The sequence below is a fragment of the Halosubterraneus shenae genome (assembly GCF_050510935.1).
Taxonomy (GTDB): Archaea; Halobacteriota; Halobacteria; order Halobacteriales; family Haloferacaceae; genus JBDGPU01.
Genome location: NZ_JBNLVO010000005.1, coordinates 110,507 through 166,419, shown reverse-complemented (window position 1 = coordinate 166,419; position 55,913 = coordinate 110,507). Strand labels below are relative to the sequence as shown.

The following is a 55,913-nucleotide window of genomic DNA, read 5'->3' as shown; positions in this document are numbered from 1 at the left end:
ACGTCGTCGAAAGCCGCCCCAGCGATGCCGGGCCCCTCCGGCACGTCGATCGACCCTTCCTCGATCGGCGCGGGGTCGGGTGCGAGGTCGCTCGCGAGCACGTCGCCGGTCGCGAGCCCGCAAGCTCGAACGTCCGGGATGGCCGCGGCGACGTGGACCGCTGCCGTGCGCGCGACGACGGCGTCGATCGTCGTCGTCACGACCGGTTCGACGCCGGCCTCGCGTGCGGTCCGGGCCGCCGCCACGGCCCTGTCGGGACCGCCGAGCGCCATCGGTTTCAGCACCAGGACATCGGCCGCGTCCGCGTCGAGGACCGTCTCGACGTCGACTTCGGCGAGCGTCTCGTCGAGCGCGACGTCGACGCCGCTCTCCGCCCGGAGCGTCGCGTGCCCTGCAAGGTCGTCGGCGGCGAGGGGTTGCTCCACGTAGGCGACGTCCAGAGCCTCGAACTCGGAAAGTGCTCGGCGGGCGGTCTCCCGACCCCAGGCGCCGTTGGCGTCGGCCCGCACACGGACACTCTCGCCGACCGCGTCCCGGACCGCCCGGAGTCGCTCGACGTCCGCCTCGAGGGCTCTGGCGCCGACCTTCACTTTCACCGTGCGGTACCCCGATTCGACAGCCGAGCGGGCGGCCTCGGCCGTCGCCGTCGCGGCGTCGTCTCCGACCGTCGCGTTCACCGGCACCGTCTCGGCGGGCTCGGGGAATCCCGCCTCGCTCGCGAGGGTCGTCGACAGCGGAACGCCGTCGGCTCTCGCGGTCGCGTCCAGCAGTGCCAGCGCGCCGCCGTGGCGAGCAGCGGGCGCGTCGCTCGCCGGGATTGCGGAGTTGGGGTTCGCTCCAGCGACCGCCGTCCCGGAGTTCCGCTCCTCGAGCGCGGCCCGACACGCCGACAGCGACTCGGTCCAGCCGGGAAGCGGGGTCGCCTCGCCGACTCCCCGCGCCGGCACGTCGTCGGTCTCGGGGTCGAGCCGCACGACGAACCCCTCGCGCTCCGTGATCTCGCCGCGAGCCGTTTCGAGCGGCCGCGCGAGCGGCAGCGAGAACTCGGTTACCTTCATGCGGCCAGCCCGATGGCGAACAGGAGCGCGTACGCCGCGAGCAGCTTCCCGGTCCGCTCGAGGGCTGGGTTCAGCGCCTCGCCGCTGGTGTGTCCGAGAACCGTGTGTGCGACCTTCGTCGCCAGCGGCAGCGTGAGTAGCGGGAGCAGCACGAACGGCCCGTGCTCGCCGGCGAGGAACCACGCGGGTGTCACGTACGCCAGGAGGAGGAGCGCGAGGAACTGGACCCGGGAGAACGCGTAGCCGAACCGGACCGCGAGCGTCCGCTTGCCGGTTTCGGCGTCCTCCTCGCGGTCGCGGACGTTGTTGACGACGAGGATGTTCGTCGAGATAGCGGCGATGGGGAGGCTCGCGACGAACGCCGCGAACGTGACCGTCCCGGGCGGGACGCCCATCGGGAACCCGCTCGCGAGGTGGGCGGCCGCCTGCACGTAGTAGGTACCCATCACGGCGACGACGCCGAAGAAGACGAAGACGAAGAGGTCGCCGAGGCCGTGGTAGCCGAGAGGGTACGGTCCGCCGGTGTAGGCGACGCCCGCGGCGACGGAGACGAGGCCGACGACGAGGATAGGGAGGCCGCCGACGGCGACGAGGTAGGTCCCGACGAGGATAGCCGCGGCGAAGGTGAGGATCATCGCGCGCTTCACCTCGTCGGCCTCGATGATCCCGGACGCCGTCACGCGGGTAAACCCCTCGCGGGATTCCGTGTCGGCGCCCTGGATCGCGTCGTAGTAGTCGTTCGCGAAGTTGGTCCCGATCTGGATCAGCGCGGCCCCCACGAACGCCGCCAGCGCGGGCAGCGGCGCGAACACGCCGTCGTTGACGGCGAGGCCGACGCCGACGATAACGGGTGCGGCCGCGGCCGGGAGCGTCTGCGGCCGCGCGGCCATGATCCACGCGCGGCGTCGCGACACCTGTTCGGTCATTGGTGACGCTTCGGCTGTCGGGTTCCTGAAGGTTACCATCGTGGGTCGTCGCGGCGACGCGGCGTCGCCGTCGCGCCGTGGTCGCTCCGGTCAGTCCTCCTTCCAGACGACGCCCTCGACGTCGGCCGTCAGCACCGCCTCGCCGGACTCGTTCTCGCAGACGGCGTCGCCGGCGACGTCGTACCGGTCCTCGCGCTCGACGACGTCCGTCGCCGTCGACCTGCAGGTGATGCGCTCGCCCGTGTAGACGGGCTGGTGGAACTGGAGGTTCATCGTGTGCGCCATCATCCCCTGGTCGGCGCCGAGCTTCGTCGGCATCGTGGCGGTCAGCAGCCCCTGCACCATCACCCGCCCGTCCTCGTCGGGTTCCGTGTGGCGGGCCTGGTCGTCGCCGGATAGCTCGCCGAACTCCTCGACGTCCTCGACCGTGAACGTGCGCTCGTACGTCGCCGTCTCGCCTTCCGTTGGCGGTTGCATGAAAGGGTCGTACTGGTCACCGGCGGCGAGGAAAATAAAACGGGGTCCCTCACAGCCGTCGGGTGCGGTCCTGCAGCTCCGTCGAGTGCGGTCGTGGCCCACCGTCGAGGGCGGTCGCGCCGAGTTAGTAGTGCCAGGGGAACTCGCGGAAGTTCGGCTCTCGGCCCTCGAGGAAGGCGTCACGGCCCTCCTGGGCCTCCTCGGTCATGTACGCGAGCCGCGTCGCCTCGCCGGCGAACACCTGCTGGCCGACCATCCCGTCGTCGGTCATGTTGAACGCGTACTTGAGCATGCGCATCGCCGTTGGGCTCTTCTTCGTCATCTCGTCGGCCCACTCCAGCGCGACCTCCTCCAGCTCCTCGTGGGGGATACCCTCGTTCACCATACCCATGTCCTCGGCCTCCGCGGCCGAGTAGGTCTTCCCGCGGAAGAACACCTCGCGGGCCTTCTTCTGGCCGATCTGCTTCGCGAGGTAGGCGGAGCCGAACCCGCCGTCGAAGGAGCCGACGTCCGGGTCCGTCTGGAGGAACTTCGCGTGCTCCTCGCTGGCGAGCGTGAGGTCGCAGACGACGTGCAGCGAGTGGCCGCCGCCGACGGCCCAGCCGGGGACGACGGCGACGACGGGCTTCGGCATGAACCGGATGAGCCGCTGGACCTCGAGGATGTGGAGGCGACCTGCCTGCGCCTCCTTCACGAGCTCCGAGTCCTCCTCGCCCGCCTCGTCCTCCGCCTGGTACTCGTATCCGGAGCTGCCGCGGACGGACTGGTCGCCGCCGGCGCAGAACGCCCAGCCGCCATCCTTCGGCGACGGGCCGTTGCCGGTGAGCAGCACGCAGCCGACGTCGGCCTGCTTGCGTGCGTGGTCGAGCGCAGCGTAGAGCTCGTCGACCGTCCCCGGACGGAACGCGTTCCGGAGCTCCGGACGGTCGAAGGCGATCCGGACGACCGGCACGTCGACCCCGCGGTGGTAGGTGATGTCCTCGAACTCGTCGGTCACCTGCTCCCACGCGTCGGGGTCGAAGATCTCCGAGACCATACCCTACACTGACCCAGCGAGCTTATAAATGGCCCCGAGTTCGGTCGCCGGCCTTCGACTTGCTTGCCCCCTACTCCTCGGCTTCCTCGACCGCTTCGCGGAGCGGGTCGAGCTGGGATTCGATGAGCGACAGTGTTGCGTCAGCGTCGGCGTACCCCTGGTCGTACTCGCTCAGTGCCTCGTCGGTGGCCGCGAGGAACGCCTCCGCGGCGACGAGCAGCTCCTCGTCGTCTTCGTCGGTCATACGACCATCTGCGTGGTCCGGCGACTTATAAGCAGGCGACCGGAGGTAGCCGCCGTCGGTAGCTCTTTGGTCCCGCAGGTCGGCGCGAACGTATGGACGACTCGACGCCGCCGACCCGGCCCGAGACGGATCCCTACGCCGGAGCCCGGGATCCCGGTCCCGACGCCGCCGCGACGGCCCGCGATCTGGACGACGCCGACCCGCTGTCCTCGTTCGCCGACCGGTTTCACGTTCCGGAGGGAACCCTCTACGCCGACGGCAACTCGCTCGGCCCCGCCTCGGACGCGGCCCTCGCCAGCCTCGACCGCGTCGTCGACGAGTGGCGCGACCAGCTGATAGAGGGCTGGACCGATGCCGACCCGCCGTGGTTCGGGATCGGCGAGCGCCTCGGCGACCGCCTCGCACCGCTCGTGGGCGCCGAGGAGTCCGAGGTCGTCATCGGCAACTCGATAACGGTGAACATCCACACCCTGGTTGGGACCTTCCTCGACGAGCTCCTCGCCGGCAACGGGGCTGAAGTCGAGGGGTACAAGGCTGCCGACAGCGAGTTCTCACCCGCCGCGACTGGAGACGGCGACGACACGGATACTGCTCCCGCGGTCCTCGTCAACGAACTGGACTTCCCCTCCGACCACTACGCGATCCGCGCGCAGCTCCGGCAACGCGGCATCGACCCCGAGCGGAAGCTCCGCGTCGTCGAGAGCCGCGACGGCCGAACGATTCACCCGGCCGACGTCGAGGCCGCGCTCGAGGAGCACGACGACGTGGGCATCGTCTTCATGCCGACCGCGCTCTACCGGAGCGGCCACCTGTTCGACGTCGAGCGGATCGCGAGCGCGGCCCACGCCAACGGCGCCTACGTCGGGTTCGACGCGGCGCACACGGTCGGCGCCGTGCCGCACCGTTTCTCCGAGGTCGGCGTCGACTTCGCGGTCTGGTGCTCTTATAAATACCTGAACGCGGGACCGGGCGCGGTGGCGGGGCTGTACGTAAACGAGCGCCATCACGGGCTGACGCCCGCGCTCGCCGGCTGGTGGGGCCACGAGAAGGCGACCCAGTTCGAGATGAACCTGACGTACACGGCGGCGGCGTCGGCCGGCGCCTGGCAGATCGGGACGCCGCCGATGCTCGCGGCCGCGCCGCTGGAGGGCGCGCTGGACGTCCTCGACGACGCCGGCATCGACCGCGTCCGCGCCAAGTCGCTCGCGCTGACGGACTTCCTCGTTGGACTCGTCGACGAGCGGCTGCCGGGCGTCGAGGTCGGGACCCCCCGCGACCACGACGCACGCGGCGGGCACGTCGCGCTCGAGCATCCGGAAGCCTATCGCGTGAGCCAGGCGCTGAAGGACGAGGGGGTGATCGTCGACTTCCGGCCGCCGAACGTCGTCCGGATCTGTCCCGCGCCGCTGTACACCGCCTTCGCCGAGACCCTCGCGATGGTCGAGACGCTCGAAGCGATCCTCGCGGAGGAGCGGTACGAGCGATTCCCGTCCCAGGAGGGCGGCGGCGTGACGTGATTACGGCGCGTCGATGGAGCTCGTCAGTTGCTGCTGCGTGCTGAGACCAGCCTGGAACCGGTCGAGGACCTCAGACTGGTGTTCCGGGCAGGCGAGCACGGCGACGGCGCCGTCCTGGACCGGGATCAGTGGATGACCCGGGTTGTATGGTGCCAGGTGGCAACTGGGACACCGGACACCGCCTGCGGGACGGTGGTTGAGGAGTTCGGCCGTCCCCTCGGTCGTGTATCCGCAGACGTCGGTGAACTGGGAGAGGTGGTCGTCGCAGCCGACGAGCGGGACCGTGAGCTGATCGAGGAGCAGGAACGACGGCGCGTCGCTCGCGCGGAACGCGGACTCGCAGGCCGGACACTGAACCGGTGGCCCGTCCGGCGGGTCTTCCGGTTCCGGGGAGAACTCTCCTGGCGACATACTGGTTCGAGTGGCTGCCACTCGTTTCGCCAGACGGGTAAGTTGTGGGACCGCGTTCGCGATGGCTTCCGGGCCGAGGATCTCCTCGACCGCCTCAGGGCACTTCGGCGAGAACGCCGGGGACGTCCGGAACGACGGCGTCGACGCCGGGGCCGATCCGCTCGTGGGGGTCGTGGATGCGATTGACCCAGCAGGTCTGCATGCCGGCATTGCCGGCGCCGGTGACGTCCCAGGCGTTCGTGGAGACGAGCCAGCAGTCCTCGATCGGCGTGTCGAGGCGGGCGGCGGCGTTCTCGTACACCGCGGCGGCCGGCTTGTAGGTCTCGACCTCGTCGGCGCTGATTATCGCGTCGAGGTGGTTCGACAGCCCGGCTTCGTCGGCGAGGCTCTCGAGCATCGCCGGATTGCCATTCGAGAGGACGGCGACCGTGTGCCCGGCGTCCTGCAGTTCCGCCAGCGTGTCGATGGCGCCCGGGAACGGCGACAGCGCCTCGTAGCCGGCCATGATCCGGAGTCGGGTCTCGTTGTCCGGGTCCAGGTCGTACCTGGCGAGGGTGAAATCCAGCGCGTCACGCGTCACCTGCCAGAACGGCTCGTACTCGTCCATCAGCCCAAGCTGGAAGGTGTACTCCAGCTGTTTCGTCCGCCAGGACGTGTCGAGCTGGGTCACGAGTGCCTCGGAAACCTCGAGCTCCTCCACGAGCGTGTCGACGACGACGCCGGTGTTACACAGCGTGCCGTACATGTCGAAACAGATGGCAGCCATTGCCGGCAGTGGGTCGGCAGTGGACAAAAGAATACTCGCCAGTCCGGAGCGGTCCGACCGGCGCCCGAAATTCCCGTGACAGCGCTGGTTCGATCCCTCGTTTTACCCCTGCATCTTTGAGGCTCGGTCCCCGACGGCAAGGCGATGCGTGAGGACGACCTGGCGACGTCCGTCGTCGACCACTTCGAGGCGACCGAGCCGAAAGCCGCGGTCAACCTCGAGGAGCCGTACGACCACGACGGGGTCCGCGGCGTCGCCGACGTGTACGTCCGAACGCGCACGCCCGAGGTCGTCGACTACCTCGTCGAGCTCAAGGGCGACGCCGCGGTCCGACACGCGACCGGCGCGAACGAGATCCTCCGTCAGTATCGCCGCATGGAGCGGTATTTCTACCAGGACGCCGCCCACAACATCCGGCCCAAGCTGAACCGCGACGACGTTGGGGTACACCTGCTCCTGCTGTTCGCGCCCACTCCCATCACCGTTCGCCACGTGGCGAACAACCGATCCCTGTACGGCTCCGTCGCTCCGGCAGCCAGGGTGAACAACGTCCCCGCCGCCCGCCGTGTCGCGTTCCTGGTCGGGCTCGACGGTCCCCCTGCGGACCTCGGCTTCCTCTCGATCAACGGCGACGTCGAGTTCGGCTCGGCGTCGTTCCGCCGGGCCGTCCCCGACGATTCCCGACTCGCGGAGACGATCCGGCGGATGGACGACCTCGACTTCGGACTCGGCCCCGACCCCGACTCCGCCTCCGGATAGCCACCCAACTTCCCTCGGACCGCCAGGTCGTCGCAGTCGGCTACTCGCCGGTCCCCTATCGTCGCAGTCAGCTACTCGCCGGTCCAGTAGTCGACCGTCTCGCCGACCTCGTAGTATCCCTCGATAGTCCGCTCGCCGTCGCCACCGGGTGGCGAGCCAGCGAAGACGCCGACCGTCTCGAGGTCCGGATACGCGATCACGTCCGGCTCGGTCATCGTGGAGAACAGGAGGTATCGGAGCGGTTCGTCACTATCGTTGACGACTCGGTGCGCGCCGGAGCCGTCGGCCGGGAAGGCCGCGTAGTCCCCGGCGGCGAGGTCGTGCTCGTCGCCGTCGATCCGGAGCGTCCCCTCGCCGCCCAGGACGTACAGCGCCTCCTCGTTGGCCGTGTGGTAGTGATACGGCCACGAGCGCTCGCCCGCGGGCAGCTCGTAGAGGCTACAGCCCAGCTGTTCGCCGCCCGCTGCCGCGCCGAGCTGCTTGCGCCTGAACGCCGTCTCCTCGCCCTCGACGGTCGACCAGTCGAGGTCGCGCTCGTTGACTGGAGCCATATCGGACGCTCGTCGACCGGCCTGAAAGATTTTCGGCGTGGGGACGAGGAAGCCGAAAAAGCGCGAGCTAGAACGGCGCGTCGACGCTGCCGTCGTCGGACGGGGACGTCGCGGCGCTGCCGTCGTTCGCGTCCGGGTCGGCGTTGAGTTTCTCGGCGAGCTCGCCGCGCTCGTCCAGCTCCGCGAGGACGTCGCTGCCGCCGACGAACTCGCCGTCGACGAAGGTCTGGGGGATCGTCTCCCAGCCGCTGTGCTCCTCGAGCGCCTCGCGGAAGGCGTCGAGGTTCTGGAGCGTGTCGACGGTTTCCAGGTCGGAGCGGTACTGGCCGATCAGGCCGACAGCGCGCTTCGAGTAGCCGCACTGGGGCATGCGGGCGTCGCCCTTCATGAAGAGGACGACCTCGTTGTTCTCGATCGCTTCGTCCACGCGGGCCTCGACTTCCTCGGCGTCGAGTCCCTGGTCCATCGGATCGAATGTCATGTCCGATCGTTCCGGTTCAGGAGTGATAGGCGTTGTGTCGCGGTCACGGTAGCTGCCGTGGTCCCGACGGGCGCCAAAGTGGGATCGCTGTCGACGGTTCCGCCCAAACGACCTTTGGAGCGGAGCCCGAAGGCTCCCGCATGCAACGTAAGACGATCGAGGTCAGCGGCATGTCCTGTGACGGGTGCGAGGAGAACGTCGAGAACGCGCTCGGCACGGTCGAGGGCGTCAGTCGAACCAGCGCCGACCACCAGAACGACACGGTCGAGGTCGTCATCAACGAGCACGTCTCCGACGACGACCTCGGGGCCGCCATCCGGGACGCCGGCTACGACGTCGCGTCGTAGTCGGCGACTGCGACGGTGGATTCGACCTCTTCGTGGGCGACGTCTACGCGCGATTCCCGAACACTCCGGAGTGTACCGGGAACGGTGTGCCAACGAGTACCGCACGACGTTTATTCATGTGAGGGACGTACTGGCATAACATGGCAAGCGTGACCATCATCGGTGGCGGACCGGCCGGGCTGAGTGCTGCGCTGTTCACCCAGAAGAACGGCGTCGACGCGACAGTGTTCGACACGGACGGGACGTGGATGCACAAGGCCCACCTGTTCAACTATCCGGGAATCGGCTCGCAGGACGGCTCCGCGTACATGGAGACGCTCCGGTCGCAGGTCGATAGCTTCGGCGTGGAGCGTCGGCAGGGCGAGAAGGTCACGGACGTCGAGGCGACCGACGCCGGGTTCACCGTCTCGACGGAAGACGGGGAGTACGAGTCCGACTACGTGGTGCTCGCGACCGGCGCGAACCGGGACCTCGCCGAGGCTCTCGGGTGTGACTTCGACGGCGACGTCGTCGACGTCGACGTGACGATGGAGACGAGCGTCGACGACGCGTACGCGACGGGCGCGATGGTCCGTGCCGAGGAGTGGCAGGCCGTCATCTCCGCAGGCGACGGCGCGGCCGCCGGACTCAACATCCTCACCAAGGAGAAGGGCGAGCATTTCCACGACTTCGATACGCCTGCCGACGCCGACGCGCTGTTCGGCGCAAGCGACGAGTAGCGCCCCGCGAGCGCTGCACTAGTCCTCCGACTCGCCGGCACCGTCCTGCTCCGATTCCAGGACCGACTCGTCGGCCTCGTGTTCGCCGAGCCGCCAGGTGAAGATGGTCCGGAGCACGACGACCAGGCTGTTTCGCTGCCCGCTGCCCCAGATTGCGGTTTCCTCGTGGCTGTCGGCGCCATCGTCGACGAGCGCGCTGACGAGCGCGGACCGGTCGTCGACGATCAGGAGGGTCCCGGCAGGCGTTTCGCCCCATTCCCAGAGGGTCTCGAACAGCTCCGCCGAGGGGACCTCCGACTGGATGCGCTGTTGCACCGTTTCGGAGATTCCGGCCAGGTAGATCTCCACGCCGCGCTCGTGTGCCGCCGCCAGGGCGTCGAGCTGCTCGTCGGTCAGCAGGTCGTCCGTCGTCATCAGGACGACCTTCTCGTCCGCGTCCTCCAGGAAGCCCGTGACCCGCTCCGCGACCGCGGTCTTCCCCGTGACGGTCCAGACGCCGAACTGCTCCTGGGTCGTCTCCTCGGGCCCGAGTTCTTCGAGGAGGTCGGAGATCTCGTCGATGGTTCGCTCGCGCTCGACGTTGAGCTTCCGGACGAGCGTCTCGCGGGAGACGATGGTGAACTTCTTCGGCGTCGTGTACTGTACGTCGACCAGGCCGCGCTCGTGAAGCGCGTCGACCGCGTCGTAGACCCGGGTCCGGGGAACGTCGCTGACGCGTGCGATGTCCTTGGCCGTCCCGGTCCCGAGTCGGGAGAGGCTGATCAGCGTCTGGGCCTCGTACTGTCTGAACCCGAGCCGTTCGAGGAGGTCGACCAGCTCGGTTTCGGCCGTCCCGGAGTCATCGGTCGACATGCTGTGACTCACGAGCAAGACAGTGGTAAAAGTAGGCACACCCGGGGACCGTTCGCTCTAGTAGCTTCCAGCACGGCACTTGTTCCGGATTTGAGGGCTTTCTGGGAGTGCCGAGTGGTGTTGCCCGTGAGGTTAGCCGAACTAGTTTATATATGCGACCGCTCAGCGGCTGTGACGTTCTGGGCATGCTGAGTGGTGTCGCTACCGAGAATGACTGAATCTATTTAAAAGTGCGACCGCTTCAGAGGCTGCGTTCGTTCGGGTCACTCGGTTTACGGAGGCCATCGATCCAGATATCTGACCCACGTAGATCCGACGAATAACGAACGAATCCGTCTCGACCCCCCGGATCCGATCGAACGATTCAATGTAGGAGGCCCCCTCGACACGGACAATGACCGGTTCCGAGGATTACGACATCGTCGTCGTCGGCGGTGGCATCGCGGGCTGTTTCGCCGCGGCGACGGCCGCGGACGCGGGGGCCGACGTGGTCCAACTCGAGCGGAAGTCGGCACAGCAGGCGGGACACATCGCCTGCGGCGACGCGATCAAGGCCCCGACCGACTCGAAGAAGTATCCCGGGCCGATCGACATGGAGGCGATCGCAGCCGACGACGACGTGCTTGTCGACGGCAACATCGATCAGATCGAGTGGTGGGACGAGGAGATCGGCGTCAAGAAGGTCCTCCCGTATGACGGCCACAGCAACGTCATCGACCGCTACGAGTTCGGCCAGCGCCTGATCCACCAGACGGGCGACCTGGGCGTCGAACAGCACTTCAACACCGTCGTCAACGGCGTTATCCAGGACGACCAGGTCGAGGGCGTCGAGGCCGTGCGCGAGGGCGAGCCAGTCGAGTACCACGCCGACCTGCTCATCGACGCCGGCGGCTCCCTCTCGAGCGTCATGTCGCAGGTGGACTTCGACGACCTCGCTGCCGAGCCCGAGGTCAGCTTCGAGGAGCCCCACTTCACGCAGTTCGGGTCCGCGTACCGCGAGATCCTCGAGACGCAGGAGCCGGTCGAGTACGACAACGCGCTGGTGGGCAAGCCACTCGAGGAGATGGGCTACATCTGGTACTTCCCGCGGCAGGACACCCAGATCAACGTCGGCCTCGGCTTCCAGATGATGGAGGACCCCATCGCGCTGGCCGACCGGCTGAAGGACGACCTCGAGGGTCGCCCGGAGTACGAGGGCGCGGAGTTCCACGAGGTTAACGGCGAGAAGGACAAGCTCGGCGCCGCGCTCGGGCTTCGCCGTCCGCTCGACTCGATGGTCGCCCCGGGCTACATCACGGTCGGCTGTAACGCCGGCACCACGCACCCGATCTCCGGCAAGGGGATCCGGGGCGCCGCCGTCACCGGCTACTCGGCCGGGAAGCACGGGGCGGAGGCCGTCGCCAGCGACGAGGACGACTTCATCTCGGAGGAAGACCTGTGGGCCCACAACCACTACGTCTTCGTCGAACACGGGCTCGGCACGCGGGTTGCCTCGAAGGACCCGTACAACGTCGCCGCGGCGAACGCGGGGATGGACGACGTCCGCGCGGCCGTCGCGCTCCTCCCGGAAGCGGAGATTTCCGACGTGGTCTCCTCGGAGGAGGACTCCTTCGGCATCGGCGACGCCGTCTCGCTGATCGCGGGCGTCACACGCAACGCGGTCGGACTCGCGAAAAGCGACGTGTTCGAGACGCTGGACACGACGAAGCGGGACGTCGCTGAGACGCTCGTGGACTTCGTCAAGACGCGCCGCTACGCCGACCAGCTCGAGGAGACGTACAGCAACTATCCGGACTCGCGCGAGGACTTCTTCGACTGGCAGGCCGAACGAGACGCGCTCGACGACGCGCTCAACGAGCAGCTGGGCGTTCCGGACTCGCGTCGGAAGTACTGACGCGGCCTTCGGACGAACTCCGTCGAAACTCGCCGAGCATCCTCGTCTCGAAGCCAAATACATCACCCCGTTTTACCACTGGGGTTTCGACATGTTCAATTTACAGCACGAGCGTCGAATATCTCAACCGGAGATCCTCCCCGAGATGATACATGAACCCGTCGAATCCATCGATTGCCCTGGGATACTTTCTATCAGATAATATGTAGCTAATTCGTCACGATGTCGGTGGCTTTTCAACGCCGCGTCGAAAGCCTACTCGTAATGAGTGACGAATCGGTTCCGGTCACCGCCCGATCGGCCTCGGAGTATCCGAGCGAGATCCGGGTTCTCCACGTCGACGACGACGCTGCGATCCTCGACCTGACGCGGGAGTTCCTCGAGCGAGCACACGAACGTCTCTCCGTAACCTCCGTATCTGACCCGACGACCGTCCTCGACCAGCTCGGGGCGACCGATCCGCACTGCATCGTCTCGGATTACGACATGCCGGCGCTCGACGGCCTCGAGCTGTTCGACCAGTTGCAGGAGCACGGCGTCGATCGGCCGTTCGTCCTGTTCACGGGCAAGGGATCGGAATCGATAGCGGCGGACGCCATGTCGGCCGGCGTGACCGACTACATCCAGAAGGGCGGAACGGACACCTACGACGTGCTCGCCAACCGCGTGCTCGAGGCCGTCCAGTCACAGCAACGGAAGGTGATTGCCCGGCAGGCTGTGGACCACTACACCGCGCTCGTCGAGACGTCTCACCTTCCGGTGTATCACTACGACGAGGCGGGTCGGATCCGCTACGCGAACGAGGCCGCCGTCGAGCTGTTCGGCGAGGAGTCGGTCGAGAGCCTCGTCGGCGAGGAGATGTTTGACTATCATCCGCCGGAGCACCGCGAGAAGGTCCGGTCCCGGGTCGAACGGCTCCGGACCGGAGACAAGGTGTCGCCGACCGAACTCCGCTTCAGCACCGAGGGATCGACGCAGGTCGCGAAGGTGTCATGTGCCCCAACGGCCTTCGACGACGACGCGGTCGGGCAGACCATCGCGCACGACGTCACCGAGCTCCAGGAGAGCGAGCGGGAGCTCGCGCAACTGCGCGAGATCATCACCGAGGAGTTCAAAAGCGTCGACGCCGGCCTCTGGAAACACCGGGTCGACGACGACCGGATCACCCGGTACGGCGTCTCCTCGCTCCTCGGCCTCGAACCGGATCGCCTCTCCGACAGCTTCGACTCGTTCATCGAGCACGTCCACCCCGACGACAGGGAGACGCTCCGGGAAGCGTACGTGGGGGCATCGGAACGCGGAGAGTCCTTCAACGTCCGCTTCCGGGTGGAGCAAGCTGCGGACGAGGTTCGGTACCTCGAGGACCGCGGCCACCCCGTCACGGACGACGAGGGGCGGGTTACCCAGGTCATCGGACTCCTCGTCGACGTCACGGACAACGAGCACCGGAAACAGCGGCTCGAACGCCAGCGGGAGCAGTTCGAATCGATCGCGACGACGCTCTCCCACGATTTCCAGGGCCCCTTGCAGACGCTGAAGGGGCGACTCGAACTCGCTCGACACAGCGGGGACCCGCGCGAGCAGGTCGACGAGGCCCGATCTATCACCGCTCGACTCGAGGAGCTCGTCGACGGGCTCGCCCGGACCGTCCGTGCCGGGAAACCGGTCACTGACGTCGAGCCGGTCGCGGTCGACGCCGTCGCCACCGACGCGGCTCACGCCCGCTCGTTCCCCACGGACGACCTGACGGTCACGGCCGATCTGACTGTCGAGGCGAACCGCGACGCCCTGCACCGTCTCTTCGAGAACCTCCTCGGCAACGCGCTGGACCATGGCGGCGAGGACGTGAGCGTCGACGTCGGTCGCCTCCCCGACGGGTTCTACGTCGAGGACGACGGCGTCGGCTTCCCGGGACCGGTCGCGGACAGCCTCTTCGAGTTCGGCACGACGACCGCCGCCGACGGAACCGGCGTCGGCCTCGCGAGCGTGAAACGGATTGTGGGGAGCCACGGGTGGGAGATCGAGGCCGTCGACGGCGACCGCGGCGCTCGATTCGAGATAACCGGTGCGGAGGTGCTGCCGTCGAATCGGGATTCGAAACCAACGAGTCAGTGAGTGTCGTGCCGTCGCCGCTGGCCACCGCCTCTCTTCCAGCCGTTCTTCCCCGGATTGCCGAGTAACTCTCACCGTCGCGTAGGTCCTTCCGTCGACGACGACGTCGATAGCGCCGACTTCCCGAGGTCGGAGTTCGAACGTAAACTGCCGAGTCGCCTCGCGCCCGAGCGCAACTGTCTCCGTACGGGTCCTTGCTCGCGTCCCGAGTTCGAACGTAGTCGTCCCGGCCCCGTCGTCGTTGTCGACGGTGACCTGAATGGAGAGTGACTCTCCACGGGAGATGACCTTCGGGGTCACCGAGACGTCGACGATCGCGAACTGGGGCTCCGTGAACCCGACAGCAAAGGTGGACCCGTCGGTCGGGCCGGCGCGAAACCAATCCCCGCCCACGTGTCGCGTCGGCACCGGTCGCCACTCCTCGCCCTCCTGACGATACAGTCGAACCGCGTCGACGTGGCCGGCCTCCGGAAGCGACTCGGCCGGAAGCTGGAACGCCACTGGTGCTCGGTCGGGCGGCCGGTCCTCGTGTCCAGGTCCGTCGACGCGGAAGTAGCCCAGGCTCCGCGCCGGCGACAGTGCCGGGGCGGTTCCCGGCGGATCGTCGGAGAGCGACCGTGCGACTATCCTCCTTGCCTGTGCCGCCGCAGGTCCGTCCGCGACCGCGTTCGGCATCGCGGCCGGTTTCGGTATCGCAGTTGCTTCCGCCGTCGCGGTCGATTCCGCCTTCGCGGGCGCTTCCGCTATAGCGGTCGCTTGCGCTGTCGCAGTCGCTTCTGCTGTCGCCGTCGCGCCCCCACCTGCGAGGAGGCCGGGGACGAGCAGCAACGCGATCGCGACGTCGAGCAACCGACGACCGAGGGCGCTCACCACGGGTAGGCCCTGTTCCCCGCGGTATGCCTGATAAACCTCAGCCCTCGAATTCGCCGAACGCTCGGGTTTCTCCATCGTGACAAACCTGCTGTCCGGCGAACCCGCCTCCATCGGGCCGCCACCTCTTTCAGCCGCTGGGGTAACCTCGTACCATGAGCACGCGCCGTCGATTTCTGCTGCTGGCGGTCCTCGGCCTCGTCGTGCTGGCCGGGTGTAGTGGCGGCGTCAATCAGGGACCCCCGGAGCCGGAGACGACGGGAGGCCAAACGACGGCGACGCTGGAGGCGCCCAACGGAACGCTCGAAGTTCACTTCATCAACGTCGGCCAGTCCGTCAGCACGCTCGTCGTCGGACCGAGCGGGGAGACGATGCTCGTCGACACCGGCCACTTCCGGGACGACGGCGAGCACGTGCTGACGTACCTGCAGCGCCACGACGTCGAACGGATCGACTACCTCGTCGTCTCCCACAACGACGCGGACCACATCGGCGGCAACGCCCGGATCATCGAGTACTTCGAAACGGAAGCCGACGGTATCGGCGCCGTCTACGACCCGGGCATCGCGGCGAGCACGCAGACCTACGAGGGCTACCTCGACGCCGTCGAGGCCCACGACGTAACGCTGTACGAGACCCGCGCGGGCGACGAGATCCCCTTCGAGGGCGTCGACGTGACCGTGATGGGCCCGCCGGAACCGTACCTGGAGAACGAGGCGCGCAACGAGAACAGCATCGTGCTGAAGCTCCAGTTCGGTGCCACGAGCTTCCTGTTGACGGGCGACGCCGAGGACGATCAGGAGGCTCACCTCGTCGACGCGTACGGCGACCGGCTGAACGTCACCGTGCTCAAGGCCGGCCACCACGGCAGCGCCTCGAGCACGGGCGAGCGACTCCTCGACGCCGCGGCGCCGCAGGCCGTGGTCATCTCCAGCGGCTGGGACAACCAGTACGGGCATCCGTCGGCGGCGACGCTAGACCGCATCGCGGCACGCGACGTGCCGACCTACTGGACTGCGACCCACGGCGACGTCGTCCTCACGAGCGACGGCGAGCGGGTCGCCGTCGCGACGCAGCAACCCGCGCCGACCGACCCCGCCCGGCTCCGGGAGGGCGACCCGATCGACCCTGGCTCAACTGCACCGGTCGAGCGCCGGGCTGTCATCGCGGGAAGCGGCGAATTGACGGCGCCGAGCGCGACCGCGACGGAGACAGTCACTGACGGCGGTGCGGACCCCTCGGCGCTCGAGGTCGCGGAGATCCACGCCGACGCGGAGGGGACGGAGAGCGAGAACCTCAACGACGAGTACGTCGTCTTCGAAAACGCCGGTGACGCCGCGCTCGACCTGGGCGGCTGGACCGTCGAGGACGAGGTCGGGAAGACGTACACGTTCCCCGAGGGCTTCACGCTGGACGCCGGCGCGACGGTGACGCTGCACACAGGAAGCGGTACCGACACCGGCGCCGATCTCTACTGGGGTCGCGACTCCCCCGTCTGGAACAACGACGGCGACACCGTCGTCGTGACAACTGATACCGGCGAGGAGGTGCTACGGGTCTCGTACTGATGGTGACCGACGGAACTTACACCGCCGTGCTCGACCGGTTCGAGAGCGAGCAGGCCGTGCTCGTGCTCGAACGCGACGGCGAAGACGTCGCGGAGATCGCGGTCGATCGCGAACGGCTACCGGCCCCGGGCCGCCACCAGGACGCGGTGTACGAACTCGCCGTCGACGATGGCGACGTGGTGGACCTCGACTACGATCCCGACGCGACCAGCGAGCGAACGGAGCGCGCCCAGGACCGGTTCGATCGGCTCTCGGAGCGACCGCCGGGACGCGACCCGGACGAGCCCGCGGAGTAGCCGACGGCTGGCCCTTCGGTCGAGACGGCCCCGTCGAGGAAAAGCTATCCGCGGCGCTGGATAACGAGGCGACATGGAGAAAGTGAACCTGCAGGACGCGTTCGACTCCTTCGACGAGCACTGGTCGCCTCGTCTCGCCGGCGAGCTCAACGGACAGGCAGTCAAGCTCGCCAGGGCGGAGGGGGAGTTCGTCTGGCACGAACACGAGGACGCCGACGAGCTGTTCCTGGTGCAGTCGGGAGTGCTCCGGATCGAGTTCCGTGAGGAGCCGCCCGTAACGCTCCAGCCCGGCGAGTTCGTCGTCGTCCCGCGGGGGGTCGAACATCGGCCCGTCGCCGAGGAGGAGGTCGAGATGCTCCTGTTCGAACCGACCGAGACGCGGAACACGGGCGACGTCGAGGCCGAGGAAACGGAGACGGACCTCGAACGGATCGACTGACTCGGAGAACCGGTCCAACAGGTTGGATAACTCACCAATCCCATTGGACATCTTGAATCCCTTTTCAGAGTACCCGGTTACACTGATGTCACTCCCCGATCCGAGGGTTAGCAAACGGATATACGGGCCAGTCCACTACGTCCGGTCGAATGCAATCTGAAACGGAGTTTGCGGACGCTGATGCGGAGTACCCGAACGCGATCGAGGCACTTCGGACGCGACGGTCCGGGCACAACTTCGACCCCGAGGGCGACGTCGACGAGGAAACCCTGCGCGCGCTCATCGAGGACGCGTCGCTGGCGCCGTCCTCGTACAACCTCCAGCCGTGGGAGTTCGTCGCCGTGCAGGACGACGAGCGTCTCGACGAAGTCGTCGAGCTCGCGTACGGCCAGGAGCACATCAAGGAGGCCGGCACGGCGATCCTCGTCGTCGGCCACACCGAACTCGAGACCGCGGACGAGGTCTTCGACCAGTGGGTCGAGGCCGACCGCATGGATAGGGAGACGGCCGAGGCGACCCAGGAGCAGACCGAGGGCCTCTACGGCAGCGACCGGATGAGCCGCGACTACGCCATCCGCAACCCGAGTCTCGCGGCCCAGAACCTCATGCTGTCCGCGCACGCTCGCGGCCTGAAGTCCACCCCCATGATCGGGTTCGACCAGGACGGCCTTGCCGAGTTCCTCGAGCTCCCCGAGGACAAGGTGCCGGTCGTGCTCATCGCCGTCGGCGAGAGCGGTGGCGAGGAGCCCGAGCGCCTCCCGCGCCGCGACGTCGACGAGATCCTCCACCACGAGACGTTCTAACGGCGACTCGCGTACCCGTCGCGGTTCGCGTTCCCGTCGCGGTTCGCGTTCCCGTCGCGGTTCGCGTTCCCATCGCGGTTCGCGTACCCGTCGCGGTTCGCGTTCAGACCGACGTACCGTGCGTCGACCGGACAACTGATCGTCGAACCGGGCGACGTCCTTTTTAAGCAGGTTCGTCCCGCGAGCGGCGTCGCTATCGACAGGGTGCACTGACCGACATTCAGATTCGGGTTTCCAGGACTACCCGAGGTCTCCGGATTACGTAAAAAGCGGCCGGTGATCGAGATCGGTTCCGAGCGTCGACCGTCGCCGTCTCGCTACCCGAGGATGATCGCCGCGTCGAGGACGCCGCCCTTGATAAGCAGGTCCTGCACGCCGAGGACGAGCGTGAAGATGACGGCGACCGGGATCACGATCCGCACCCACCAGAGCCAGACGGTACTGAAGGTATCGCCCAGCGAGCTCCCGCGGCCGACCTCGGCGTACGAGTCGTCGGCGTTGACCCAGCCCACGAAGATGGCGAACAGCAGCACCACGATGGGCAGGAGCAGGTTGAAGACGACGTCGTTGTACCAGCCCAGCGTGTTCGTGTTCAGCGCGGTGGGGACGCCGAACGCGAAGATGCCCGCGCCGAGCGCGATCGCGACGCGGCGCCGATCGAAGTCGTACGTCTCCACGATGTACGAGGTCGGCGTCTCGAGCAGACTGATCGAGCTGGACAGCGCCGCGAACAGCAGGACCACGAAGAAGAGGACCCCGATAATCTCGCCGCCAGGGATCTCGCCGAACGCACTGGCGAGGCCGACGAACGCGGCGCCGACGCCGCCGGTGCCCGGCTCGGCGCCGATGGAGAACAGCAGCGGGAAGACCACGAACCCAGCCAGCAGGGCCACGAGCGTGTTGATGACGACGATGGCCCCGCCGTCGGCCGGGAGGCTGTCGTCGCTACCGAGGTAGGAGGCGTAGACGACCATCACGCTGAACCCGAGCGAGAGGGTGAAGAACGCCTGGCCGACCGCCGAGGGGACGATGCTGGCGAAGTTGCTCGCGAGCACGCCGAAGTCCGGCGACAGGTAGTACTCGTAGCCGGCCGCGGCGCCATCCAGGGTCGAGCCCCAGATCCCGAGCGCGACGAGCAGGACGATGATCGCGGGGATCATGAACTTCGTCGCCCGCTCGATCCCCTCTTCGATACCGGCGGCGACGACGCCGATGGTGATCGCCATGAAGGCGGCGTGGGTGAGCACGGCGGTTTGCCCCGCGGAGACCGACCCGAAGAAGGCGCCGGCGTCACCGAAGTACGCGCCGGTCGCGCTGCCGAAGATGTAGCTGAGCACCCAGCCGCCGACGACGCTGTAGAAGGCCAGCGTTACCACGGTGGTGACGACGCCAAGGCCGCCCGCGGCCGACCAGTTCCCGTGGCCGAGTTCCGCGAAGGCACCGACCGGGTTCCGCTTGCTCTCCCGACCGATGACGAACTCACCGAGCATCGTCGGGAATCCGATGAGCAGCACGGCGAGCAGATAGACGACGAGGAACGCTGCGCCGCCGTTTGCCCCCGTCTGGAACGGGAACGACCAGATGTTTCCGAGTCCAACTGCGCTACCCACGGCAGCGAAAATGAAGCCGATCCGTGACGTCCAGGTCTCTCGTTCTGGCATGGTCTACCATGGTGTGTAGTTGAGATGCGCATAAATGATGCGATATTCCGGAGCGAACCTTTAGCAACGATCCCAACACATGATCGAACTGGATATCCGATCGATATTTGGTCTCGCTGACGGGTTCGGACCGGGTCGCCTTCTGCCTCGTTGCGTCAGCGTCCGTCGTTCCCGTCGGGACCCGTCAACGTTAGCGGCAGCAGTAGTCTCCTCCCGTGTGCTTTTGGCCGCCGCGACGTACGTTTCCGTATGAGCGACCTCGACCTCGACTCCACCCAGCTCGACCGTTACTCGCGGCACATCATCATGGACGACGTCGGGCCGGAGGGGCAAAGCGACCTCCTCGACGCCGAGATCCTCGTGCTCGGCGCCGGCGGCCTCGGCTCGCCGATCATTCAGTACCTCGCCGCGGCCGGCGTCGGCACGCTTGGCATCGCTGACGACGACGTCGTCGAGCTATCGAACCTCCAGCGCCAGACGATCCACGGCAACGACGACGTCGACCGGAAGAAGGTCGACAGCGCCGCGGAGTTCGTGGAGAACCTCAACCCCGACGTCGACGTCCGGAAACACGAGCTCCGGGTGACGAAGGATAACGTCGAGGAGCTCATCGAGGGCTACGACTTCGTCGTCGACGGCACGGACAACTTCCAGACGCGCTACCTCGTCAACGACGCCTGCACGCTCGCGGGTACCCCGTTCACGCACGGCTCCATCTTCCGGTTCGAGGGGCAGGTGACGACGTTCACCGCGGCGGACGACTCGCCGTGTTACCGCTGCATGTTCCCGGAGGCCCCGCCCGAGGGGATGGTCCCCAACTGCGCGACCGCCGGCGTCCTCGGCGTGCTGCCCGGCACCGTCGGCAACATCCAGGCGACGGAGGCCGTCAAGTACGTCCTCGGCGAGGGCGAGCTGCTCGAGGGCGAGATGGTGTTTTACGACGCCGCGAACATGGAGTTCGACAAGGTCGAGATCACGAAGAAGGACGACTGTCCGGTCTGTGGCGACGACCCCGCCATCGACTCCGTCCACGACGTGGAGTACTCCGCCTCCTGTGCCATCTCCCGCGAGGAGGATCCCGAAGTCTCCGCCGACTGAGGTCCCGTCACGCGGCCGACGTCGCTTTTCCCTTATAAAAGCGCGTTCCTCACGCCTCGACGACCCGCACGATCTCCTGTTCGAACGCCTCGTCGTCCCCGCGCCAGCGCCACGAGCCGAGGTAGGGGTAGCCGTCGAACGCGCAGATCGCGTACGAGTAGTCCGGCCAGGCCGCGCGGTCGGCGTCCGTCTCGCTCGGCTGGGTGGGGCCTGCAGGATGCGTGTGGTAGAACCCGACCACGTCCAGCCCGGACTCCTCGATCTCCTCGATGACGGCGAGCTGCTCCTCGGGGTCGATGTAGTACCGGATCTCCGGCGTGTCGGCGGCGTTCTCCGTCGCGTAGGTGTCCGTCACCCGGCTTCGTTCGTCGTCGTACTCGCCGGCGAGGACGCCGCACACCTCCTCGGAGCCGCCGTCATAACCGGCGTACACGACGTCGTCGTAGGCGTCGCGCGTGAACTCGATCATGGTCCCGCTTCCACGGGCGGCCACTAAATCCCCACGTCGGCGGCAGCGAGGCGCCACAGTGTCGGCGGCAGCGAGGCGCCACAGTGTCGGCGGCAGCGAGGCGCCACAGTGTCGGCGGCAGCGGCGCGCTGCGGTCTGTGTCCCCGACTCGCACGACGGCGGCCGTTGCCGCCGACCCGCCCCTTTTGAGCGTCCGCGGCCAACGTCGGGTATGGCCGAAATCAAGATCCCGGCGGTGCTCGGCGAGGGCGGTACCGAGTCCGTCGAGGTGGGCGGCGAGACGCTGGAGGACCTGTTCGACAACCACGCCGACGAGCACGGCGCGGAGCTCCGCGACAGCGTCATCGAGGACGGCTCCATCAAGGAGTTCATCAACGTCTACGTCGACGGCGCCGAGGTCAACGATCTCGGCCACACCGTCGAGGAGGACAGTCGCGTTCGCGTCATTCCGGCAGCCAGCGGCGGCTGCTGAGCGCCGACGTTCCGCTTCTACGCAACCGCGTCCCCGAGTCGTCCGGACTGCTTTGGGTGTCGACTCTTCCCCGTCGTCCGTCATGCTGATTTCAGTACGGGGGGGTTCCGTCCCGGTTCTGTTTCAGGATCCTCCCGACTCGACGTGTCAACATTGATTGGTGGACCGGGGCTACGCCGAGGCATGGTTGGAGGCGGCCCTCTCGTTCAGGTCGGCGTGATCCTCGCATCGATTGTCGGATTATGGGTCGGCGCCCGCCTGCTGGTCGACGCCGTCGTCAGGTTGGCCCGCCGATTTGGGCTCTCGGATCTGACGATCGGCCTGACGATCGTCGCGATGGGCACGTCGACACCCGAGCTGTCGGTCTCGATCGACGCCGCGCGCAAGGGGCTCGGTGACCTGGCGGTCGCGAACGTCCTCGGCTCGAACATCTACAATCTGGCGTTCATTCTGGGCGTCATCTCGCTGGTGAAGGTCATCCCGATCGCGAAATCGCTCGTCCACCGGGACGGCGTCGCGCTGCTGGCCGCCACGCTCGTCGGTGGGATCGCGATCCTCGATCATCAGATCACGCGACTCGAGGGCGCCCTCCTGACGGGGCTGTTCGTCGTCTACACGGCGTACCTCCTCCGGGCCACGCAGTCGGAAACCGCCGGATCGGCCGACGGACCGCTCGCGGCCGGCGGCCTCATCGGAGAAGTCGCCGACCAGGTAAGCTTCCGGGGGCGCGATGCCCTCTTCCTCGTCGGCGGATTGGGGGTGGTGCTGGTGAGCGGCGACTACATGGTGGTGGCCGCCTCGGAGCTGGCTCGCGGCGTCGGCATCTCCGAGTGGGTCATCGGCGGCACCATCGTCGCGGCGGGGACCTCGACGCCGGAATTCGCGGTCTCGCTGGTGGCCATCCAGCGCGGTAGCCTCGGCGTCTCCGTCGGCAACGTCGCCGGCAGCAACATCTTCAACATCACCGGCATCATGGGCATCGCGGCGGTCGTTAACCCGCTCGCCGTGACCGGCGCCGCGCTCGAGACGCTTGCCTGGTTGGCCGGAATCACGCTACTGATGGTCGCCGCCCTCTGGACGGGCCGGGAGCTCTCGCGAGTGGAAGGGGCTTTGTTCACAAGTTCGGAGATCGCCCGGTGGATCCTGGGCATCCTCGGGTAGCGGCGGAACTCGCCTTTGCCCAATTGCCGACCGGAAGCAACCGAACCCGCTCAGTCGTCGTCCTCGAGGTAGTCTTCCCACAGCGGGATGTCGGCGTACTTGTCGCCGCGGTCACACAGCGGCACGACGACGACGTCCTCGGCGTCGAGCTCGTCGTCCGCGTCGAGCTGGTGGACGGCCTGGATCGCCGCGCCGCTGGAGGTGCCGACGACGAACTGGCCGTCGACGCGCAGGTGATCGCGCACGACGGCCTCGTCGTATTGGCCGGCGTCGCGGACCGGGATCTCCCGCTCCTGGAAGCGCTCGCGGAGGTCGCGGGCTCGCTGATAGGCCGTCTCCGTGTCCACGTAGCGCTTTTCGTCGAGAACTGACTCGTCGTACGTCTCGGGGTGGTAGTGGTCGCCCGAGCGGAGGAATTTGAGGCCGTCGATGGCGTGAAGCGGGTTCGCCGGCTCGAAGCCGACGACCTGCACGTCCCCGCGGTCGTGGAGCCCCCGCCCGGTGCCGGTGATGGTGCCGCCGGTGCCGACGCCGGCGACGAAGTGGGTTACGTCGCCGTCGGTCTGCTCGTGGATCTCCCGGGCCGTCGTTCGCTCGTGCGTGCCCGGGTTGTTCGGGTTCGCGTACTGGTTCGGCCGGTAGTAGCGGTCCGGGGCCTCGGCGACGATCTCCTCGCAGCGCTCGATGACGGCGTCGTAGCCGCGGTCGGCGTCGACGAAGTGGATCTCGGCGCCGGCGTCGCGGATCGCCTCGACCTTCCCGCCGCTGGCGTTGTCCGGGACGACGATCTCGACGTCGTAGCCGCGGTTCGCGGCGAGTCGTGCGAGCTCGCTGCCCGTGTTCCCGCTGGACGGTTCGATGACCGTCTTCTCCGGCGTTAGCTCCCCGTCGGCCTCGGCGCCGTCGAGCATCCCCTTCGCGATGCGGGACTTCACGGAGCCGCCGCCGTGGTCGGCGGCGTAGAGGTTGAACCACTCGGCCTTGCCGAGCACGGTCGCCGGCACGTCGACGTCGAGTCCTACCAGCGGCGTGTCGCCGATAGTGGACTCGTCGATCCCTGCGTCGGTCATGGGCGGGCTTACCGTCGCTGGTCAAAGGCTCTGACGCATCCGGCGGGGACCGCGCCCGTTCGGGACGGAATGGCCCGACGTGGGCGTCCAAGAAAGAGGTCAGGGCTGCACGTGGCGAAACCCGTATGCCAGCGTACGCCGTAGGAGCCAGTATGAGCCAATCAGGCTGGGAGGACGTCGTCGATTCGCCGGACGAGCTCGACGACGAGACCGCCGAATCGCTGTTCGAGGAGGCCACGGAAGTCCAGGACATGACGGGGGAGGTCTGCCCGTACCCGCAGGTCGAGGCGAAGAAGGCGATCCAGGGTCTCGACGAGGGCGACGTGCTCGTGCAGGAGACGGACCACGTTCCCAGCACGGAGAACGTCCCGAAGTCGGTCGCGGACCAGGCCGACGCCCGCGTCTGGAAGAGCGGCGACGGACGCTACCGGATCTTCCTGCGGAAGGAGTAACCATGGTCGAGGAACTCACCCCCGACGAAGTGAAGGCAAAGCTCGACGAGGAGGACGTCCAGGTCATCGACATCCGCCCGGAACACCAGTACGAGTCCGGCCACATCCCGGGCGCGGTCAACGTCCCGATGGGCCAGCTGCCGAGCCGCGTCGACGAGCTCGACTGGGGCGAGGACATCGTCGTCGCCTGCCCCATCGGCCAGTCGTCCGTCCAGGCTGCCCGCCTCATCGACTCCTACGAGGACGTGAGCGACGACAGCGACGTCCGCAGCATGGCCGGCGGCTACCAGGAGTGGGACTACGAGCTCGAAAGCGGCGACGCCGCGGACGCCGAGTAACGGGTCGAGAGGGACGATAACGATTTCGCGTTCCGCCCGCGGTCGGCGACGTGGGTTTTTAAACTGCCGAGTCGTCGACGACGTTTGCTTTTAAGAACGAGTCGGGGACTGCGACGTTTCTTTATAAGATATCGGCGAGGACCGTCAGCTCAGATGGCGCAGCCGACCTCGCGGTAGAGGTAGTGGGTCATCACGTACGTGCCGAGGATGATGCCGGCGCCGGCGAGCAGCGAGTGGAGCGACAGCAGCGCGACGCCGCTGAACAGGTTCGCGATGTTGCAGCCGGGCGCGAGCCGCGAGCCGACGCCCATCAGCAGGCCGCCGACGACGGGATTGTGCAGGCGGTTGACCTTGGGCCAGCGGATCCGGAAGTCGCCGGAGAGGACGGCCGCGAGGAACGAGCCGACGACGACGGCGGCGATCATGATCATGTCGATGGTGACGGTGACGCCCTCGCCGCGGAAGAGGACGGAGCCCCAGTACTCGACGCCCGTGACGTCGACGCCGGCGGCGTTGAGCAGCCAGCCGGCCCACTTCGCCTCGCTGCCGGTGATCGCCCACGCGCCGTACACCCAGAACCAGAGGCTGGCCACCAGCGCGAGGCCGATGCCGGCGGTGCGCGCGTCCCAGGAGCTCCGGAGCCGCTCCGTTACGGGGCGGTCGTCAGTCACGAACCCGCGGAGGTACTCGCGGGTGCCGCTCGCCATGCCGCGGAGCCCGACGCCGAGTGCGGCCGTCGCGTCGTTGACCGCCGCGACCTGTCCGCGCGTTCCCTGCAGGAAGCCCGACTCGCCGCCGGGGTCGTCCGGGAGCGCCCGCCGACCGACGACGAACGCGTACACGAGGATGCCGGCGGTAGCGACGAGCAGTCCTGTCACTGCGGGCGGCCACGGTGCCGCGAGGTACAGCGACGCGCCGTCGCCGAAGCGGAGCGGCTCGAAGTACACCGACCGCAGCGTCGGGAACGCGTACGCGAAGACGACGTAGCCGACACCCATGAACAGCAGCGTGAGCCAGAACTGCACGTAGCCCTGTCCTGCGCGGTACAGCGTCCCCGACGCGCAGCCGCCGGCCATCGTCATCCCGATGCCGAAGACGAAGCCGCCGACGAGCGACGTCAGCCCCCACGCGGGCGTCCAGAACCCGCGGAAGTAGCCGAGCGTCGCCTGGAAGCTCCAGAAGATCGTCATCACGAGGACGCCCGCGAGGACGCCCTTCAGCACGCGTGTGTCCTTGAACGCGACGAAGTCGCGAAACGCGGAGACGAAACAGAAGCGGGCCTTCTGGAGGAGCACTCCGAACGCCAGCCCGACTGCCACCGAGATCGCGACGTACGCCGGCGGCGAGAGGGTGAACATGGGTTCGTTTGTTCGCTCTGCCGTCTTGACTTATCGGATCCGCATGCACTTGCCCGTAGTCGTTCGTTGCGGCAAACATTGCCACCATCGCCGAGCGGGGGCAATGGGCTGAGCGTTCGTCGTGCCTATCCGTAGCGAGTGCGAAGCCGCGCGTATGACCGACGAGTACGACGCTGACGTCCTTTATCCGAACGCCACCGACGGTGCCGACGACGCCGACGGCGCCGACGGTGCCGACGACGGGGGTGACGTCTCCCGTCGGTCCCTCCTTGCCGGATCGGCGACGGCGGGCGCGCTGGCTATGGCCGGCTGTCTGGGCGACTCCGAGGGCGACGACGGCAGCGGCGAGGAGACGGTGTACGTGTTCAACACGGCCGACAAGTCGGTGAGCGTCATCGACGCCGCCACGGACGAGCTCGTGACGACCCAGTATCTCGGCGCGACCGCGTCGTTCCCGGCGAACCAGTACGTCTCGGACTACACCACGGGCCCCGGCGACCCGGTCTGGCTGAACGTCGACCAGGGCGTCCGCGCCGTCGACGCCGAGACGCTCTCGGAGCTGGCCTCGCTGGAGACCGGCTCCGGCGCGAACTGGCAGGAGGTGACGCCGGACGGCGAGACGCTCGTCGTCAGCGCCCGCGAGCCCGTCCACAAGCTGTTCAAGCTCGACGCCGACCCCGAGTCCGACTCCTTCGGCGAGGTCCTCGCCGAGATCGACCGAAGCGACGAGGCAGGCCGCGGCGACAAGGAAGGGCCGGGCCCCTGCGACGTGACGATCCACCCGGACGGGCAGTACGCCTACGTGCCGGACATCTTCGCGGACAAGCTCAGCGTGATCGACGTCGCGTCGTTCGAGATCGTCGAGCAGGTCCCGGTGGAGCCGGCGACCGACGCCGACGCCGTCGCGCCGTGGATGGACACGGCGTCGCCGGACGGCGAGACGCTCCTCGTGGAGAACAACGAGGGCGACCACGGGACCGAGAGCATCTGGGACGTCAGCGACCCGGCCGCGCCCGAGGAGGTCACCCGTCTCACCGCGGACGACGACCTCGGCGCGCTGCCGCTGACGAGCGAGATCGGCCCCGATTCGAAGACGGGCTACGTGTTCACGGCGAACTCCAAGGACGTTACCGTGCTGGACCTCGAGGCGAACGAGGTCGTCGACCGGATCGACCTCGGCGGCAAGGCGTTCGTCGGCACGTGGGACCCGAACCACGAGAAGCTGTACGTCCCCGTCCAGACGAGCGACGAGGTGAAGGTCATCGACCACGCCGCGGGCGAAGTCACGGCGACCATCGGCGTCGGCTCGAAGCCATACGGCGCGACGACGGGCCTGGTCCGCCCGGTCGGGGACACCGCGAACAATTTCCTGGCGACCGCCGCCTCGCTCGGCATCGAGCTTTCCGAAAGCGGCACCTCGTACTGCATCGGCGAGTGCGCCTGCGGGCACCAGTGGTGAGCCGATGACGCCGAACGACGCGACGGATAGCGATCAGGACCTCAACCCCGACTCGGCCAGGGACGTCACCCGACGCTCGCTGCTCGCGGCGACCGGCACCGGCCTCGCGGCGACCGCCGGTTGCGCCGGGGTCTACACCCCCGCGGATGCCGCGAACGACGTCGCGGTTCGGGGGAATGTGGACTACTTCGCCGGCCCGACACAGCTCGCCGCCGACGACGCGGTGTTCCTCGACGCCCGCACGCGCGACCTGTTCCGCACCGAGCGCATCTACGGCGCGCGGCTCGCGCCCGTCGACGAGCTGACGGCCCAGTCGGAAACCGAGTCCGGTCTCATCCCCGACACCGAGGCGCTCGCGAGCGCGTTCGGCGCCGTCGGCGTCGCCCCCGACGACGACGTCGTCGTCTACGGCGGGAGCGTCGGCTCCCGCGTGACCCGCGTCGCTTTCGCGCTCGAGTACCTCGGCCACCGTGGCGACATCACCGTCCTCAACGGTGGCTTCGAGAACTGGACCGGCCGCGTCGGCACCGGCGACCGCGACCCGCCGACCGCGGAGTACGACCCCGACGTGCGCGAGGAACTGGTGGTCACCCGCGACTGGCTCGCGGAGCGCGTCGGCACGTTCAACGGCGACGGCCCCGGCCTCGTCGACGTCCGTTCACCGGAGGCGTACCTCGGGGCGAAAGGCTCGGCTGCGCTCGAGGAATCGAACCGCCGCCATGGACACCTTCCCGGCGCGGTCGACGTCCACTGGCACGGCAACGTCGACGGCCGGACGCTCGCCGACCCGATCGAGCTGGCGTCGCTGTACTTCAACGCGGCCGTGCTCGACCAGGACGGTACGATCGTCGTCTACGGGCAGGGGAACGTCAACCCGACCAGCACCTGGCTCGCGCTGCGCGCGCTGGGCGCGACCGACGTGCGCCTCTACGACGGCGGCTTCGCGGAGTGGGCGAACGTCCCCGAGGCGGAACGCGGCCGCTACCCGGTCGAGACGAAGACCACGACCGTCGTCGAGGCCGAGGGGAGCGTCGGCGGCTCCGACGACGGCGGGTTCTCCTGTACGGGCTGACGCATGCTCCTCGCAGTCCCGTGCTCGGCGGCCGACGCGGTCGCCCTGTACGACGCGGCGGATGGAACCCCGGCCGGCGAGGTCGCCGTCGGCTCGCACCCCGTCCACCTCGCGGCCGCGGACGGGCGCGTCCTCGTCGCGACGATGGGTGAGCGCTCCGTCGACGTCGTCGCCGACGGCGCCGTCGAGCGGATCGAGACGGGCGTCCTCGGTCCGTCGCACTTCGCCGTCGGTGCCGACACTGCCTTCGTTCCGTGTACCGGCGGCGACGCGGTCGCCGTCCTCGACCTCGAGACCCTCGACTGCACCGAGCGCGTCGCCGTCGGCGCAGAGCCGCACGACGCCGAGCTCGTCGACGGCACGCTCTACGTCGGGAGCCGGGCGGACGGCACTGTTACCGTCGTCGACGCGGAGACAGCAACCGTGCGGACCGCCGTCGACCTCGGGACGGTGGACGGCACGCAGGCTCGCGTGCAGGGGCTGGCCGCAGCCGACGACGGCGTCTACGCCGTGGACCAGGCCAACGGTCGCGTCGCGCATATCGAGGCGGGGAGTACCGCCGGCGTCGCAGGCGTGGCCGCGGTCGGCGAGAACCCCTACGAGCCCGTCGTCGACGACGGTCGCGTGCTCGTGGCGGGTCGCGACGACGGGACGGTGACGGAGCTCTCCCGCGATCTCTCGACGGCGACGACGCACGACGTGGGCGGAACGCCGACCGAAGTCGTGACCGCGGACGAGGACGCGTGGGTGTTCGACCGTGACCGGGCCGTGGTCAGGTCCCTCGGCGGCGACGGCGTCGAGCTCCCACATCCCGGGTTCGCCGCCGCTCGCGACCCGGACCGCCCGGCGCGCGTCTACGTCTCCCATTACGACGACGACGCCATCAGCGCCGTCGACCTCGACACCGGGACGGTCCGCTGGACGGCGGACACCCCGGAGCGACCGTTCGAACCGCTTCCGGTTTAGTCGTGGCCCCGCGACGGCTCCGGCCGCGGCGTTGCGTCGGACCCTGGCGTCGGACTCCGGTGTCGACCTCCCCGGTTCGACCATTCATATATAAAATAAATCACTTTCTCCGGGGATCGACCCCTCGTCCGCCGTTTCGCCTGTCGCTGTTCGGTTGTTAGAGACACCAAAGAACGCCCGTGCCGTCTTTTAAGACGTACGGGTTGGCTGCTCATTTTGGCGCGCCTAAAATATCTAAATGCTGACAAACTTTATAAGGATGGCCGCCGAACAGATGGATATGAGCACCGAAAAGCAGCTTCGACGCGAAGCGGGAACCGTCGAGGAGAACGCGCTGAAGATCGACCAGAACAAGGCCGAGCAGATCATCGACGCCCTGAACACCGACCTCGCGGCGACCTACGTGCTCTACCACCAGCTGCGGAAGCACCACTGGAACGTCGAGGGGGCGGAGTTCGAGGAGCTACACGACTGGTTCGGCGACGCCGCCGAGGACGCCGAGGACAACGCGGACGACATCGCCGAGCGCGTGCAGGCGCTGGGCGGTGTGCCGGTCAGCGGCCTCGAGTCGCTCGCGGAACACGCACCGGTCGAGTCCGAGGGCGACGACGTCTACGACGTTCGGACGTCGATGCAGAACGACCTCGAGCTCTACCAGAACGTGATCGAGTCCGTACGCGAGCACGTCGCGCTGGCGGAGGACCTCGGCGATTACGCGTCGAGCGAGCTGCTTCGCGACGTCCTCGAGGACCTCGAGGACGACGCGCACGAGGCGCAGCACTTCCTCGAAGACGACACGCTCGTCTTGGAAGAAGCAACGCACTGAGGTGGTCACGATGGCGAAGAGACAGATCGGCCTGGTCCGGGAACCCGACACTGGCGACCGTCGCCAGGAGTGGGACACCGTCGAGGAGAACGCGCTCCGGATCGACCGCGACGACGCAGCCGAGATCGTGGACCGCCTGCGCGTCGACCACGCCGGCACGTTCAACCTGTTTTACCTCCTGCGGAAGCACTACTGGACCGCCGAGGGCGCCGAGTTCCACGAGGTGGCGGAGTTCCTCGAGGACGCGTACAAGCGTGCCCGCGACATCAACGACGACCTCGCGATCCGGATCGTCGAACTCGGCGGCGTCCCGCCGAACACGCCCCCGACGATCCAGGAGCACGCCGAGGTCCACCTCGAAGCGGAGGACATCTACGATCTGCGGACCTCGCTCGAGGGCGACCTCGAGGGCTACGCAACACTGGTCGCAACCATGCGCGAGCACGTCACCACGGCCGAGCAGCTGGGTGACTCCGGGACCGGTGACCGGCTCCGCGACCACCTCGAGACCCTCGAGGACGACGCCCACGAGATCGAACAGCTGCTTGCAGACGACACGCTCGTTCGCGAGGAGGCGCTCAACTGACCATGGCGAGTACACCACACCTCCGGAAGCCGGCCGACGACCGCGTGCGCCGAGAGTGGGACGCGGTCGAGGAGAACGAACTGCGCATCGACCGCGAGGCGGCCGAGCGGCTGGTCGAGGCTCTCAACTCCGAGCTGTCGGGGCTCTACATCCTGTTCAACCAGGTGCGGAAGCACTACTGGCTCGTCGAAGGTGCCAGCGCGGAGGACCTCAGTGAGTTCCTGGCGGACGCGGCCGACCGTCTCACCGACATCACCGACGCCCTCGCGATCCGCGTCCACGCGCTCGGCGGGGTCCCGGTGTGTGGCCCGATGGGGATCCGGCAGCACGCCCCGATCTACATCGAGGCACCGCACCAGTACGACCTGCGGTCGTCGCTCGACCGCGACCTCCACGGCTACGCCGAGCTCGCCGCGCAGATCCGCGACCACATCGAGCTCGCCGACCAGTTACACGACCCGGCGACGAGCGAGCTCCTGCGCGGGCACATCAAGACGCTGGAGGAGGACGCGCACACGCTCGAACGGTACCTCGCCGACGACACGCTCGTCCGCGAGGACGCGCTCCGCTGAGGCGTCGCCGCCACGCCGCCCCTTTTTCGCCATGACGGAGTGCGCCGTCCCCCGAGCGCCCGCTTTTGCCCGGTTTCAGTACGCCAGCCGATTGCAGGCGTCGAATCGGTCGTCGGCCAGGTAGACGTCGCCGTCGCGGACCTCGACGTCGAACTCCTCCAGCTCGTCGCCCCGGCATGGGCCGTACGAGCAGTAGCCGTCGCCGCACTCGAAGCGCGCGCCGTGTTCGTGGCAGACGATCTGGTCGTCGTCGACGATGGCCCCCTTCCCCGGGTCGAGGGGGACCTTCGGCTTGTGTGGACAGGAGTTGCGCCAGGCGAACACTTCGTCGCCCTCGCGTCGCAGAATGAGCTCCACCCCTCGCCGTCCCCGAACGGCCTCACAGCGGATCGTGCTGTCGGTCGGGACCTCCCGCAAGGGGGCGACGTGGCGCGGCTCGGTCTCCTCCTCGCTCGATGCGTCTTGCTTGGGCTCCGGATCCGGCCCCGACTCCGTCTCCGGCCCCGGCCCCGCAGATCCGACGTCGTCGCCGACGTGCCCATTCCCGTCGATCGAGAAGCTGAACGTCGCGTCGCTCGTCTCGACCTGTCCGCTGTCGTCGTGGATCCGAGCGGTATCCTCCTCGTACTCCGATTCGATGGACACCCGGACTGCGTCGCGCATTTGCACGCGTTTTTGGCTGCCCTAAAAAGTGTCTTCCGGAAGTCGCGCGCGACGCGCTCCCGACATCGTTTTAGGTCTGGCTAAAACTAGCGAGGGTATGGACGACACCGACGTCACTGTGGATCTCGAGGTGGAGGTCGAGGTCGAGCCGGACGAGTTCGAGCTCGAACTCGGCGACAAGCGGGAAGTGGAAGGAGAACTCGAGGCCGACGGGATCACCATCGAGGTCGAAGCGGAGATCGACGTCGAGGGCGAGGAGTCCTACTGAGCGACCGAACGCCCACTACTCGGAGGGCGAGACCGTCGTGTCGCTCGCGATCCAGCCATCGGTGTTGCCCGGTTCCGTGAGGATCGTCCGGTCCGCGTTCAGGTCGTAGGCGTTGAGCTCGGGCGCTTCGTCGACCATGGCGTCGGCAACTGGCTCGTTCTCGGCCGTCGCGTCCGATGGCCGGCTGCGTGACGTTGTCATCGAATCAGTTTAGGCATACCTAAAAACAAAAAGGTTCGGATCGGGGGCGGTTTTGTCCCCAATCCACCGAGCGTCGTGGAATTCGTCCGACTCAACTCGTCCCACGGTCGATTCCGGCGCGTCTCACGGAGCCAAAGTGCCTTGTATGCCCGCAGAGAAGCAGCGAGCATGACCGAGTACGAGCTCGATACCATCGATCGGGAAATCCTCTACGCGCTTCAGGAGGACGCTCGGAACCTCTCCTCCGGTGAGATCGCCGACCGAACCGAGGCCTCGTCGAGCACGGTTCGCAAGCGCATCCAGCGGCTGGAATCGGAGGGGATCATCAAGGGGTACAGCGCCGACGTGGACTACCAGAAGTCCGGCTATCCGCTCCGGATGCTCCTGTACTGCACGGCCCCGATCCCCGATCGTGGGGAGCTCATCGAGGAGATCCTCGACATCCCCGGGGTCGTGACGGTCCAGGAGCTCGTCACTGGCGAGAAGAACCTGCTCGTGACCGCGGTCGGCGAGAGCGACGACGACATCACGCCCGTCGCGAAGGAGCTGCTGGACATGGGGCTGACCGTCGCCGACGAGGTCCTCGTTCGGAGCCATCGAACGAACCCCTTCGACGACTTCTCGACGGGACCGAGCCCGGGCGAGGACTAGCAGGTCGACGGCGCCCGCCGGACGCCGCTACAGGACCGTACGCTTCACGTCGGCGGCGCCGGCACGGCGAACGACCGCCGCGATCACGTCCTCGTAGCCGGCCAGGTTGTTCGAGTCGCCGTCGAGCACGAGCAGCTTCGCGGCCCGGCCCGGCTCGACGACGCCGTAGTTCAGGTCGGCGATCTCGGCGCCGGCGCGGGTCGCCATCCCGAGCACCTCCCGCGGCGTGACGTCGAACGCCCGCGCCGTGTACGCCATCTCGCGGAACATCGACGGCTCGTTCAGCATGACGTTGTCCGTGCCGAGCGCGACCGTGGTGTGGTCCAGCAGGTCCCTGAGCGGCGCCTTGCCGACGTCGAGCACGAGGTTCGCGCGCGGACAGGCGACGATGGGCACGTCCTGCTCGGCGACCCGGGAGAGGTGGTCCGCCCCCGCGTGGACCATGTGGACGAGCAGGTCCGGGTCGAGGTCCAGCGCGGGATGGATGTCCGTGTCGTCGGGCTCGCCGGCGTGGATCGCGAAGGGCTTTCCCGCCTCGCGGGCGGCCTCGCGATGCTCCCCGAACGAGGAGTCGTTGGCGCCGCTGGCGCCGTAGCCGTCCGCGACGTCGAGCACATCGGGCTCGTCGCTCCCGAAGATGAACTCCTCGACGGGCTCGGTGTTGGCGGCGTCGCGGAGCGCGAGCGCACCCTCGGTCCCGAACTCCCGGAAGTCGAGGAAGACGGCCGTCCCGGTTTCCTGCATGAACGCCATCGTTCGGCGTATTGCCGTGATCAACTCCTCGCGGGACGCCTCGCGCAGCCGACGGTGCTTGCGACTGGTCGGCGGGACGACGGCCTCCTCCAGCGACAGCCCGACCGCGGCCTCCTTGGCGACCGAGTCCCCGATGTGCGTGTGCGCGTTGACGAAGGCCGGGAGCACGATGTCGGTGGAGTCGGTCGAACAGGCCTCGACCGCCTGCACCTCCCCCTCCTCGACGACGACGCGGCCGCGCATCGGCTCCAGCTCCGGCCCCGCGAGTATCGTTCCCTCAAGCTCCACGGTGATCACTCCTCGCCGGACGTGAACCAGCGACCCCGCACGCTCCGTTCGCGCTACCTATGCTCATTACCGTCTCGTTCTACCCTCGGGCGTTTATATCCATCCCGTCGCGGGGGGTCGCCGCCGACGGAACCGCCGCGCCCGGGGGGCGCTTTCGGAGTGCCCGAGCCGAGAACAACACGATCGATCATTGGGTATTGTTCGCATAGCGCCATTTTCCGAACGATTTGTTCATACCAAAGACTATAATAACCAGACTGTCCTTGAATAGGATAGAATCGGCCAGTGCGGTAGCAAAACGGCGGCGTGCGGCCGTCTGCGCGGTGCCCTGGACTGGTCCGACGGAGATCACGAATAATGGCAGGACAAACGCAACGGACGGATCGCGTACAGCTCCCCGAGACACCGCCGACGTCGACGCCGGTGCCCCGATGGGCGACGCGCGCCGTCTGGGCGCTTTTCCTGCTCAGCCTGACGCTGCTCGCGATCGTCGGCTTCGGCGGAGCGGAGTGGCGGCTTCCGGGCTACGTCGCCGTCGATGGCCTGACCGTGGTCTCCTGGGCCATCGTCACCTTCGTCAGCGGGATCGTGCACTCCTACTCCCGCCGCTACATGGCCGGCGACCGCCATCTCGACCGCTTTTTCGCGACGATATTCGGCTTCACGCTCGTCGTCATGACCGTGACGGCGGCCGACCACGTCGTGTTGTTCGCCGCATCGTGGCTGGGCATGGGGCTGGCGATGGCCTCGCTCATCGGCCACGACCGCGACTGGAAGCAGGCGCGGGCCGCGGCCGCCCTCGCCCGCCGCTACTTCCTCGCGAGCAGCGGGCTGCTCGCCGGGAGTCTGGCCCTGCTCGCCTGGGCGACGGGCACGACGTCGATCACCGGGATCCTCGCGGGGGCCGGGACGCTCTCGCCGACTGTCTTCGGCCTCGCCGTGGCCGGGATCGTCCTCGCGGCCGTCGTTCAGTCGGCGCTGTTCCCGTTCCAGGGCTGGCTCCTCTCCTCGATGACAGCGCCGACGCCCGCCTCGGCCCTGATGCACGCCGGGTTCGTCAACGCGGGCGGCATCCTCCTCACTCGCTTCGCGCCGCTCGTCGCCGCCGACGCGACGGTCATGCACCTCCTCGTCGTCGTCGGCGCCGCGAGCGCATTGCTCGGCCAGGCGCTGCTGCTCGTTCAGACGGACGTCAAGCGGAAGCTCGGGGCGTCCACCGTCGCCCAGATGGGCTTTATGATCCTCCAGTGCGGGCTCGGCTTCTTCGCGGCCGCCATCACGCACCTCATCCTCCACGGGTTCTACAAGGCGTACCTGTTCCTCTCCTCGGGCGCGACGGTGACACAGACGGCCCCGACGGAGAAGAGCCGCGACGAACTGGGCCTCGGCGGGGTCGTCGTCAGCCTGGCCACCGCACTCGGCGGCGGCGCACTCTTCGTCGCCATCACCGGGAAGGGGGCCAAGCTGGACGCCGGCCTGTTCCTGGCGCTCGTCGTGGTGCTGACGACGCTGCACGCCGCCCGCGACGTCCTCGGGCAGTCGAAGCTCTCGGCGCGTGGGAAGCTCGCGAGCCTCCCCCTCGTCGTCGTCGTCCCGATCGGCGTCTACGGGGTCCTGTTCAACACCATCTCGGGGCTGCTGTCGACCGTTCCGACGTCGAGCGCGCCGACCGAGCTCTCGGTCGTCCACGTCGCGCTCGGCGGCGTCTTCGTCGCCGCCTACGTCGCAATCGAGCTCGGGTGGCACCGCTCCAGCAAGCGGCTCTACGTCGCGCTGCTGAACCGCTCGCAGCCGGCGCCGGAAACGGTGCTGACCTCGAAGGAGGATTACAATGACTACTGATAAACCGCACCTCACGAACAGCATCGAGCGCGCGGCGGAGCACGTCGGCTCGGTCTGGCCGCTCCACTCGTTCGTCACGGCCAATCCGCTCTCCGGCTTCGAGGACCAGCCGTTCCACGAGGCCGTCGACGACGCCGAGCAGCTGCTCGGTGGTCGCGGCTACCCCCGCCCGGCCGTCTTCCGGCAGGCCTGGGAGCAGGGCCGGATCGGCGCGGAGGTACTGGCCGACGAACTGGACGCTCACGGTATCGACGAGGAGCCGGAAACGGTGCTGGACCGGCTGGGGGCGTCCGAGTCGAAGGCGGATGCAGCGGGCGACTCCGACCCCGACACAGACCCCGCGACCGAGGAGGTCGACCGCATCCTCTCGAAGTGGCTGGCCGCCTTCCTCGACCATGGAAACGCCAAGTGGCCGATGCCGGACCGCGACCGCGGCTTCTACGCCGCCTGGCGGGCGGTCGCGCCGTACGACGGCGAGATCCCGGACTGTAAGCGCCCGTCGGACATCCCCGAAACCCCGGACGCAGCGCTGGAGGACGTCCTGTCGAGCTATCCCCAGGGGGAGTGGGAGTCCATCTTCGAACAGCAGCTCGCCGCGCTCCCCGGCTGGACCGGGTTTATCAAGCAGCGCGCGGCCGACGACGCCGACCCGTGGCAGTCGGAGTACCCGATCTCGCTGGTCGAGTACCTCGCCGTGCGGCTGGTGCTCGCGGACCGCCTGGATGCCCCCCTCGACCCGGCGGACGAGGTCTCGGACGCCGAGGAAACTGCCGACGTTGACGCAGACGTCGCCGCCGACGTCGTCGACGCCGGGGACGCTGCCGACGAGGTACCGCTGCCGGAGATTCTGTTGACCGCGTGGGAGAAGAGTCACCGCGACCGGCTGCTGGACCGGATGGCGGAACCGACCGAGGCGACAGCGGCGACCGCGTCGACCGAATCCCCGGCGGAGCCGTCGCGTCCGGCCGCCCAGCTCGTGTTCTGCATCGACACGCGCTCCGAGGTCATTCGCCGGCACATCGAGGCGACCGGGCCGTACGAGACGCACGGCTACGCGGGCTTCTTCGGCGTCCCGATGCGGTTCCAGGGGTACGACGCGGACGTCGCCGTCGATTCCTGTCCGCCCATCGTCGACACACAGCATCGCATCGCGGAGCGCCCGACGCAGGACGCCGACCCGGCACGGGCCACACACGACCGCTGGGAGGGCCTGGTGAATTCGGGTGCGAAGCTGCTCGACTCGCTCAAGGCCAACACGGCGGCGGCGTTCAGCTTCGTCGAGAACGCCGGCGCGGGCTACGGGGCCGCGCTCGCGGCCCGGACGCTCCTGCCGGCTCGGGTCCGCGACCTGCTCGGGGCGGCCGACCGCGCGCCCGAGACGCACGAGTTCTGTGAGCCAGCCGTCGACTACAACCCGGATTCAGTCCACGGGCTCCGCGAGGGGCTCACCCTCGACGAGAAGGTCGACTACGCCGAGTCGGCCTTCGACCTGATGGGCTGGGAGACGTTCGCCCGGCTCGTCGTGTTTACCGGCCACGCCAGCGAGACGACGAACAACCCGTTCGACTCCAGTCTCGACTGCGGCGCCTGCGCCGGCAACGCCGGCGGCCCAAACGCGCGCGTCCTCGCGGCCATCTGCAACGACGAGGACGTCAAGAGCGAGCTCCGCGAGCGCGGGTTCGATATTCCCACCGACACCGTGTTCCTCGCGGCCGAGCACAACACGACGACGGACGAGATCGCCCTCTTCGACGACGACGTGCCCGCGAGCCACCAGGAGGATCTCGAAAGCCTGCGCGAGGATCTGGCAGCGGCCCGGGCCGGCGCGGCGGCGGAGCGGACTGACTCGACGACGGACGAGTCCCGCGGCGGCGACGGCAACGCCGACAGCGACGGCGACGGCAACGGCGTTCGCGAGGCGCAGCGCCGCGCCGCGGACTGGGCGGAGACGCGGCCGGAATGGGGACTCGCCGGCAACTCCTCGTTCGTCATCGGCCCCCGCGAGCTGACCGCGGACGAGGACCTCGACGGCCGCGCGTTCCTCCACTCGTACGACTGGCGGACGGACCCCGACGGCGACGCCCTCGAGGCGATCATGACCGGCCCGCTCGTCGTCACCCAGTGGATCAACAACCAGTACTACTTCGCGACCGTCGACAACGCCGTCTACGGCAGCGGCTCGAAGGTGACCCAGAACCCCGTCGGCAACGTCGGCGTGTACCAGGGGAACGGCGGCGACCTGATGACGGGCCTCCCGCTACAGTCGCTCTACGCGGCCGACGACCGGCAACACCACCAGCCACTGCGCCTGACGGCGCTGATTCACGCCCCGGTCGACCGGGTCGTCGACGTGCTCCGGCAGCACGAAGAGCTCACGCAGCTCCTCGACAACGGCTGGATACAGCTGACGGTGCTGGACCCCGAACAGGAGAACGCCCCGTTCCACTACGAGGGCGAGCTCGAATTCGAGCCCGCCCACGCCGAGTCGACCGCGCCGGAGCCGACGCCGGCCGTGTCCGGCGAAGCGGCAGATTAGGGGCGGCTCCTCGGTACCCTTTGGCAGTCCTCGACGCGCTCGGCTGAACGGTTCCCGGGCCGTTCCCGGGGGCTCGAAGTTGCCCCCGCCCGAGTTTTACTTATAAGCTCTCCAGCGCACTTATAAGTCTCTCAGCTTCTATCGGGACCCAGCTTACGTATCGGGCCCCAGCCGCTCCAGTCGCTCGGCGATCCAGTCCTCGGTCGCCTCCTTGTCCCGGATCCGGTGTTCGGCGTCGCGGCCGTCGAGGTGCGTGACGCTGCTCGTGATCGACGCGTCGTCGTCCACGCCCTGTCGCCGGAGTATCCACTGGTACGTGGCCAGCTGCAGCCGATACCGTTCGTCCGTCTCCTCAGCCCCCTCGGCGAACGCGAGCTTGACGTCCTCGATGACCCACTCGTCGCCGTCGCGGGCGACGAAGTCGGCCTGTCCCCGTACCTCGATCCGGAGCCCGTCGAGCCGGGTCCGCGTCTCCAGCGGCTCCTCGACGTACACCGTCTCGGCCGCACACAGCCGGGCGAACGCATCCGTCTCGACGAACTCGGGAAGCACCGTCTCGGCGAGGTACTCCTCGAGACGCGACCGCTCGCCGTCGGTGAGTCCCCAGTCCAGCTGTGCGCGACCGGCGGCCCAGCGGGCGTGATCGTCCAGCTGGCTCCGTCCCCTGCGTGTTGCCTGATAATCCGGGTCGGACCGGATCAGGCTCCCAATCGCGTCGTGAGCGGTCTGCCCGAGGACCCCGGGCCCGACGACGTCCAGCGGGGCCTCGGTGTCGGTCGCGCCACTATCGGTGTCCAGCTGCTTCCCGAGGAGATGGTCGACGACGTACCGGTCGTGATCCGCCGAGAGCGGGTGGAACGTACTCGCGTTGAGGAACCGCGGGAGCCACGCGCAGCCGTCGGCGTCGACGGTCACCTCACCCACCGGGTCGGTCTCCGGGGCGCGACCAGCCCACGGTTCGAGATGGTCGACGAAGGGGTCCCGCGAGGCGACGTCGTCCTTCGAGAGGCAAACCGGTTCGCCGGCGACGCTGCGTGCCGTCTCCCGCATCCCCTCGAGTTCGCCGAGGTCGAACGCCGCGCCGAACGCGTGGCTCCAGGAGCGCCGGGGATCGTACTGGTCGCGGTCCTCGACGGGGACGACGAGGTGGTCGCGGGCACGCGTTGCGGCCACGTACCCGAGCCGCCAGTGTTCGGCTCGTTCCTGTGCGGCGACCGACGCGTACCGCGGTGGCCCCGCGTACTCGGTGTCCGAGTCCGCCCGGAGTCGGTTCGTCACCCACCGCAGCCCGTTGTGGTTCGTCTCGGACCAGCCGAGTTCGGGATCGAACAGGCCGTTCTCGTAGCCCGCGATCGGCACCGTCGCCGCCTCGGGAGCGACGGCCGGCGGACAGAGCGCGAGCGTCTCGTCGCGGGCGACGACCGTGTCGCTGTACGAGCGCCCGTTCGGGCTCCTCCACGGGTCGGCGATCGCGACGACGTCGCTCTCCGCTCCCTTGTACGAGTGGATCGTCTCGAAGACCACGTCGTGGTCGTTCGCGTCGACCGCCAGCGACGGGCCGTCGTCGGGCTCGTCACACATCGCCGTCAGCCCGGCGACGACCTCCGCCAGCGGCGTGTCCGGTCGCGCGAGGTCGGCGACGGCGCTTATCAGTTCGTCGCGAACCTGCCGCCGGAACTCGACCGTCGCCGCCGGCTGCATCCCGTATGGGTCGTCCTCGACCCCGACCGTCCCACAGAGCCGCCGGGTGAGGTCCGCGGCCGTGGATCGCTTTCGATCGGCAACGTCTCCCGCAAGCGCGGCGAGCTCGTCGAGGAGCTCGGCGGCGTCCGCGTCCAGCTCCGCCGATCGCTTCGCCGCGGTGAGTACGTCGCCGTCGGCGGCCGCGACGTGAGCGGCGACTGCCCGCAGCGTCTCGCTGTCACTCTCGGCCGCGGCGGCACCGAGCGCTTCGGTGGCGTGGTCGGTACGGAGGGGGGTGACCAGCCACGTGAGTAGCGCCACGACCGTTCGCGCGAGCGGTTGGTCGAACACCGGGCGTTCGGTTCCGACCGTGAGCCCAACGTCCTCGATAGCCTCGCGCATCTCGTCCATCGCGGCGCTGCTCCGGAACAGCAGCCGGATCGCGGGCGGGGCATCGCCGTCCCCGAACCGCCCCTCGGTGAGGCCGCCGTGGAGGTACTCGGCGAGCGGCTCGGCCGCCCGCTTTGCTCTGGTTCGGTCTCCGGACGGGGCCAGCATCGTCGCGACGTGGACGCGAGCCCGGCCGTCGTCCGCACGGTCCGGGGATAGGGGAGCGTAGTCGACGTCGACCGCCGGCGCGACGCCTCGTCCAGGATCGGAGAGTGCCGGACCGAACACGCCGTCGACGGTGTCGGTGAGCGCCGGTCGCTGCCGGTAGGTCGTCTCCGCAGTCGCGACGACCGGGTCGTCCCACTCCCGGCCGAAGTAGACGCCGTCGGCAATTGCGTCGGCAAACAGCGTCGGGCTGGCGTTGCGCCAGGTGTAGATGCTCTGGAAGGGGTCCCCGTAGAGGACGACTCGCGTATCGTCGGTCACGAGCTGTGACAGCGCGTCGTGTTGTGCCGTCGAGAGGTCCTGCGCCTCGTCGACCACGAGCAGGTTCACCCGCGCTTGCCAGCGGTCGCGGAGACGGTCACGCCGTGCCGCCACAACCGCACGGGGGGTGTCGTCGTCGGCCCAGCGGTGAGCGCACTCGGGGTCGTCGAAGTATCGCGCGACCCAGTACGCGCAGTCGACGTGGCTCACCACCCCTCGTTCGCGGCACAGCCGGTCGTACGTCTCGGCGTAGGACCGATAAACATCGACGAGGTCGTCGATCCGGTCCCCCCACGCGTCGTGCAGCTCGCGGTCCACCTCGACGACGCGCTCGGCGTCCCACGACCCGTCCGTGGCGACGGCGGCGTGGCCGCCGACGAACCGCTCGAGGTCGCGATCGACGTCGGCCACCGACGACGGCGGTCCCTCCGGATAGAACGCGTCCCGCCCCCCGTGGAGACGCTCGGCCACCTCCCCTGCTGTCCACCGGTTCTCGTGGGCAGCCTCCAGGAGCGTTCGCAGGATCCGGGCGACGCGGTCGCGGTCCGCGTCGTCCTCGTCGAGGGACGGGTACGCCTCCTCGAGCCGGTCGACCGCGGCCGCATGGGCCGGGTCGGCTGCGACCGACTCGAAGGCGTCGTCGTGGAGCCTGTCGATCGCGTACCCGTCCTCCGAGCTCGGGTCGTCGAACCCCAGCTCGCCGGCGACGTCGCCGAACACGTCGTAGATCACCGCGTCGACGGTGCCGACCGCCTCGGCACGACGGAGCGCACCGAGGATCCCCTCCACCTCGTCGGATCCGACCGCTCGGGCCGCGGGCTTGGTCTCGTCGTGCACGAGCCACCGGATCCAGTCGGCGATCTCGGGGAGGAGCTGTCCCGCCGCGTCCCGGTTGAATGCGGCCGCAGTCAGGCCAGCAACCGGCCGGTCGGCACCGGCGGCGGCCCGGCCGAGCACGTACTCGGCACACAGTCGGGCGCTCGCGTACGTCTTGCCCGAGCCAGGGACGGACGCCTGGACGAACAGCCCGGAGTCGGCCGCGAGGGCGGCGTCGACGATCCGGCGCTGGGCGTCGTTCAACTCGTCGCGCGGTTCGACGCCCTCCGGCAGCGAGTCGGCCTCAGTCATCGGCGAACACCTCGGGCGGCTCCACGAGCCGGGTGTCGACCGTCGCGAGCAACGGTGATCGCGGCACCTCGGTTCCGTCCTCGTCGCGTCGTGGCCGGGTGCAGACGATGGTGTCCATCGCCGCGGCGACGGTGTCTCGGAAGTGATCGCGCACCCGCGCCTCCGACCACGTCGCTCGAAGCCCGAGCGACGAGGCGGCCGGGCGGCCGCCGAGGAGGCGGTCTCGGAGTTCGGGCGGGAGCAGCCCGCCGGGGGACTCGATCCACCCACCCTGCCGCAGCCCGACCGCGATCACCACCTCGCGGGACAGTGCCCAGGTGTCGTTCGCGTCGACCACGTCGAGCGCCCGGGCGTTCGCGTGTTCGCGGCGGCCCGCGCGGAGGCCGCCGATCGTCTCGGCGAGTCGGTCAACCAGCGTCCACGAGCGGTTCTCCCCGGCGGCGACGCGGTCGTCGTACTTCTCCGCGACCTCCACGACGAGGTCCTGCGTCCGAACCACGGCTCGCGCGGTCCGTGCCGTCCGGGTCAGCGTCGGGTCGTCCCGATCCTTCCGGCGCGGGAGGACCGTCTCCTCGTACTCGTCGAGCACGGGTTCGAGGGATTCGACGACCTGCTGGCTCGACGGCTCCCCCGCGTGCCGATGCGTACCGACCCAGCTGAGATACGCGTCGACGACTGCAGGGGCGTCCGCCCCGGCGACCCGGTCGCACCACTCGGTGACCGGCCGCTCCGTTTCCGGATCGGGTTCGTCGAGGATGCCCGCCCGGAGCGCGGCGGTCGCCGCGGCGTCGAGCGGGCCCACGTCCGCGTCCGGCGGGGCCCACTCGTACTCGAGCGGGGCCAGGAACTCGTCGGCCGTGCAGGGATCGTCGTCCAGCACCCGACACAGCGCGGTGAGGAGTCGGTACGGAAGCGTGTCGGTGAGCGGCAGCTGCGTCCACGTCGCCGTCGGCAGGTCGTGCCGGGCCGCGGCGTCGGCCAATGGGGCTTCGTAGGCATCCAGATCAGGGGCCACGACGACGACGTCGCTCAGGGACCCGCCGTCGTTCACGTACCGGGCGATGACCTCCAGCACGCGGCGTGCCTCGTCTGGTCGCGAGTCCGCCACGACCTCCATCGCGCTCACCTCGTCATCCATCCCACTCTCCTCCTCACCTGTCGCGTTCCCGCCGTCCGGGACGCTCACGAGCCGATCACCTCGATGCCGGGCTCGGCGACCGCACACAGTCCCGACAGTCGCTCCCGGATGTCCGGTCCGGTCGCCGCGCGGAGGTGGAGGTGGACGTCGACGTCGGTCTCGTCACCGAGTACCCGCAGGAAGTCCGCGAGCGTCGCCGACATCGAGGCTGCACCGGCGACGGTGAGGCGCTCGACGGTCCCGTACGCCTCGTTCCACGTGTCGTCACCGTGGGCGGCGAGCTCCCGCGTCGCGTTGCGGACGACCGTGTCCGAACTCGGTGCGTCCGCGACGCGCGCGGCGAGCGCGCGCTGGGCAGCGACGACCGCGTCGATACGGGCCCGTGAGTCGCGGTCGGCGGGGGCAGGGACCCGGTTCCCCTCGCTCCGGAGCGCATCCAGCCGATCCGGGTGGAACCCGGTGACCGTCTCGACCTCCGCGCGGAGCGCCTCGAACGTCTCCGGCTGCTCCGGGAGGTCCGTTCCCATCGACACCGCGAGGTCGGTGTACCAGTCCGCCTCGTCGTCGCGGGCGGTTTCGAGGATCGACCGCAGCGCCCGGAGCCGGTCGATGCGGTCGAGGCTCTCCGTTTCGACGTTCGCGGTCCCGGCGACCTGTCTGGCGACGTCGACCAGCCGGGTGAACTCGAAGCTGCTCTGCGGGCGGTCGGCGTCGCGGAGCCTGTCGCGGAGGTTCCGCCGATGCGGCTGGACCGTCGTCAGGACGAGCTCTCGGGGGTGCGGCGAGCGCTGTGCGCGGTCCACGAGGTCGGGAACCGAGTCCACGTGGACGACGAAGGGGAGGGAGGACTGGCCAGCATGCGAGGCGGGCGTCCGATTCGTCATGCCCAGGTTCTGGCGAGTCAGCGGGATAAACCCGGGGAAAGCGAAGCGGAAGTGGACGGCCGCGGCCGCCGAGGATAGAGCTGCGTCGGCGAGCAGTTCGGCGTCGGGGGCACCTGCGGGATCCTCCGAAACCCGATCGGGGCGAGAACGGTCTTCCGAAGCTCGGTATGGGGACGAGCGACGGACCGACGTGCATCCCACCGAGCCATCCACCCGCGAGGCGACCGCGACACCGCGGGACTTTATAAGTGGAGAACAGCGCTCACCGGTGGTCTCACCATGCACCGCCGTGGCGACTCTTCGCGGTGATCCCCGGGAGCCACCGTTCCCGAGCGAACGCTCGCGACCACGTCGGACGGGTCTGTTCCTCGACGACGGGGGATTTAAAAGCCGGACGTGGACGGACCCGATTCCCCTCGCCGCCCGAGCCTCCCACGTCCACCCCGGCAGTGACCCCAGTCCGATTCGACCGGCGGACTTTTGGTGAGTACGGGTGATGCTGCGGAACGTGTCATTTCCCCGGGCCAAACCGATCGACGACCTCTACGAGGAGGTCGCCGGATACGACCTCGTCGTCGTGCCCGACGCGCCGCTCGCGAGCGCGTTGAACCGCCGCATCGACCGGCCGCACCTCGGGTCGTTCGCGGTCACGCCCCGTCGGCTCGCGGCGGGTCGCCGTGAGGAATCCGAGGACCGCGTCGCCTTCCTCGAGCTCGTCGACCGGACCGACTTCGACTGGAAGCGCGGCGCCTACGCCATCGGGAACATCCTCCAGTGCTGGGAGCACCGGGGTCGTCTCGAGGCGATCTTGGACTACGACACGTACGTCGACGACGCCACGCGCCAGGCGGTCGAGTACGTCGCCGACCTCGACACGACGTCGCGGCGACTCACCGACTTCCGCATCGACGACGACCGGGACGTCGCCGTCGTCGGCGAGGACCAGCTGACGCAGCTGGAGCGGTCGATCCTCCCCGCCGAGTACGACACGTTCGACCCGTTCGATGATCGGGCGTTCGACCGGCCGCCGTTCCACGTCTTCGACTCGGCGACGGCCATCGTCGAGACCGTCGTCGACGCCGTGACCGAGGAGAACGCCGACGACGTCGCCGTCGTGCTCGACCAGGGAAGCGAGTTCTCCACGCTCGTCGAGTCCGCGCTCGAGGCCGAGGGGGTCCCCTTCTACGGCGGGCCGGGATTCGTCGACGACCCCGACCATCGGGCGTTTGTCCAGCTACTCAGGGCGGCCCACGGCGGGACGGACACGCGCGTCGGGGAGATACGGCCGCTCCTCACGCGCCTCGGCGTCTCGGTCGCCGTCGAGCACGACGAGAAGCGACTGTCCGAGTTCGACGAGGGGGAGCTCGACTGGGTCGTCGAGTTCTGTGACGGCATCGCGGATCGGACCTTCGGCGAGGCGCTCAGTGCGTTCGAGGAACGGGCGGACTGCCAGCTGTCCGCGTTCCGGGACGAGCTGGAGACGCTCGGTATCGTTGACGCGCCCGCGACCGAGCAGGCGGTCGACGAGCTGGTGTTCTACCTCCGGAGCTACGAGGTGCCCGTCGACCGTGAGAACAACGGGGTACTGCTGGCGGACGCGAAGTCGGCCGCGTTCGTCGACCGGGCGGTCGTCTTCTACCTGGGGCTGGACGAGGACTGGACGCAGTCGGCGCCGCGGCGCCCGTGGGTCGACCGTGACGCCCAGTACACGCGCAACCTCCGGCAGTTCCAGCTCCTCCTCCAGAGCGGAGCGAAGCAGTACTACCTGGTGCAGGACTCGAAAGGCGGGTCGCCGGTGACGCCCTGTCTCTACTTCGAGGAACTGATCGAGGAGTCGTTCGAGCGCTTCAGCGACCTGGAGTCACGGTCGCACGCTCGCCGGTTCGACCGCGGCGACGACGGCGGAGCGTTCGAGAGGGAACCGGTCGACGCGACCCCCGTCGAGGTATCGACCGTCAGCCAGTCGAGCCTCGGCACGTACGTCAACTCGCCGCGCGACCACTTCTTCAGCCGGCTCGTCGACGGGCCGGACAGGGACTACTTCCGGGAGGGGAACCTGTTTCACGACTTCGCGGAGTTCTACGTCACCCATCCCGACTTCGTCGACGACGGCGTCATCGACGAGGTCGTGGACCACATGCTCGCGGAGACGCGGCCGTTCGTCCGATCGGTCGAGGAGGCCACGCGACGGACGAAGTACCGCGCCGGGCTGGAGACTATCGTCGCGTACTTCGCGGAGAACGCTCCCGTCGACGGCGAGTTCCTCACTGCCACGAGCGACTGGGGGAGCAACGCCTTCGCGGAGCGGTTCGACATGCCCGTCGACTCGCCCGTTACCGAGCGGTGGTTCGAGAACGAGGAACTGGGACTGAAGGGAAAGATCGACCTGATTCACTCGCCCACGCGGCTGGTCGACCACAAGAGCGGGCGGCGCAAGAGCGCCGCACGTGTCGTCACGAACTCGGCGCTCGCTCCCCCCAGCGATTCGCCGAACTTCCAGGCGCTGCTGTACCTCGCGCACTGGCGCTCACAGTATCCCGACCAAGAACTCGAGTTCACGTTCTTCCACTTCCTCGAGACGGTCGACGACGTCGTCGCCGGCGAAGCCGACCTCGACGACGCGCTGACAACCGTTTCGTACTTCCCGGTGTCGTTCGAGCAGCACGCGCGCTCGGAGGCGTTCTTCGAGGACCTGGTCGAGGACGGCGCGAACGACTGTCGGAAGACGCTCTCGCAGGTCGACTACGAGGACTACGCCGCGGTGTTCGACGAGGCAGCCCTCCCGGAGACGACCGACAGCGACGAGCTGATCGAGTCGCCGTTCGGCGAGACGCTGATCACGCGGACGAAAGCCCGCGTGGGCGACTACAAGTACGTCGAGTCGGGCTGTGAGCAGGCGATGCGCCAGTTGGCGCGCGTTCGTGGACGGGCCTTCTTCGAGGACGACCTCGACGCGTTCGAGACGTTCGTCGCGGAGCGGCTGGCGGAGCTGAACCGCCGACGCGCCGGCGAGGAGCGCTTCCCCGTCGAGGGGATCGGCGGGGAGCCGAACTACCGGTACGTGGACAACCGCGACCTGCTCCTGGAGGGTGACCGATGACCGACCTCACCCCGAACGACCGGCAGCAGGAGCTCATCGACAGCACTGACGGCCTCCACCTCGTCGACGCCGGCGCCGGCACGGGCAAGACGTTCACCGTGACCCGCCGCTACGCCAACATCGTCTCGCAGGCGGACGTCGACCCCGAGGACGTCCTGCTGGTGACGTTCACGAACAACGCGGCCGCCGAGATGAAGGAGCGCATCGTCGGCAACTGTCACTACGGGATGCGCGAACTCGCGGACGCACCGATCCAGACGTTCCACTCGCTCTGTCACGATCTCCTCGAGGAGCACGGCCATGCGGCACCGACGCACCTCGGTATCGACGACCGCATCACCGGGTCGACGCGCATCGTCGAGGACGAACTCGTCGAGGAGGCGCTGTTCGTCGAGTTCGTCGACGGCTTCAGCGACGACCACCCCGAGTACGACGACGTCTTCCGCGCGCTCTCGGACCCGGGCGAGCTGCTCGACCTGATCACCCAGCTCGCGGCGAAGGGCGTGTTCCCCGACGCGGAGGGGTGGTACCGCGACGGCGAACGGCACCTCGACGGCGACTTCGCGGCGTTCGAGCGGCTGTTCGACGAGCTGAACGAGCCGCGGAACGGCGGGAGCAAGCAGTCCGTGCTCCGGTCGAAGCTCGGTCGGTACGGGCGGAACAAGACCTACCTGCCCGATGCGCCCGAGAAGTCGGAGGTTCGCGGCAGCGGCAAGCAGGTGCCCGACGAGCTCGCACGGCGAGTCTTCGAGGAGGACCGGGCCGAACTGAAGGGATTCGTCCACGACGTCTACCACGAGTATCTCCGGTTCGCGCTGCGGCGGAACTACCTGAACTTCGGGATGCTCCAGCTGTTCGCGTTCGTCCTGCTCTGTGAGAACCACGAGCTCCGCGAGGACGTCGCCTTCGAGTACCTGATGATCGACGAGTTCCAGGACTCCAGCGAGATCCAGTTCAAGCTCGCGCTCCTGCTCGCGGGGACGAACAACGTCTGCGTCGTCGGGGACTGGAAGCAGAGCATCTACAGCTTCCAGTACGCCGACGTCGACAACATCGTCGAGTTCGAGGCCCGGCTCGACCGCTTCGTCGACCAGCTGAACAGCGACCACGAGCGCGTTTCCTTCCCGACGCGGCCCGTCAGGACCATCGAGCTCGTCGAGAACTACCGCTCGACACAGGCGATCCTCGACTTCTCGGAACACGCGCTCCGCGTCCCCGCGGCGAACCGCGACGACGTCGGCGTCGAGGCCGTCGACGATCGCATCGTCTCGCTCCAGTCGAACGCAGCCCACGAGAACACGACTATCGAGGCGATCCGGAGCGACGAGGAGCAGGAGGCGGTGCTGGCGAAGATCCAGGAGATCGTCGGCAACGACGAGTACCGCGTCGAGGACGAGGACGGCGACCTCCGGCCACCCGAGTACGGCGACGTCGCCGTGCTGACGCGCACCCGCGACTTCGGCCGCGAGCTGCTCGGGACCGCCGAGCAGTACGGCCTGCCGATGGCCTACGAGGGCGGCATCGAGCTCTTCCGGACGGACCAGGCGAAGCTGCTGCTCGCCTGGCTGCGCATCCTCGAGGCCGACGTCGACCGCGGCTGGGCCGTCGTGCTCGAGCGAGCGGGCTACACGCTCGACGAGGTCGACGCGATCCTCGACGGCGAACCGTACCCCGAGACTATGGTCGCGTTCCGCGAGGAGCTGCGGTCGATGGAGACGCTCGGCGGCGTTGCACGGCGCGTGTTCGCCCGCTACGGCTACAATGGGCCGACGGCCGACGTCGTCCTGCACACGCTCCAGTCGGTCCACGACGCCACGACGCAGACGCGCGGCGACCTCATCCGGTTCGTCGAACGTGCAATCGAGGCCGGCAGCACGCACGAGGTCCACGCGGGCGCCGGGACGGACTCGGTGACGGTCCAGACGATCCACGCCACGAAGGGCCTCGAGTACCCCATCGTCGTCCTCGCGAACATGAACGGCGGCCGGTTCCCGCCGGGTGGCGGCGGTGGCGGGGTCATCACCTACGACGACCCCGTCGGCCTCCGCCAGCGAAAGGTGTACTCCGCGGACGCGCACGGAACGCCCCACGTCTACGACAACTGGCGGGCGGACGTCCTCGGGAACTGTGTGCCCCGGGACTACGACGAGGAACGCCGCCTCCTCTACGTCGCGATTACGCGGGCCGAGAGCCACGTCGTCTTCACCGCCGGCGAGGACCCGAACACCTTCCTCGAGGAGCTCCCGGTCGAGGTGGAGTCGGTCACGCCCGAGGTCGCCGACGTGGCGGCCGGGGAGACGGAGCAGACCGCACTGCAGGTCGACGTACCGGTTCCGGCGGGGCCGCGAGGCCACACGCCGCACACGCTCATGCGCGACGACGTCTTCGAGGACGTCGAGGGCGGCAGGGGGGCCGAGTTCGGGACGCAGGTCCACGACTTTGCCGAGGCCTACGCACGCGGCGAGGCCGTCGAGCCGGAGAACGACGACGAGACGACCGTCGCGGCGTTCCTCGACGGCCTCGACGGCGAGCTCCTTGTCGAGGAGGACGCCACCCTCCCCCTCACGGTCGACGGCGAGCGCGTGACGATCTCGGGCGTCGTCGATCTCGTTCACGTGACGCCGGACCGCGTCGAGATCGTCGACTACAAGACCGACCGCGGGCGGCACGGTGAACCGGAGTACCGGAAGCAACTGAGCGTCTACTACCACGTTGCGCGGGCGGTCTACCCGGATCGGGAGATCGAGGCGAGCATCTACTACACCGGCGACGGCGAACAGGTCGAGATCGATCCGCTGTCAGTGGATGGGCTCCGCGAACTTATCGAACACGACGTCCGCGGTGGTCATTAGCCGGTGTTGGCGTCGTTCCGTCGCGTTTCGCTGGCCTCTTCGATCCCGACAGCTTATAAGCGAGCTAAACTCGCGTCGGTCGCGATGAATGACATTGGCACGATCTGCGTTGTTTCGGTGCCGTTCTAACCGCCACTACCGAATCACGATTGTAGTTAGTCTAGGTAAAGACTATATAGCCAGAATATCACTTCCAGCGCATACGAAATGACCCGGAAGCAAGTCGGGCGCAATACCGGGAACTCTGGTCGGATCAGTGTCTCCGGGTCCGAACTGGACAAACTCGGTGTCGATATCGGCGACGCGGTCGAGGTCGACGTCGTCGACGCCAAAGAGGTCGCTCACGCACTCATCGACAGCAAGGAGTCCGAGGAATTCCTCATCGTCACTCCCGCTTAAAAATGCAAACGGCACTCACCTTCCGCACGAACCGCGATCTGTTCTCCAACTACTACCTCGATAAGCACCTGCCAGAGACAGAGGAATGGGACGAGGTTAGTGACGAGGAGCTACAGCAAGCGTACGACGAGATCCAGGAACTCTGGGATCGCGAGAAGAGTACCGCCCCGAAACGAAATGAGTCCCAGCTCGAAGAGAAGTTCATCCGGCCGATGTTCCGGAAGCTGGGTATTCCCTTCGAGGTCGAGGAGAGTACCGATCGCACCCAGCGTCGCCCGGACTACGGGTTCTTCGAGACGGAAGACGCAGCCCGAAACGCGTTCGAACGACGTGAAGAGGGTGGTGACTTCTACAACAACGCGACCGCCGTCGCTGATGCAAAGCGATGGGGCCGCCCTCTCGATACTCGCGGGAGTGGCGAGCACGAGCGCGACTTCGAGAACCCGAGCTACCAGATTCACGTCTACCTCCAGGAGACGCCTGCTCGCTGGGCCGTCCTGACGAACGGCAAGAAGTGGCGACTCTACTACGCACCGACCAGCCACCGGCTCGACTCCTACTACGAGGTCGACCTACCGACCGTCCTTGAGAACGGCGACCTCGAGGAGTTCAAGTATTTCTACCTCTTCTTCCGCCACCAGGCGTTCGTCGAAGACGCTGGTGGTGACAGCTTCCTCGACGACGTCTACGACGAGTCTAACGTCTTCGCCCAGGAGTTGGGTGAAGACCTTCAGGATAACATCTACGAGGCCATCAAGGTACTCTCGGAGGGTTTTCTCCAGTATCCCGACAACGACCTTGACGGGGAGGATCTGGATCTCATTCACGACAGTTCGCTCATCTACCTCTACCGACTTATCTTCGTGCTGTACGCGGAAGCAGAGGGTCGGGAACTGCTCGATACGAGCAACGATATTTACGAACAGTCCTACAGCCTGAATTCACTCAAGCAGGAGGTGGCTGAGGAACTCGACAGCGGCGATCCAAAGTATCGTGACTGGCAGGACAATCTCTGGTCGCGTCTGGATGAACTCTTCAAGCTCATTGACAAGGGTAGCAAGTCTCGCGGTATCCCCGAGGACGACCTCTACATTCCTGCGTACAACGGTGGGCTGTTCCGCACTGACCCGGACGATGACGACAGTCGTGAAGCTCGATTCCTCGCCAACCGCGAGGTCGGCGACGCCTACCTGGCGAGGGTCATCGAGTTGCTGACCCGGAGTCAAAACGGGAACGGGAAGATCTTCGTCGACTACTCCTCGCTCGACGTTCGTCACCTTGGGAGCGTCTACGAGGGCCTGCTTGAGTACAAACTGAACATCGCTGACGAACCCTTAGGGCTTGACGACGGCGAGTACGTCAGCGCCGACGAAGCCGATAAAGTCGTGGTGGATGAGAGTGAGGTGTACTTGACGACGGACAGTGGCGAACGAAAAGCAACTGGATCGTACTACACGCCCGAGTACGTCGTTGAGCACATCGTCGAAAACACGCTTGAACCGCTCGTCTCCGACATTAGGGAAGATCTCCTGGCTCAAAGTGCTCGCGGCGATCGTGGCTTTGCCGAGGATTTTGCTGAGCGTGTGTTTGAGCTGAAGATACTTGACCCTGCTATGGGTTCAGGACACTTCCTCACCAGTGCAGTAGACTATTTGGCACGAGAGATTATTGATGCTCAGGAGAAGCAGGCCGCACAGCAGGGGATAGAGACTGTCGATGAATCTCATGATATCAATTGGGCTCGCCGTCAAGTAGCCCAGCGTTGTATCTACGGCGTCGACCTAAACCCGCTCGCGGTGGAGTTAGCGAAGGTATCACTGTGGCTTCGGACGCTCGCTGCCGAGCAACCGCTTGCATTCCTGGACCATCACTTGAAGACTGGCCACTCGCTCGTTGGAAGTGATATTGAGGATGTCCTCGATCAAGAAGGAGAAACGGTTGAAGAGGGTCAACTCACTCTCACACAGTCATTCGAACACACTCGTCAACAGGCTCTTGAACACGTTTTAGAACGATTTACTGATCTCCTCTCGATCGATAATGAGACGCTAGAGGATGTCAAGAGAATGGAGGATGTATATGATGAGGTCCGTGAGGATAACCTCTACCAGCATCTTCTGGCGATGGCTAACGTCCATACTGCCGATGAGTTTGGTTTAGCTATACCCGACGATGCCTATGAACGAATGGCAGAGGCCCTCCGTGACGATTCCTGGGAAAGCATTCTACAGCAAAGCTGGTTTAAGCGGGCTCAAGAGGTTGCAGAAGAGGAGCAGTTCTTCCACTGGGAGCTGGAATTCCCTGTCGCGTTCTATGGAGAAGATGGTGAGATTCGTGATAACGCTGGTTTTGATGCTGTAATCGGAAATCCACCGTATGTGTTTATTACAAGCATTCCGCAAGAATACAGAGATTACTTCGATGAAATTAGCAGTACTTACGACTATCGCTTTGACCTCTACGCGATCTTCATTGAACAAGGTCTTGACCTGACCGTCGACGGTGGTGGATTGAGTTATATAATCCCACATAACCTCCTCAATAACAATTCATTCGAATTAGTACGGGAAAAATTGGTTACTGACTCCAGCTATCTTCGTGTAATCGACTTCACGGACGATGTATTCGAGGACGCGACCAACGAACCGATGATAGTTTACTCAGAAGTCGATCGAGCAGGTGATAGTGTGTCTATGCTGGAGGGGGCTCAAATACATCCTTCTGACCTCGTGGGTGTAGACCAACACTTGAGTGAGTATCCCGCTGACGTCGTAGACTATCTCCCTGGCCGGCCACTCTTAATTCGGCCTGCCGGCTGGGTTACTGATTACGTTGATATTGAACGGTCTCAGCCACTTTCCGATTTCGTCGATGCCCAACAGGGCCTACGGACGGGAGATAATGATCGCTTCCTCACTGAAGACCCAGAAAACGAAGACGAGTATCGCAAAATCTATCGCGGAAGTGACCTCCACCGGTATGGGGCAACCTGGGGCGGAGACTACGTTCACTATGATAGAGACCAACTGGATGCCCCTCGTGACGAGAAATATTGGGAAGCTGATGAAAAGCTGATCGCACAGGCAATTCGTAATTCCCGCTACCCACGAAGAATCGTGGCAACTTACGATGATGAGCAGTATATTGGCTTCAACTCAACCATCAACTTCGTCACTCATGATGAGACGGACGTTTCTATTTTTTATATAATGGCCATACTCTCAGCTGACCTGACAAACCATTACTTCTGGACATGCTTCATTGACAACAACCTCGCCACCCAGTATTTCAACTCCATCCCCGTCCCTGTTGTTGACTTTGAAAAAGAGCAACCGGACAGCATTGAGATATCTGATTTCGAAGAGAAGGTCGACGACTTCATCGAGGAAACTAACTCAGACGCGATCGAGTTTATAGAGTCGAATATTAGCCCGGACACTGTTGACCGACCAGTAGCTCATGAGATTCTTGATTATTTGGCGCGACGACACACTGAGGTCGTAGCATCTAAAGATCGCCTGAACACTAATTTGATGGACTATATTTCCCCCACCAGTGCCGACAAGAAGGTTAGTGAATGTGGGATCATTCAGCCTGCACGTGGTGTGCAGCAGACTAAATTGGCTGGGTCACCTGCGGAATATGAGGGACTACGTATCGCCGACGTGCGAACAGAGCGAAACTCTGATTGCGTTTCTGTCTGGATAAAACCAAAGTACAAACCCGAAGATGCAGATAGTGTTGACACGACGAGACACGGTTATGTTGACGGAGACTTTATTAAAGCGTTTGAACTGATTGACCTGGATGAGCAGACGGCTGTTTTACTGGCAGAATTTATTCCGGAAGCTGTCAACAACCTCGACTCCGAGGTGAATTTCTACAAAAAAGCCACCAAGACGATCTCTCTAATAGACCGTGTGAAGAATATTCAAATCCCAGACATTTCAAACATCGATTCCGGGTTCGAGACCTACGTCGAGCTCAAAAATAGGGAGAGAGAATACCACGAAACAGCCGAGAAACTGGATGAACTTACAGATCGAGCGGTTGAAGAACTATATGGGAATCCCACTGCGGATCTCGAAGATGGCTATCCTCTGTAGCTGACGCCTTCCGTCTGTCCGGATCCGGATAGAGTACGCTACAAACGCCATAGTAGAACTCCGAATTTTTTCGGCGGAGAACGAACCGGTGTGTCCGACGCTCACGTGAGGACACCCCCGTTTGCGAACGGGACCGCCGTACTGCGAGAGGCTGCAACACGTGACGGACTGGTATCCGTTATAGCGTCCCGGACACGGAACGCGAAAACAGCTGGATATACCCATTTGAAGATCTGTACACGGGTCTCTGAGTTAGTGCCGAAAGGAGCGGTGAGAAGATGGGCGCTGCAGGATTATGAACCAGAGCCAGACGGTCCGGGGTGCTCGCTTCGCTGCGCTCCCGGGCGTGCGACTGGCATGGCTCAAATCCTTCGGCCCAGTTTTCACTCCTCACTTCGTTCGTCGCGAAAACATGGGCGCTGCAGGACTTGACTTTCGCGGGTTCTGCCGGGCGTGCGGCGCTAACGCGCCGTTCCGGGCGGACTTCCACGCTCGGTTCTCGCGCCTTCGGCGCTGCGCTTCCGACCCGCGACCCGCGGTTCTCGGCGCGCTTCGCGCGCCTGCGCTTCCGGCACCGGAAGCCCGCTGCTGGTCGCACCCGGAGCTAAGAGGGCCGCGCCCGTCGCCATCCTCGGGCTGTTGTGGTGGAGCGCGATTCAACACCACCACTAGCATGACTGACGCAAGCATCCCTTCCGACCCCGAGGGCGCACTTGAGCGCTACCTCGACTCCCGAGACGTCACCGAAGCAACGCTGTATAGCCACCGCTCACGACTCGGCCACTTCATCCGCTGGTGTCGTGAGGAAGCCGACATCGACGACCTCAGCGAGCTCGACGGGGCGGCCATCAACCAGTAC

General features: G+C 67.0%; 50 protein-coding genes (2 of these 50 running past the window's edge). 30 read left to right on the top strand and 20 right to left on the bottom strand.

Annotated features, from left to right (window positions below; genetic code table 11):
- From ACQE3M_RS12330 to ACQE3M_RS12310, 5 genes are all read right to left on the bottom strand, one after another.
- A protein-coding gene (locus ACQE3M_RS12330; RefSeq protein WP_430505925.1) for a mandelate racemase/muconate lactonizing enzyme family protein crosses the window boundary here: on the bottom strand, positions 1-1,058 show its 5' portion. It extends 7 nt beyond the left edge of the window; the window shows 1,058 of its 1,065 coding nt (coding positions 1-1,058); the start codon lies at positions 1,056-1,058; the stop codon falls past the left edge of the window.
- Positions 1,055-1,984, bottom strand: coding sequence for a 1,4-dihydroxy-2-naphthoate polyprenyltransferase (locus ACQE3M_RS12325; RefSeq protein ID WP_430505924.1), 930 nt, complete (start codon positions 1,982-1,984; stop codon positions 1,055-1,057). The genes ACQE3M_RS12330 and ACQE3M_RS12325 overlap by 4 nt, the downstream gene beginning before the upstream one ends.
- Before the next feature lie 90 nt (positions 1,985-2,074).
- Positions 2,075-2,461 carry an FAS1-like dehydratase domain-containing protein gene (locus tag ACQE3M_RS12320; protein WP_430505923.1) on the bottom strand — a complete coding sequence of 129 codons (387 nt, stop codon included), beginning with the start codon at positions 2,459-2,461 and terminating at the stop codon, positions 2,075-2,077.
- Between the two features lie 124 nt (positions 2,462-2,585).
- Positions 2,586-3,497: a 1,4-dihydroxy-2-naphthoyl-CoA synthase gene (locus ACQE3M_RS12315; RefSeq protein ID WP_430505922.1), complete on the bottom strand. Its 912-nt coding sequence runs from the start codon at positions 3,495-3,497 to the stop codon at positions 2,586-2,588.
- Between the two features lie 70 nt (positions 3,498-3,567).
- A complete protein-coding gene (locus ACQE3M_RS12310; protein WP_430505921.1) occupies positions 3,568-3,741 on the bottom strand; it encodes a hypothetical protein in 174 nt (57 codons plus the stop codon).
- 92 nt (positions 3,742-3,833) lie between these two features.
- On the opposite strand from ACQE3M_RS12310, the gene kynU reads away from it, so the two are divergent.
- A complete protein-coding gene (gene kynU, locus ACQE3M_RS12305) occupies positions 3,834-5,258 on the top strand; it encodes a kynureninase (RefSeq protein WP_430505920.1) in 1,425 nt (474 codons plus the stop codon).
- Here the strand turns inward: kynU and ACQE3M_RS12300 are convergent, their stop codons facing one another.
- Both ACQE3M_RS12300 and ACQE3M_RS12295 read right to left on the bottom strand, forming a co-directional pair.
- A complete protein-coding gene (locus tag ACQE3M_RS12300) occupies positions 5,259-5,669 on the bottom strand; it encodes a hypothetical protein (protein ID WP_430505919.1) in 411 nt (136 codons plus the stop codon). It lies immediately after the preceding gene.
- Positions 5,670-5,763: 94 nt separating this feature from the next.
- Positions 5,764-6,435: a haloacid dehalogenase type II gene (locus ACQE3M_RS12295; RefSeq protein WP_430505918.1), complete on the bottom strand. Its 672-nt coding sequence runs from the start codon at positions 6,433-6,435 to the stop codon at positions 5,764-5,766.
- A 144-nt stretch (positions 6,436-6,579) separates the two neighbouring features.
- Between ACQE3M_RS12295 and ACQE3M_RS12290 the strand changes: the two genes are divergently transcribed.
- Positions 6,580-7,194, top strand: coding sequence for a hypothetical protein (locus ACQE3M_RS12290; RefSeq protein WP_430505917.1), 615 nt, complete (start codon positions 6,580-6,582; stop codon positions 7,192-7,194).
- Between the two features lie 71 nt (positions 7,195-7,265).
- On the opposite strand, the gene ACQE3M_RS12285 is transcribed toward ACQE3M_RS12290, so the two are convergent.
- Both ACQE3M_RS12285 and ACQE3M_RS12280 read right to left on the bottom strand, forming a co-directional pair.
- Entirely contained in the window at positions 7,266-7,745 is a 480-nt protein-coding gene (locus ACQE3M_RS12285; RefSeq protein ID WP_430505916.1) for a cupin domain-containing protein, read from the bottom strand.
- A 67-nt stretch (positions 7,746-7,812) separates the two neighbouring features.
- On the bottom strand, positions 7,813-8,226 hold the full coding sequence (locus ACQE3M_RS12280) for a glutaredoxin family protein (protein WP_430505915.1): 414 nt from the start codon (positions 8,224-8,226) through the stop codon (positions 7,813-7,815).
- A gap of 140 nt (positions 8,227-8,366) precedes the next feature.
- On the opposite strand from ACQE3M_RS12280, the gene ACQE3M_RS12275 reads away from it, so the two are divergent.
- Both ACQE3M_RS12275 and ACQE3M_RS12270 read left to right on the top strand, forming a co-directional pair.
- Complete coding sequence (locus ACQE3M_RS12275) at positions 8,367-8,573, top strand: heavy-metal-associated domain-containing protein (RefSeq protein ID WP_430505914.1); 207 nt, start codon at positions 8,367-8,369, stop codon at positions 8,571-8,573.
- A 140-nt stretch (positions 8,574-8,713) separates the two neighbouring features.
- The gene (locus ACQE3M_RS12270) at positions 8,714-9,292 is read left to right on the top strand and encodes an NAD(P)/FAD-dependent oxidoreductase (protein ID WP_430505913.1); all 579 of its coding nucleotides are present in this window, start codon (positions 8,714-8,716) and stop codon (positions 9,290-9,292) included.
- A gap of 18 nt (positions 9,293-9,310) precedes the next feature.
- Here the strand turns inward: ACQE3M_RS12270 and ACQE3M_RS12265 are convergent, their stop codons facing one another.
- Complete coding sequence (locus ACQE3M_RS12265; protein WP_430505912.1) at positions 9,311-10,144, bottom strand: TrmB family transcriptional regulator; 834 nt, start codon at positions 10,142-10,144, stop codon at positions 9,311-9,313.
- 394 nt (positions 10,145-10,538) lie between these two features.
- On the opposite strand from ACQE3M_RS12265, the gene ACQE3M_RS12260 reads away from it, so the two are divergent.
- The 6 genes from ACQE3M_RS12260 to ACQE3M_RS12235 all read left to right on the top strand — a co-directional run bounded on the left by ACQE3M_RS12260 (position 10,539) and on the right by ACQE3M_RS12235 (position 18,126).
- The gene (locus ACQE3M_RS12260; protein ID WP_430505911.1) at positions 10,539-12,038 is read left to right on the top strand and encodes an FAD-binding protein; all 1,500 of its coding nucleotides are present in this window, start codon (positions 10,539-10,541) and stop codon (positions 12,036-12,038) included.
- A gap of 264 nt (positions 12,039-12,302) precedes the next feature.
- The gene (locus ACQE3M_RS12255; protein WP_430505910.1) at positions 12,303-14,153 is read left to right on the top strand and encodes a PAS domain S-box protein; all 1,851 of its coding nucleotides are present in this window, start codon (positions 12,303-12,305) and stop codon (positions 14,151-14,153) included.
- A gap of 1,022 nt (positions 14,154-15,175) precedes the next feature.
- A complete protein-coding gene (locus tag ACQE3M_RS12250) occupies positions 15,176-16,588 on the top strand; it encodes a lamin tail domain-containing protein (RefSeq protein WP_430505909.1) in 1,413 nt (470 codons plus the stop codon).
- Complete coding sequence (locus ACQE3M_RS12245) at positions 16,588-16,884, top strand: DUF3006 domain-containing protein (protein WP_430505908.1); 297 nt, start codon at positions 16,588-16,590, stop codon at positions 16,882-16,884. Before ACQE3M_RS12250 ends, ACQE3M_RS12245 begins: the two co-directional genes overlap by 1 nt.
- A 73-nt stretch (positions 16,885-16,957) precedes the next feature.
- A complete protein-coding gene (locus tag ACQE3M_RS12240) occupies positions 16,958-17,323 on the top strand; it encodes a cupin domain-containing protein (RefSeq protein ID WP_430505907.1) in 366 nt (121 codons plus the stop codon).
- Positions 17,324-17,472: 149 nt separating this feature from the next.
- Positions 17,473-18,126, top strand: coding sequence for a nitroreductase family protein (locus ACQE3M_RS12235; RefSeq protein WP_430505906.1), 654 nt, complete (start codon positions 17,473-17,475; stop codon positions 18,124-18,126).
- Between the two features lie 317 nt (positions 18,127-18,443).
- Here ACQE3M_RS12235 and ACQE3M_RS12230 read toward each other — a convergent pair whose 3' ends face one another.
- Positions 18,444-19,787 carry a sodium-dependent transporter gene (locus ACQE3M_RS12230; protein WP_430505905.1) on the bottom strand — a complete coding sequence of 448 codons (1,344 nt, stop codon included), beginning with the start codon at positions 19,785-19,787 and terminating at the stop codon, positions 18,444-18,446.
- Positions 19,788-20,036: 249 nt separating this feature from the next.
- Here ACQE3M_RS12230 and ubaA point away from each other — a divergent pair, with 249 nt between their 5' ends.
- On the top strand, positions 20,037-20,885 hold the full coding sequence (gene ubaA, locus ACQE3M_RS12225) for an SAMP-activating enzyme E1 (protein ID WP_430505904.1): 849 nt from the start codon (positions 20,037-20,039) through the stop codon (positions 20,883-20,885).
- Between the two features lie 49 nt (positions 20,886-20,934).
- Here the strand turns inward: ubaA and ACQE3M_RS12220 are convergent, their stop codons facing one another.
- Positions 20,935-21,354 (bottom strand): desampylase, encoded by a 420-nt coding sequence (locus tag ACQE3M_RS12220; protein WP_430505903.1) that lies wholly within the window; start codon positions 21,352-21,354, stop codon positions 20,935-20,937.
- Between the two features lie 211 nt (positions 21,355-21,565).
- On the opposite strand from ACQE3M_RS12220, the gene ACQE3M_RS12215 reads away from it, so the two are divergent.
- Both ACQE3M_RS12215 and ACQE3M_RS12210 read left to right on the top strand, forming a co-directional pair.
- Complete coding sequence (locus ACQE3M_RS12215; RefSeq protein WP_430505902.1) at positions 21,566-21,826, top strand: MoaD/ThiS family protein; 261 nt, start codon at positions 21,566-21,568, stop codon at positions 21,824-21,826.
- 183 nt (positions 21,827-22,009) lie between these two features.
- Complete coding sequence (locus tag ACQE3M_RS12210; protein ID WP_430505901.1) at positions 22,010-22,987, top strand: calcium/sodium antiporter; 978 nt, start codon at positions 22,010-22,012, stop codon at positions 22,985-22,987.
- 50 nt (positions 22,988-23,037) lie between these two features.
- Here the strand turns inward: ACQE3M_RS12210 and ACQE3M_RS12205 are convergent, their stop codons facing one another.
- Entirely contained in the window at positions 23,038-24,057 is a 1,020-nt protein-coding gene (locus tag ACQE3M_RS12205) for a PLP-dependent cysteine synthase family protein (protein WP_430505900.1), read from the bottom strand.
- 152 nt (positions 24,058-24,209) lie between these two features.
- Here ACQE3M_RS12205 and ACQE3M_RS12200 point away from each other — a divergent pair, with 152 nt between their 5' ends.
- Both ACQE3M_RS12200 and ACQE3M_RS12195 read left to right on the top strand, forming a co-directional pair.
- A complete protein-coding gene (locus ACQE3M_RS12200; protein ID WP_430505899.1) occupies positions 24,210-24,509 on the top strand; it encodes a sulfurtransferase TusA family protein in 300 nt (99 codons plus the stop codon).
- A gap of 2 nt (positions 24,510-24,511) precedes the next feature.
- Positions 24,512-24,847, top strand: coding sequence for a rhodanese-like domain-containing protein (locus tag ACQE3M_RS12195; protein ID WP_430505898.1), 336 nt, complete (start codon positions 24,512-24,514; stop codon positions 24,845-24,847).
- Between the two features lie 149 nt (positions 24,848-24,996).
- Here ACQE3M_RS12195 and ACQE3M_RS12190 read toward each other — a convergent pair whose 3' ends face one another.
- Positions 24,997-26,205: a YeeE/YedE family protein gene (locus tag ACQE3M_RS12190; protein ID WP_430505897.1), complete on the bottom strand. Its 1,209-nt coding sequence runs from the start codon at positions 26,203-26,205 to the stop codon at positions 24,997-24,999.
- Positions 26,206-26,359: 154 nt separating this feature from the next.
- Between ACQE3M_RS12190 and ACQE3M_RS12185 the strand changes: the two genes are divergently transcribed.
- The 6 genes from ACQE3M_RS12185 to dpsA (ACQE3M_RS12160) all read left to right on the top strand — a co-directional run bounded on the left by ACQE3M_RS12185 (position 26,360) and on the right by dpsA (ACQE3M_RS12160) (position 31,686).
- Entirely contained in the window at positions 26,360-27,664 is a 1,305-nt protein-coding gene (locus tag ACQE3M_RS12185) for a beta-propeller fold lactonase family protein (RefSeq protein WP_430505896.1), read from the top strand.
- A gap of 4 nt (positions 27,665-27,668) precedes the next feature.
- A complete protein-coding gene (locus ACQE3M_RS12180; protein WP_430505895.1) occupies positions 27,669-28,736 on the top strand; it encodes a sulfurtransferase in 1,068 nt (355 codons plus the stop codon).
- A gap of 3 nt (positions 28,737-28,739) precedes the next feature.
- Positions 28,740-29,702 (top strand): YncE family protein, encoded by a 963-nt coding sequence (locus tag ACQE3M_RS12175; RefSeq protein WP_430505894.1) that lies wholly within the window; start codon positions 28,740-28,742, stop codon positions 29,700-29,702.
- Positions 29,703-29,982: 280 nt separating this feature from the next.
- Positions 29,983-30,528: a DNA starvation/stationary phase protection protein DpsA gene (gene dpsA / locus ACQE3M_RS12170; RefSeq protein WP_430505893.1), complete on the top strand. Its 546-nt coding sequence runs from the start codon at positions 29,983-29,985 to the stop codon at positions 30,526-30,528.
- Positions 30,529-30,538: 10 nt separating this feature from the next.
- Positions 30,539-31,114, top strand: a complete 576-nt coding sequence (gene dpsA / locus ACQE3M_RS12165; RefSeq protein WP_430505892.1) for a DNA starvation/stationary phase protection protein DpsA — start codon at positions 30,539-30,541, stop codon at positions 31,112-31,114.
- A gap of 2 nt (positions 31,115-31,116) precedes the next feature.
- Complete coding sequence (dpsA, locus tag ACQE3M_RS12160) at positions 31,117-31,686, top strand: DNA starvation/stationary phase protection protein DpsA (protein WP_430505891.1); 570 nt, start codon at positions 31,117-31,119, stop codon at positions 31,684-31,686.
- A gap of 75 nt (positions 31,687-31,761) precedes the next feature.
- On the opposite strand, the gene ACQE3M_RS12155 is transcribed toward dpsA (ACQE3M_RS12160), so the two are convergent.
- Positions 31,762-32,349 (bottom strand): Rieske (2Fe-2S) protein, encoded by a 588-nt coding sequence (locus ACQE3M_RS12155; RefSeq protein WP_430505890.1) that lies wholly within the window; start codon positions 32,347-32,349, stop codon positions 31,762-31,764.
- A gap of 97 nt (positions 32,350-32,446) precedes the next feature.
- On the opposite strand from ACQE3M_RS12155, the gene ACQE3M_RS12150 reads away from it, so the two are divergent.
- On the top strand, positions 32,447-32,617 hold the full coding sequence (locus ACQE3M_RS12150) for a hypothetical protein (RefSeq protein WP_430505889.1): 171 nt from the start codon (positions 32,447-32,449) through the stop codon (positions 32,615-32,617).
- Positions 32,618-32,632: 15 nt separating this feature from the next.
- On the opposite strand, the gene ACQE3M_RS12145 is transcribed toward ACQE3M_RS12150, so the two are convergent.
- Positions 32,633-32,818 carry a hypothetical protein gene (locus ACQE3M_RS12145; protein WP_430505888.1) on the bottom strand — a complete coding sequence of 62 codons (186 nt, stop codon included), beginning with the start codon at positions 32,816-32,818 and terminating at the stop codon, positions 32,633-32,635.
- A gap of 168 nt (positions 32,819-32,986) precedes the next feature.
- On the opposite strand from ACQE3M_RS12145, the gene ACQE3M_RS12140 reads away from it, so the two are divergent.
- Positions 32,987-33,469 (top strand): Lrp/AsnC family transcriptional regulator, encoded by a 483-nt coding sequence (locus ACQE3M_RS12140; protein ID WP_430505887.1) that lies wholly within the window; start codon positions 32,987-32,989, stop codon positions 33,467-33,469.
- A 27-nt stretch (positions 33,470-33,496) separates the two neighbouring features.
- Here ACQE3M_RS12140 and ACQE3M_RS12135 read toward each other — a convergent pair whose 3' ends face one another.
- Entirely contained in the window at positions 33,497-34,465 is a 969-nt protein-coding gene (locus tag ACQE3M_RS12135; protein WP_430506138.1) for an amidohydrolase family protein, read from the bottom strand.
- A 402-nt stretch (positions 34,466-34,867) separates the two neighbouring features.
- Between ACQE3M_RS12135 and ACQE3M_RS12130 the strand changes: the two genes are divergently transcribed.
- Positions 34,868-36,352, top strand: coding sequence for a proton-conducting transporter transmembrane domain-containing protein (locus ACQE3M_RS12130; RefSeq protein ID WP_430505886.1), 1,485 nt, complete (start codon positions 34,868-34,870; stop codon positions 36,350-36,352).
- Entirely contained in the window at positions 36,342-38,888 is a 2,547-nt protein-coding gene (locus ACQE3M_RS12125) for a DUF2309 domain-containing protein (protein ID WP_430505885.1), read from the top strand. The genes ACQE3M_RS12130 and ACQE3M_RS12125 overlap by 11 nt, the downstream gene beginning before the upstream one ends.
- Before the next feature lie 153 nt (positions 38,889-39,041).
- Here the strand turns inward: ACQE3M_RS12125 and ACQE3M_RS12120 are convergent, their stop codons facing one another.
- The 3 genes from ACQE3M_RS12120 to ACQE3M_RS12110 are packed head-to-tail and all read right to left on the bottom strand — an operon-like array spanning position 39,042 to position 44,597.
- Entirely contained in the window at positions 39,042-42,575 is a 3,534-nt protein-coding gene (locus ACQE3M_RS12120; RefSeq protein ID WP_430505884.1) for a UvrD-helicase domain-containing protein, read from the bottom strand.
- Positions 42,568-43,761: a PD-(D/E)XK nuclease family protein gene (locus ACQE3M_RS12115; RefSeq protein ID WP_430505883.1), complete on the bottom strand. Its 1,194-nt coding sequence runs from the start codon at positions 43,759-43,761 to the stop codon at positions 42,568-42,570. The genes ACQE3M_RS12120 and ACQE3M_RS12115 overlap by 8 nt, the downstream gene beginning before the upstream one ends.
- Entirely contained in the window at positions 43,758-44,597 is an 840-nt protein-coding gene (locus tag ACQE3M_RS12110; protein ID WP_430505882.1) for a hypothetical protein, read from the bottom strand. Before ACQE3M_RS12110 ends, ACQE3M_RS12115 begins: the two co-directional genes overlap by 4 nt.
- 508 nt (positions 44,598-45,105) lie before the next feature.
- Here ACQE3M_RS12110 and ACQE3M_RS12105 point away from each other — a divergent pair.
- The 5 genes from ACQE3M_RS12105 to ACQE3M_RS12085 form a co-directional block, all read left to right on the top strand.
- Positions 45,106-47,697, top strand: coding sequence for a PD-(D/E)XK nuclease family protein (locus ACQE3M_RS12105; protein ID WP_430505881.1), 2,592 nt, complete (start codon positions 45,106-45,108; stop codon positions 47,695-47,697).
- On the top strand, positions 47,694-50,549 hold the full coding sequence (locus ACQE3M_RS12100; protein WP_430505880.1) for a UvrD-helicase domain-containing protein: 2,856 nt from the start codon (positions 47,694-47,696) through the stop codon (positions 50,547-50,549). Before ACQE3M_RS12105 ends, ACQE3M_RS12100 begins: the two co-directional genes overlap by 4 nt.
- 207 nt (positions 50,550-50,756) lie before the next feature.
- A complete protein-coding gene (locus tag ACQE3M_RS12095) occupies positions 50,757-50,948 on the top strand; it encodes a hypothetical protein (protein ID WP_430505879.1) in 192 nt (63 codons plus the stop codon).
- A gap of 2 nt (positions 50,949-50,950) precedes the next feature.
- Positions 50,951-55,054, top strand: coding sequence for an Eco57I restriction-modification methylase domain-containing protein (locus ACQE3M_RS12090; protein ID WP_430505878.1), 4,104 nt, complete (start codon positions 50,951-50,953; stop codon positions 55,052-55,054).
- Positions 55,055-55,727: 673 nt separating this feature from the next.
- A protein-coding gene (locus ACQE3M_RS12085) for a tyrosine-type recombinase/integrase (RefSeq protein ID WP_430505877.1) crosses the window boundary here: on the top strand, positions 55,728-55,913 show its beginning. Its footprint extends 831 nt past the window's final position; 186 of the gene's 1,017 nt are visible here — the first part of the coding sequence; it begins with the start codon at positions 55,728-55,730; its stop codon lies beyond the right edge, outside the window.

What these genes read in the sequence shown, in the direction of transcription:
- ACQE3M_RS12325 (WP_430505924.1), bottom strand. Translation starts at nt 1,984, where the DNA reads ATGACCGAACAGGTGTCGCGACGCCGCGCGTGGATCATGGCCGCGCGG.
- ACQE3M_RS12320 (WP_430505923.1), bottom strand. Translation starts at nt 2,461, where the DNA reads ATGCAACCGCCAACGGAAGGCGAGACGGCGACGTACGAGCGCACGTTC.
- ACQE3M_RS12315 (WP_430505922.1), bottom strand. Translation starts at nt 3,497, where the DNA reads ATGGTCTCGGAGATCTTCGACCCCGACGCGTGGGAGCAGGTGACCGAC.
- ACQE3M_RS12310 (WP_430505921.1), bottom strand. Translation starts at nt 3,741, where the DNA reads ATGACCGACGAAGACGACGAGGAGCTGCTCGTCGCCGCGGAGGCGTTC.
- kynU (WP_430505920.1), top strand. Translation starts at nt 3,834, where the DNA reads ATGGACGACTCGACGCCGCCGACCCGGCCCGAGACGGATCCCTACGCC.
- ACQE3M_RS12300 (WP_430505919.1), bottom strand. Translation starts at nt 5,669, where the DNA reads ATGTCGCCAGGAGAGTTCTCCCCGGAACCGGAAGACCCGCCGGACGGG.
- ACQE3M_RS12295 (WP_430505918.1), bottom strand. Translation starts at nt 6,435, where the DNA reads ATGGCTGCCATCTGTTTCGACATGTACGGCACGCTGTGTAACACCGGC.
- ACQE3M_RS12290 (WP_430505917.1), top strand. Translation starts at nt 6,580, where the DNA reads ATGCGTGAGGACGACCTGGCGACGTCCGTCGTCGACCACTTCGAGGCG.
- ACQE3M_RS12285 (WP_430505916.1), bottom strand. Translation starts at nt 7,745, where the DNA reads ATGGCTCCAGTCAACGAGCGCGACCTCGACTGGTCGACCGTCGAGGGC.
- ACQE3M_RS12280 (WP_430505915.1), bottom strand. Translation starts at nt 8,226, where the DNA reads ATGACATTCGATCCGATGGACCAGGGACTCGACGCCGAGGAAGTCGAG.
- ACQE3M_RS12275 (WP_430505914.1), top strand. Translation starts at nt 8,367, where the DNA reads ATGCAACGTAAGACGATCGAGGTCAGCGGCATGTCCTGTGACGGGTGC.
- ACQE3M_RS12270 (WP_430505913.1), top strand. Translation starts at nt 8,714, where the DNA reads ATGGCAAGCGTGACCATCATCGGTGGCGGACCGGCCGGGCTGAGTGCT.
- ACQE3M_RS12265 (WP_430505912.1), bottom strand. Translation starts at nt 10,144, where the DNA reads ATGTCGACCGATGACTCCGGGACGGCCGAAACCGAGCTGGTCGACCTC.
- ACQE3M_RS12260 (WP_430505911.1), top strand. Translation starts at nt 10,539, where the DNA reads ATGACCGGTTCCGAGGATTACGACATCGTCGTCGTCGGCGGTGGCATC.
- ACQE3M_RS12255 (WP_430505910.1), top strand. Translation starts at nt 12,303, where the DNA reads ATGAGTGACGAATCGGTTCCGGTCACCGCCCGATCGGCCTCGGAGTAT.
- ACQE3M_RS12250 (WP_430505909.1), top strand. Translation starts at nt 15,176, where the DNA reads ATGAGCACGCGCCGTCGATTTCTGCTGCTGGCGGTCCTCGGCCTCGTC.
- ACQE3M_RS12245 (WP_430505908.1), top strand. Translation starts at nt 16,588, where the DNA reads ATGGTGACCGACGGAACTTACACCGCCGTGCTCGACCGGTTCGAGAGC.
- ACQE3M_RS12240 (WP_430505907.1), top strand. Translation starts at nt 16,958, where the DNA reads ATGGAGAAAGTGAACCTGCAGGACGCGTTCGACTCCTTCGACGAGCAC.
- ACQE3M_RS12235 (WP_430505906.1), top strand. Translation starts at nt 17,473, where the DNA reads ATGCAATCTGAAACGGAGTTTGCGGACGCTGATGCGGAGTACCCGAAC.
- ACQE3M_RS12230 (WP_430505905.1), bottom strand. Translation starts at nt 19,787, where the DNA reads ATGCCAGAACGAGAGACCTGGACGTCACGGATCGGCTTCATTTTCGCT.
- ubaA (WP_430505904.1), top strand. Translation starts at nt 20,037, where the DNA reads ATGAGCGACCTCGACCTCGACTCCACCCAGCTCGACCGTTACTCGCGG.
- ACQE3M_RS12220 (WP_430505903.1), bottom strand. Translation starts at nt 21,354, where the DNA reads ATGATCGAGTTCACGCGCGACGCCTACGACGACGTCGTGTACGCCGGT.
- ACQE3M_RS12215 (WP_430505902.1), top strand. Translation starts at nt 21,566, where the DNA reads ATGGCCGAAATCAAGATCCCGGCGGTGCTCGGCGAGGGCGGTACCGAG.
- ACQE3M_RS12210 (WP_430505901.1), top strand. Translation starts at nt 22,010, where the DNA reads ATGGTTGGAGGCGGCCCTCTCGTTCAGGTCGGCGTGATCCTCGCATCG.
- ACQE3M_RS12205 (WP_430505900.1), bottom strand. Translation starts at nt 24,057, where the DNA reads ATGACCGACGCAGGGATCGACGAGTCCACTATCGGCGACACGCCGCTG.
- ACQE3M_RS12200 (WP_430505899.1), top strand. Translation starts at nt 24,210, where the DNA reads ATGAGCCAATCAGGCTGGGAGGACGTCGTCGATTCGCCGGACGAGCTC.
- ACQE3M_RS12195 (WP_430505898.1), top strand. Translation starts at nt 24,512, where the DNA reads ATGGTCGAGGAACTCACCCCCGACGAAGTGAAGGCAAAGCTCGACGAG.
- ACQE3M_RS12190 (WP_430505897.1), bottom strand. Translation starts at nt 26,205, where the DNA reads ATGTTCACCCTCTCGCCGCCGGCGTACGTCGCGATCTCGGTGGCAGTC.
- ACQE3M_RS12185 (WP_430505896.1), top strand. Translation starts at nt 26,360, where the DNA reads ATGACCGACGAGTACGACGCTGACGTCCTTTATCCGAACGCCACCGAC.
- ACQE3M_RS12180 (WP_430505895.1), top strand. Translation starts at nt 27,669, where the DNA reads ATGACGCCGAACGACGCGACGGATAGCGATCAGGACCTCAACCCCGAC.
- ACQE3M_RS12175 (WP_430505894.1), top strand. Translation starts at nt 28,740, where the DNA reads ATGCTCCTCGCAGTCCCGTGCTCGGCGGCCGACGCGGTCGCCCTGTAC.
- dpsA (WP_430505893.1), top strand. Translation starts at nt 29,983, where the DNA reads ATGAGCACCGAAAAGCAGCTTCGACGCGAAGCGGGAACCGTCGAGGAG.
- dpsA (WP_430505892.1), top strand. Translation starts at nt 30,539, where the DNA reads ATGGCGAAGAGACAGATCGGCCTGGTCCGGGAACCCGACACTGGCGAC.
- dpsA (WP_430505891.1), top strand. Translation starts at nt 31,117, where the DNA reads ATGGCGAGTACACCACACCTCCGGAAGCCGGCCGACGACCGCGTGCGC.
- ACQE3M_RS12155 (WP_430505890.1), bottom strand. Translation starts at nt 32,349, where the DNA reads ATGCGCGACGCAGTCCGGGTGTCCATCGAATCGGAGTACGAGGAGGAT.
- ACQE3M_RS12150 (WP_430505889.1), top strand. Translation starts at nt 32,447, where the DNA reads ATGGACGACACCGACGTCACTGTGGATCTCGAGGTGGAGGTCGAGGTC.
- ACQE3M_RS12145 (WP_430505888.1), bottom strand. Translation starts at nt 32,818, where the DNA reads ATGACAACGTCACGCAGCCGGCCATCGGACGCGACGGCCGAGAACGAG.
- ACQE3M_RS12140 (WP_430505887.1), top strand. Translation starts at nt 32,987, where the DNA reads ATGACCGAGTACGAGCTCGATACCATCGATCGGGAAATCCTCTACGCG.
- ACQE3M_RS12135 (WP_430506138.1), bottom strand. Translation starts at nt 34,465, where the DNA reads ATGCGCGGCCGCGTCGTCGTCGAGGAGGGGGAGGTGCAGGCGGTCGAG.
- ACQE3M_RS12130 (WP_430505886.1), top strand. Translation starts at nt 34,868, where the DNA reads ATGGCAGGACAAACGCAACGGACGGATCGCGTACAGCTCCCCGAGACA.
- ACQE3M_RS12125 (WP_430505885.1), top strand. Translation starts at nt 36,342, where the DNA reads ATGACTACTGATAAACCGCACCTCACGAACAGCATCGAGCGCGCGGCG.
- ACQE3M_RS12120 (WP_430505884.1), bottom strand. Translation starts at nt 42,575, where the DNA reads ATGACTGAGGCCGACTCGCTGCCGGAGGGCGTCGAACCGCGCGACGAG.
- ACQE3M_RS12110 (WP_430505882.1), bottom strand. Translation starts at nt 44,597, where the DNA reads ATGACGAATCGGACGCCCGCCTCGCATGCTGGCCAGTCCTCCCTCCCC.
- ACQE3M_RS12100 (WP_430505880.1), top strand. Translation starts at nt 47,694, where the DNA reads ATGACCGACCTCACCCCGAACGACCGGCAGCAGGAGCTCATCGACAGC.
- ACQE3M_RS12095 (WP_430505879.1), top strand. Translation starts at nt 50,757, where the DNA reads ATGACCCGGAAGCAAGTCGGGCGCAATACCGGGAACTCTGGTCGGATC.
- ACQE3M_RS12090 (WP_430505878.1), top strand. Translation starts at nt 50,951, where the DNA reads ATGCAAACGGCACTCACCTTCCGCACGAACCGCGATCTGTTCTCCAAC.